37 protein-coding genes and 2 tRNA genes (1 of these 39 only partly in view) are annotated in these 49,223 nt (G+C 60.9%); 23 read left to right on the top strand and 16 right to left on the bottom strand.

What is annotated here, in order from left to right; genetic code table 11:
• Positions 1 to 242 precede the first annotated feature (242 nt).
• Positions 243 to 785: a hypothetical protein gene (locus EWM57_RS08975; protein WP_129920799.1), complete on the bottom strand. Its 543-nt coding sequence runs from the start codon at positions 783 to 785 to the stop codon at positions 243 to 245.
• A 322-nt stretch (positions 786 to 1,107) separates the two neighbouring features.
• A complete protein-coding gene (locus EWM57_RS08970) occupies positions 1,108 to 1,998 on the bottom strand; it encodes a YicC/YloC family endoribonuclease (RefSeq protein ID WP_129920798.1) in 891 nt (296 codons plus the stop codon).
• Between the two features lie 149 nt (positions 1,999 to 2,147).
• Between EWM57_RS08970 and EWM57_RS08965 the strand changes: the two genes are divergently transcribed.
• The 4 genes from EWM57_RS08965 to EWM57_RS08950 all read left to right on the top strand — a co-directional run bounded on the left by EWM57_RS08965 (position 2,148) and on the right by EWM57_RS08950 (position 9,597).
• Positions 2,148 to 4,970, top strand: coding sequence for a TonB-dependent receptor (locus EWM57_RS08965; protein WP_165370461.1), 2,823 nt, complete (start codon positions 2,148 to 2,150; stop codon positions 4,968 to 4,970).
• 186 nt (positions 4,971 to 5,156) lie between these two features.
• The gene (locus tag EWM57_RS08960) at positions 5,157 to 6,860 is read left to right on the top strand and encodes a T9SS type A sorting domain-containing protein (protein WP_129920796.1); all 1,704 of its coding nucleotides are present in this window, start codon (positions 5,157 to 5,159) and stop codon (positions 6,858 to 6,860) included.
• Between the two features lie 263 nt (positions 6,861 to 7,123).
• Positions 7,124 to 8,338 (top strand): glycosyltransferase, encoded by a 1,215-nt coding sequence (locus tag EWM57_RS08955; protein WP_129920795.1) that lies wholly within the window; start codon positions 7,124 to 7,126, stop codon positions 8,336 to 8,338.
• Positions 8,335 to 9,597 (top strand): lipopolysaccharide biosynthesis protein, encoded by a 1,263-nt coding sequence (locus EWM57_RS08950; RefSeq protein WP_129920794.1) that lies wholly within the window; start codon positions 8,335 to 8,337, stop codon positions 9,595 to 9,597. The genes EWM57_RS08955 and EWM57_RS08950 overlap by 4 nt, the downstream gene beginning before the upstream one ends.
• A gap of 3 nt (positions 9,598 to 9,600) precedes the next feature.
• Here EWM57_RS08950 and EWM57_RS08945 read toward each other — a convergent pair whose 3' ends face one another.
• Positions 9,601 to 10,416, bottom strand: a complete 816-nt coding sequence (locus EWM57_RS08945; protein WP_165370460.1) for a class I SAM-dependent methyltransferase — start codon at positions 10,414 to 10,416, stop codon at positions 9,601 to 9,603.
• A 115-nt stretch (positions 10,417 to 10,531) separates the two neighbouring features.
• Complete coding sequence (locus tag EWM57_RS08940) at positions 10,532 to 11,530, bottom strand: AAA family ATPase (protein WP_129920792.1); 999 nt, start codon at positions 11,528 to 11,530, stop codon at positions 10,532 to 10,534.
• A 165-nt stretch (positions 11,531 to 11,695) separates the two neighbouring features.
• On the opposite strand from EWM57_RS08940, the gene xrtX reads away from it, so the two are divergent.
• Both xrtX and EWM57_RS08930 read left to right on the top strand, forming a co-directional pair.
• Positions 11,696 to 12,253 carry an exosortase X gene (gene xrtX / locus EWM57_RS08935; protein WP_129920791.1) on the top strand — a complete coding sequence of 186 codons (558 nt, stop codon included), beginning with the start codon at positions 11,696 to 11,698 and terminating at the stop codon, positions 12,251 to 12,253.
• Positions 12,246 to 12,764 carry an XrtX-associated membrane protein gene (locus EWM57_RS08930; protein ID WP_129920790.1) on the top strand — a complete coding sequence of 173 codons (519 nt, stop codon included), beginning with the start codon at positions 12,246 to 12,248 and terminating at the stop codon, positions 12,762 to 12,764. Before xrtX ends, EWM57_RS08930 begins: the two co-directional genes overlap by 8 nt.
• Here the strand turns inward: EWM57_RS08930 and EWM57_RS08925 are convergent.
• From EWM57_RS08925 to EWM57_RS08915, 3 genes are all read right to left on the bottom strand, one after another.
• Positions 12,709 to 14,304, bottom strand: a complete 1,596-nt coding sequence (locus EWM57_RS08925; protein ID WP_207218288.1) for a hypothetical protein — start codon at positions 14,302 to 14,304, stop codon at positions 12,709 to 12,711. The genes EWM57_RS08930 and EWM57_RS08925 overlap by 56 nt on opposite strands.
• A gap of 123 nt (positions 14,305 to 14,427) precedes the next feature.
• Positions 14,428 to 14,513: transfer RNA gene (locus EWM57_RS08920), tRNA-Leu, on the bottom strand.
• A 110-nt stretch (positions 14,514 to 14,623) separates the two neighbouring features.
• Positions 14,624 to 16,162: a sensor histidine kinase gene (locus EWM57_RS08915; RefSeq protein WP_242510026.1), complete on the bottom strand. Its 1,539-nt coding sequence runs from the start codon at positions 16,160 to 16,162 to the stop codon at positions 14,624 to 14,626.
• 233 nt (positions 16,163 to 16,395) lie between these two features.
• On the opposite strand from EWM57_RS08915, the gene EWM57_RS08910 reads away from it, so the two are divergent.
• The gene (locus tag EWM57_RS08910) at positions 16,396 to 16,797 is read left to right on the top strand and encodes a response regulator (protein WP_129920806.1); all 402 of its coding nucleotides are present in this window, start codon (positions 16,396 to 16,398) and stop codon (positions 16,795 to 16,797) included.
• 58 nt (positions 16,798 to 16,855) lie between these two features.
• Here the strand turns inward: EWM57_RS08910 and EWM57_RS08905 are convergent.
• Together EWM57_RS08905 and mutS are read right to left on the bottom strand one after the other, a co-directional pair.
• Positions 16,856 to 16,931: transfer RNA gene (locus EWM57_RS08905), tRNA-Gly, on the bottom strand.
• A gap of 196 nt (positions 16,932 to 17,127) precedes the next feature.
• The gene (mutS, locus tag EWM57_RS08900; protein WP_207218287.1) at positions 17,128 to 19,836 is read right to left on the bottom strand and encodes a DNA mismatch repair protein MutS; all 2,709 of its coding nucleotides are present in this window, start codon (positions 19,834 to 19,836) and stop codon (positions 17,128 to 17,130) included.
• Between the two features lie 218 nt (positions 19,837 to 20,054).
• Between mutS and EWM57_RS08895 the strand changes: the two genes are divergently transcribed.
• The 4 genes from EWM57_RS08895 (at position 20,055) to EWM57_RS08880 (ending at position 26,873) form a co-directional block, all read left to right on the top strand.
• Positions 20,055 to 20,594 (top strand): RNA methyltransferase, encoded by a 540-nt coding sequence (locus tag EWM57_RS08895; RefSeq protein WP_129920789.1) that lies wholly within the window; start codon positions 20,055 to 20,057, stop codon positions 20,592 to 20,594.
• A 452-nt stretch (positions 20,595 to 21,046) separates the two neighbouring features.
• Positions 21,047 to 22,135, top strand: a complete 1,089-nt coding sequence (locus EWM57_RS08890) for an efflux RND transporter periplasmic adaptor subunit (RefSeq protein WP_129920788.1) — start codon at positions 21,047 to 21,049, stop codon at positions 22,133 to 22,135.
• A 111-nt stretch (positions 22,136 to 22,246) separates the two neighbouring features.
• Positions 22,247 to 25,438, top strand: coding sequence for an efflux RND transporter permease subunit (locus EWM57_RS08885; RefSeq protein WP_129920787.1), 3,192 nt, complete (start codon positions 22,247 to 22,249; stop codon positions 25,436 to 25,438).
• On the top strand, positions 25,431 to 26,873 hold the full coding sequence (locus tag EWM57_RS08880) for a TolC family protein (RefSeq protein WP_129920786.1): 1,443 nt from the start codon (positions 25,431 to 25,433) through the stop codon (positions 26,871 to 26,873). Before EWM57_RS08885 ends, EWM57_RS08880 begins: the two co-directional genes overlap by 8 nt.
• 91 nt (positions 26,874 to 26,964) lie before the next feature.
• On the opposite strand, the gene EWM57_RS08875 is transcribed toward EWM57_RS08880, so the two are convergent.
• Positions 26,965 to 29,424, bottom strand: a complete 2,460-nt coding sequence (locus EWM57_RS08875) for a T9SS type A sorting domain-containing protein (RefSeq protein WP_129920785.1) — start codon at positions 29,422 to 29,424, stop codon at positions 26,965 to 26,967.
• 300 nt (positions 29,425 to 29,724) lie between these two features.
• Here EWM57_RS08875 and EWM57_RS08870 point away from each other — a divergent pair, with 300 nt between their 5' ends.
• The 4 genes from EWM57_RS08870 (at position 29,725) to EWM57_RS08855 (ending at position 33,927) form a co-directional block, all read left to right on the top strand.
• Entirely contained in the window at positions 29,725 to 30,969 is a 1,245-nt protein-coding gene (locus tag EWM57_RS08870; RefSeq protein WP_129920784.1) for a hypothetical protein, read from the top strand.
• A 157-nt stretch (positions 30,970 to 31,126) separates the two neighbouring features.
• Positions 31,127 to 32,548: a trypsin-like serine protease gene (locus EWM57_RS08865; RefSeq protein ID WP_129920783.1), complete on the top strand. Its 1,422-nt coding sequence runs from the start codon at positions 31,127 to 31,129 to the stop codon at positions 32,546 to 32,548.
• A 108-nt stretch (positions 32,549 to 32,656) separates the two neighbouring features.
• Entirely contained in the window at positions 32,657 to 33,085 is a 429-nt protein-coding gene (locus EWM57_RS08860; RefSeq protein ID WP_129920782.1) for a hypothetical protein, read from the top strand.
• 8 nt (positions 33,086 to 33,093) lie between these two features.
• Entirely contained in the window at positions 33,094 to 33,927 is an 834-nt protein-coding gene (locus EWM57_RS08855; protein WP_129920781.1) for a J domain-containing protein, read from the top strand.
• 85 nt (positions 33,928 to 34,012) lie between these two features.
• Here EWM57_RS08855 and EWM57_RS08850 read toward each other — a convergent pair whose 3' ends face one another.
• Positions 34,013 to 34,777 (bottom strand): TerC family protein, encoded by a 765-nt coding sequence (locus EWM57_RS08850; protein ID WP_242510025.1) that lies wholly within the window; start codon positions 34,775 to 34,777, stop codon positions 34,013 to 34,015.
• Positions 34,778 to 34,883: 106 nt separating this feature from the next.
• Entirely contained in the window at positions 34,884 to 35,375 is a 492-nt protein-coding gene (locus EWM57_RS08845) for a YajQ family cyclic di-GMP-binding protein (RefSeq protein WP_129920780.1), read from the bottom strand.
• A 150-nt stretch (positions 35,376 to 35,525) separates the two neighbouring features.
• On the opposite strand from EWM57_RS08845, the gene EWM57_RS08840 reads away from it, so the two are divergent.
• Entirely contained in the window at positions 35,526 to 35,975 is a 450-nt protein-coding gene (locus EWM57_RS08840) for a GNAT family N-acetyltransferase (protein ID WP_129920779.1), read from the top strand.
• Here the strand turns inward: EWM57_RS08840 and EWM57_RS08835 are convergent.
• A complete protein-coding gene (locus tag EWM57_RS08835; protein ID WP_129920778.1) occupies positions 35,972 to 36,274 on the bottom strand; it encodes a DUF962 domain-containing protein in 303 nt (100 codons plus the stop codon). The genes EWM57_RS08840 and EWM57_RS08835 overlap by 4 nt on opposite strands.
• A gap of 66 nt (positions 36,275 to 36,340) precedes the next feature.
• Here EWM57_RS08835 and EWM57_RS08830 point away from each other — a divergent pair, with 66 nt between their 5' ends.
• The gene (locus EWM57_RS08830) at positions 36,341 to 36,817 is read left to right on the top strand and encodes a PaaI family thioesterase (protein ID WP_129920777.1); all 477 of its coding nucleotides are present in this window, start codon (positions 36,341 to 36,343) and stop codon (positions 36,815 to 36,817) included.
• Between the two features lie 110 nt (positions 36,818 to 36,927).
• Here EWM57_RS08830 and EWM57_RS08825 read toward each other — a convergent pair whose 3' ends face one another.
• From EWM57_RS08825 to EWM57_RS08815, 3 genes are all read right to left on the bottom strand, one after another.
• On the bottom strand, positions 36,928 to 37,932 hold the full coding sequence (locus EWM57_RS08825) for an NYN domain-containing protein (RefSeq protein ID WP_129920776.1): 1,005 nt from the start codon (positions 37,930 to 37,932) through the stop codon (positions 36,928 to 36,930).
• Between the two features lie 612 nt (positions 37,933 to 38,544).
• A complete protein-coding gene (locus EWM57_RS08820) occupies positions 38,545 to 39,285 on the bottom strand; it encodes a metal-dependent hydrolase (RefSeq protein ID WP_165370459.1) in 741 nt (246 codons plus the stop codon).
• Positions 39,286 to 39,412: 127 nt separating this feature from the next.
• Complete coding sequence (locus tag EWM57_RS08815) at positions 39,413 to 39,595, bottom strand: hypothetical protein (RefSeq protein ID WP_129920774.1); 183 nt, start codon at positions 39,593 to 39,595, stop codon at positions 39,413 to 39,415.
• A 217-nt stretch (positions 39,596 to 39,812) separates the two neighbouring features.
• Between EWM57_RS08815 and mfd the strand changes: the two genes are divergently transcribed.
• The 6 genes from mfd to EWM57_RS08785 all read left to right on the top strand — a co-directional run.
• Complete coding sequence (gene mfd / locus EWM57_RS08810) at positions 39,813 to 43,247, top strand: transcription-repair coupling factor (RefSeq protein WP_129920773.1); 3,435 nt, start codon at positions 39,813 to 39,815, stop codon at positions 43,245 to 43,247.
• A gap of 201 nt (positions 43,248 to 43,448) precedes the next feature.
• Positions 43,449 to 45,830 carry a hypothetical protein gene (locus tag EWM57_RS08805; protein WP_129920772.1) on the top strand — a complete coding sequence of 794 codons (2,382 nt, stop codon included), beginning with the start codon at positions 43,449 to 43,451 and terminating at the stop codon, positions 45,828 to 45,830.
• A 224-nt stretch (positions 45,831 to 46,054) separates the two neighbouring features.
• Positions 46,055 to 46,552 (top strand): hypothetical protein, encoded by a 498-nt coding sequence (locus EWM57_RS08800; RefSeq protein ID WP_129920771.1) that lies wholly within the window; start codon positions 46,055 to 46,057, stop codon positions 46,550 to 46,552.
• Positions 46,553 to 47,017: 465 nt separating this feature from the next.
• Complete coding sequence (locus EWM57_RS08795; RefSeq protein WP_129920770.1) at positions 47,018 to 47,689, top strand: porin family protein; 672 nt, start codon at positions 47,018 to 47,020, stop codon at positions 47,687 to 47,689.
• Between the two features lie 13 nt (positions 47,690 to 47,702).
• Positions 47,703 to 48,464 carry a DUF6624 domain-containing protein gene (locus EWM57_RS08790; RefSeq protein ID WP_129920769.1) on the top strand — a complete coding sequence of 254 codons (762 nt, stop codon included), beginning with the start codon at positions 47,703 to 47,705 and terminating at the stop codon, positions 48,462 to 48,464.
• 143 nt (positions 48,465 to 48,607) lie between these two features.
• A protein-coding gene (locus EWM57_RS08785; protein ID WP_129920768.1) for a porin family protein crosses the window boundary here: on the top strand, positions 48,608 to 49,223 show its 5' portion. Its footprint extends 47 nt past the window's final position; only the first 616 of its 663 coding nucleotides appear in the window; it begins with the start codon at positions 48,608 to 48,610; the stop codon falls past the right edge of the window.

Raw genomic sequence — 49,223 nt, 5'->3', positions numbered from 1 at the left:
TCCGGGGCGTGTTTCGGCTTACCACCCGGTTTCTGGATCAGCTGGCCACTCCCGCGGCAAAGCCCTAGCAGTGTCCTCATCATGCATTCCGGCACTACTGGTCCGACTTACCACACTCTACTATAAGGAGTGGGTAATTGGCACCATTCTGGGCTAAATGCAGCAAACCCAGAATCGTCGGCTCGGAAGCAGACAATTCTGGGTTTGTTATACGATTGGGAGAACTCCGAAGCGGATGGAGCTTAGCCGTTCGTCTTGAACGAGTTCATGATCTGCTTGGCAACCGTTTCCCACTCGGGCTTCTGACGGTCGGCGCAGGTGAAGTTGCACATCAGCAGCTTGCCTTCCACGTCGGTGAAGAACACCAGGTTGTAGACCTCGTGGCCGAGTTCGGGCTTCATCAGCTCCATGTAGCCAACCTTGCGGCCATTGACTTCCTTGACGCCTTTGTTGAACCACTTCGCCTCCTTGTACTGCTTCGAGTACATCTTGTAGAAGTTGTCGGCGTACATGTCAATCATGTCCTGGTCGGCCGTGTTGTCGGTGTAAGTGAAGGCGATGGTAGCCTCCTTGCTGTTGGTGTAGATAACGCTCGGGCGGCTCTGCGACTTCGCGTAGTTGAAGTCCATCTGCTGCTCGCTCATCACCTCGAAGCCCTTGGGAATCAGGATTTCGACACGCTCGCTCAACACGCGCTTCTTGATCATTTCGACCTCAGCGTAGGGGCGGAAGGCCATCAGCATCAGCGTCAGGCACAGAACAGGGGCGAGTAATGCTTTTTTCATAGTTGTAGGCTGAAAAAAGGTGGAATTCAAAGCTTGAAGAAGAAACCGAAAAGAAGAGGGCTTCTGTTCGGATAACACAATTTACGCACAAAAACTTAAACCGCAAGTATTTCCTAGAGAAATAATTCACGGGCAATATACTCTAAACCCAAAACCAGGCTTTAAGAGCATTCTAAGCCATTTACGCAGCTCAGCAGCGTTTGGATTGAGTTGAAAAAAAATCTTCCGACATCAATCCATTATTGGCATACTGCTATACCAAAATTTATATCAAAAGTTCAATTTTTCAGTTTTGGCGGGCTGATTTGCCGAACAGTTGGACTCAGAGAATATTGTTGATTTGCTCCTTAATCTTCTCCAACTCCTCCTTCATCCCGACCACCAGGTGCTGGACCGTGGAGTCGTTGGCTTTGGAACCTATCGTGTTGATTTCCCGACCAATTTCCTGCGAAATAAACGCTAATTTCTTTCCGCTGTACTCGGGCAAACCGACCGTTTCGTTGAAGTACTGTAAATGGCTGCCCAACCGGACTTTTTCCTCGGCGATATCCAGTTTTTCAATATAGTACAAAATCTCCTGCTCGAAGCGGATGGGGTTGAAGTGCTCGTTGGCGGAAATCTCCGCTAAGTGCATTTGCAGCCGCAGCCGCACCTGCTCGATGCGCATCGGGTCGTAGCGCTCCACCTCCGTGAGCTGGGCGCGAATCCGCTCCACGTAGCCCAGAATTTCGGCCGTCAGGGTTTGGCCTTCGTCGCGGCGGAACTGATTGACGCGCTCCAGGGCCTCGTGCACTAAGGGCAGCAGCTCGTCCCAGCTTACTTCCTCCTCTTCCTCCACGGCTTCGGCGGTGGGCGCCTGCAGCACCCCGGGCAGGTTTAGGGCCAGGGCAAACAGCTGGTCTTTGGGCGCGCCGACCAGCTCGGCAGCCTTTTCCAGCTCAGCGTAAGCAGCCAGCAGCGTTTCCTGGTTGAGGACCACGCCGAGCCGGGCGGCGCTACGCGGGCGCGTGAAGTCGAAGGTGAGGTTCACCTTACCCCGCACCAGCGTCTTGGTCACCAGGTTGCGGATTTCCAGCTCCCGGTCCTGCAGAAAACGGGGCAGCCGCAAACTCAGGTCCAGGGTCTTGGAGTTGAGGGATTTCACCTCGACGGTGGCGGCGTAATGGTCGGTTTCGCGGCGGGCAATGCCGTAGCCGGTCATGGATTGGAGCATAGTCGGAAGAAGACAAAAGGGCCGCAAAAGTAACGGTTTAGTTCAGAACATGAGCTACTTACCCAGTGGATAACATAAGCATAATGCTGCCGCAATATTCGGATAACAGGGTGCGGGTAGCTTTGCAAAACGTTTCAAACCACTGGTCTATGCGTCGCTCTGCTCTACTATTTTTCTTCCTAACCCTGAGTCACTTACTTCTGGCCCAGCAGGGCAGCATCGGCGGTAAGGTAACGGATAAAAAGACGGGCGAGGGCGTCATCGGCGCCACGGTGCTGGTGCCGGGCACGACCCAGGCCGCCCCGGTCGACGTGGACGGCAGCTACGAGCTGAAGCTGGCACCGGGCACCTACAACATCACGATGACCTACATCGGCTATAAGCCCCTGAACTTCTCGAGCATCGTGGTGACGGCCGACGCCAAAACCACCCTGAACGGGGTGATGGAGGAAAACGCCCAGAATCTGAAGGAAGTGGTGGTAACGGGCCAGAAGCAAACCGGCACCGAGGTAGCCATGATTCAGGACCTGAAAAAAAGCGAGGTCGTGGTCAGTGGCATGAGCAACGACCAGATTGTGAAAACCCTGGACCGCGACGCGGCCGAGGTCGTGAAGCGGATTCCCGGCGTCACGATTCAAAGCAACAACTTCATCGTGATTCGCGGGCTGGCTGAGCGCTACAACACGGTGCTGCTCAACGACGCGCTGACGCCCTCGGCGGAAGTCGACACCCGCTCCTTCTCCTTCGATATTCTGCCTTCCTCGGTTATCGACCGGGTGCTGATTTTTAAATCGGGGGCCCCGGAGCTGCCCGGCGAAATGGGCGGGGGCGTGGTGAAAGTCTATACCAAGAACAGCGTGCTGGACAAGTCGGGCACGCTGTCGGTATCAGGCTGGGCCCGCAGCAACACGACCATGCAGGGCGGCTTCCAGCAAACCGACCACAGCGGCACCGACTGGCTGGGCTTCGACAACGGGCAGCGGACCCTGCCGGGCAGCGCCCCCAAGTTTATCGACAAAAACCTCTCTGGGGAGCCGCTGCAGCAAGTAGGCCAGGGCCTGCGCAACGAGTGGACCCCGCGCCTGACCACGGCCCGGCCCGACCTGCGCCTGTCGCTGGGCCTGAACAACCGCTTTGAAATCGGGCAGGTGTATCTGAGCAACGTCACGTCGCTGTCGTACTCGAACACCCGGGAGCAGTACGACATTGAGCGCAACCGCTACCAGTACTTCGACCCCAACACCCGGATTGCCCTGCCCCAGCGCTTGTACAGCGACCTGAAGTCGGTGACCGGCACGCGCCTGGGCGTGATTCACAACTGGCAGGTACGCCTCAACGACCACCACCGGCTCGAATTCCGCAACTTCCTCAACCAGTACGGTACCGACGAAGTGGTGCGCCGCCGGGGCATCTCCTACGAGCAGGGCGGGCCCGGCGACGGGGTGGAAGTCGATAACTACGCGTTGCACTACCAGAGCCGCACCATTTACTCGGGCCAGCTCCAGGGTACCCACGAAGTAGGCCCCAAGCGCAACTCGACCCTGACCTGGTCGGGGGGCTACAACTACGTGTTCCGCGACGAGCCTGACTACCGCCGCTTCCGCTCGGTGCGCAGCGAGGGCGACACCGGCCCCTACAAGGTGGTGGTGACCAACAACGGCACCCAGTACGACGCCTCGCGCTACTATTCGGACCTGAAGGAAAACACCTACATGGCCAGCGGGCAGTGGGAGCAGCGCTTCACGGGCCGCGACACGACGATGCTCAATCAGTACAAGCTGCGGCTGGGCTTCTACGCCGAAAACAAGAAGCGCGACTTCAACAGCCGCTACTTCTCCTACATCCGCGGGGCCAACAACGTGTTTGACCGCACCCTGCTCAACCTGCCCATCGAGCAGATCTTCGACGCCAAGAACCTCGGCCCGAACGGCTTCCGCTTGCAGGAAGGCACCGCGCCCGAGGACAGCTACTCGGCCGAAAACAACCTGGTGGCCGCCTACCTGAGCGGCGTAGCCCCGATTTCAGACAAATTCAGCGTGTCGGGCGGGCTGCGGGTGGAATACAACCGCAAGGCCCTCAAGCCCGGCAACAACGCCGACTACGAGGAGAAGCGTACTATTCCGCTGCCCTCCTTTAATGCCACCTACAACTTCAACCAGCGCAGCCTGCTGCGCCTGGCCGGCAGCGTGACGGTAAACCGCCCCGAGTTCCGGGAAGTAGCCAACTACGTGTACTACGACTTCGCCAACGACTTCTACATCCGCGGCAACGACTCGCTCAAGACGGCCACCATCTACAACGCCGACCTGCGCTACGAGTTCTACCCCAGCCGCTCGGAGCTGATTTCGGTGGGCGTGTTCTACAAATCGTTCCGCGACGCCATTGAGCAAACCACCCAGACCACCGGCACCGACCTCTACCTGACCTACCAGAACGCCGACAAGGCCTACGACGTGGGCGTGGAACTCGAGGCCCGCAAGTCGTTCGTGGAGCTGTCGGAAAGCAAGTTTCTGCAGCGCATGTCGGTGGTGCTCAACGCCTCCTTTATCCGCAGCCGGGTACAGCTGGCCGACAACGCGGCCAACAACGGCTTTGCCCTCTCGAACCGGCCGCTGCAGGGCCAGTCGCCCTACGTGGTCAACACCGGCCTGTTTTACCAGGACGATGAGCACCGCCTGCAGGTCTCGGCCCAGTACAACATCATCGGCCCCCGCCTCACCTTCGTCGGCGACCTGGGCCTGAACTACTCGGTTATTGAGCTGCCCCGCAACGTGGTGGACTTAGCCGTAACCAAGGGCCTGGGCAAGCACTTCGACCTGCGCCTGGGTATTCAGGATTTGCTCAACCAGCGGGTGCGCCAGTACTACGACCTGGACCGCAACGGCAAGATCAACAAAGCCTACGAAACGGCCTCCTTTGCCAGCTTCCGCCGCGGCTCCTACTCCACGGCCGGACTCACCTACAAGTTCTAAGCTCCTCATCCAAAGCCCGGCCCAGCCGGGCTTTGGCTTTTTAGGGCCGGCCGCAGGCAATGATTTGGTAACGCGCCGGTAACCAATTCACAACCTGATTTGCCTGCATAAGCCCGTCCCGGCCCGGACCTTTGTCGCAGCAACTCACCCCGCACCTTTCCTTCGTCAACCTCTACCCTTGCCCTCATGAAAAAGCTCGTACTCTCCGCCTTTCTGGCAATGGCTACCGTCGCGGCGGCCACCTCGGGCGCCGTGGCCCAAACCCAGTGCCCCACTGCCCCGGCCGCCGTGGTAGTACCCGCCGGCAACATCTCGGCCAACACAACCTGGACCCGCAACAACATCTACCTGCTCAACGGCTTCGTGTACGTGCCCAGCGGCGTGACACTGACCATCGAGCCGGGCACCATCATTAAGGGGGATTTGGCCAACAAGGGCACCCTCATCATCCAGCGCGGGGGCAAGCTCATTGCCGACGGCACCGCGGCCCAGCCCATCGTCTTTACCTCCAACCAGCCCGCGGGCAGCCGCGCCGCCGGCGACTGGGGCGGGGTTATCGTCTGCGGCCGGGCTCCCCAGAACCAGCCCGGCGACCCCATCGTGGAAGGCGGCCCGGTGGCCAACTACGGCGGCACCGACCCGGCCGACAACTCCGGCATCATCCGCTACGTGCGCATTGAATACGCCGGCGTACCGTTGCAGCCCAACCAGGAAATCAACGGTCTGACCCTGGCCGCCGTCGGCAACGGCACCACCATCGACTACGTGCAGGTTTCCTACAGCGGCGACGACTCCTTCGAGTGGTTTGGCGGCACGGTGAATGCCAAGCACCTGATTGCCTTCCGCGGCACCGACGACGACTTCGACACCGACAACGGCTACTCGGGCCGCGTGCAGTTCGGCATCGGCCTGCGCGACCCGGCCGTAGCCGACGCCACCGCCACGGGCGCCTCCAACGCCTTCGAGAGTGACAACGACGCCAACGGCACCATCAACACGCCCCGCACTTCGGCCGTCTTCTCCAACATGAGCGTGCTGCTGCCCGGCCCGCTGAGCGCCGCCGCCGCCGAATACCGCCGCGGGGTGCACATCCGCCGCAACTCGGCCATCAGCCTGTTCAACAGCGTGGTGACCGGCTACCGCACCGGCGTGCTCGTGGACGGCACGCTCACCGAGGGCGCCCTGGCCGACGGTTCATCGGTATTCGCCAACAACGTGTTTGCCGATATTAACTCGGGCTCGACGTCGAGCTACTACAGCGTCAACTCGGGCAGCAGCTTCGACGTGAACGGCTACTTCAACGCCGCCAGCCGGGCCAACCAAACCTTTACCACGGTGGGCGCCCTGGGCCTGAACACCGATAACTTCGCCTTCAACGGCAACTGCGGCAACGCGGCCTGCGCCCCCACTTTCGCCCTGCCCGCCGCTTCGATTCTGAACAACGGCGGCGTGTTTACGGATGCCAAGCTCTCGGGCAGCGGCAGCGGCGTGAACGGCGCCTTCACGGCCGTGTCCTACCGCGGGGCCTTCGGTGCCACCAACTGGGCCGCCGGCTGGACCAACTTCGCGCCCCAGACCACCTGCTACAACCGCCCCAGCTTCACGCTGGCCACCAAACCCGCCGCTACCGGCCAGCTCCAGAGCCTGAGCGTATCGCCTAACCCCACCGCCGGCGCCGCCCTGCTTTCCTTCGAGCTCAAGCAGGCCGACGTAGCCACGGTGCGCGTGGTGGATGCCCTGGGCCGGAAGGTTGCCGTTATCGAAGCCGGTCGCCTCAGCGCCGGCCCCCAGCAGCTGAGTTTGCCCGCCGAGCTGCAAAACGGCGTGTACCTGGCCACCGTCACGACCAGCGAAACCAGCCAGACGGTGCGCTTCGTGGTAGCCAAATAGCGCAAGCATTACAGTTACCGGGTGAATCATTAGCGAATTAGCTGTGCGAATGAAGCCTGCCTCCACTCCGGGGGCAGGCTTTTTCGTGGGGCCCCGCCCACCTTTTTGTCACCAACCGCGGCTCCGAGGTGCGACGTTGCACCTTTCGAGCCGCGTCCCCGCACCTTTTCACCGAAACCTCGCGGCTCGCAGCCGCAATCTTGCCCGGGGCCCGTCCTTGGATGTTGCCGCCAGCCCCGCAAAACCCGTAGCTTGCGCCCGATATGAAGCTGCCCCGCGTGCTGATGCTGCCCAAGTGGTACCCCAACCGCTACGACGACCAGGACGGGGACTTCGTGGCCCGACACGTGGCCGCCATTGCTCCCCACGCCGAGGTGGCCGTGCTCTTCGCCGCCGTGGCCCGGGGGCCTATCAGCAGCTGGACTGACTGCGAAGCCGACCTCGACGGCCCCATCCCGACCCTGCGCTACTACTACCGCGCCCGGCCCACCGGCCTGACTCCGCTCGACAAGCTGCTCAAGCTGGGGCTGTACTTCTGGTGCCTCAGCCAGGGCTACCGCCGGCTGAAACGGCACTGGGGCGGCCCGCCCCAGCTCACCCACGTGCACGTGCTGCTGCGCACGGGCCTGTTTGCCGCCTGGCTGAAGCTCACCCGGGGTGTTTCCTACCTCGTCACCGAGCACTGGACCCTGTATCTACCCCCGAATGCGCCCCGCATCGGCGGGCTGCGGCGCCGGCTTAGCGCCTGGGTCGTGCGGGGCGCCGCGGCCTTGCACACCGTGTCGGTAAATCTGGCCGAGGCCATGCGGGCGCTGGGAATGCAGAACCCGCACTCGGTGGTGATTCCCAACGTGGTGGACACGGAGCTGTTTCAGCCCGCGGCCCGGCCGCCCGAGCCCCGCACCCTGCTGCACGTGGCGGCGTTCAACGAGGAAGCCAAAAACCTGAGCGGCATTCTGCGGGTGGTGGCCCGCCTGGCCCCCGAGTGGCCGGGGCTGAGCCTGCGCATTGCCGGCTATGGTCCCCGGGAAGCCGAGCTGCGCCAGCTGGCCACCGACCTGAACCTGCTCAACCGCCACGTGTTCTTTCTGGGTAAGCTTAGTCCGGCTCAGGTGGCGGCCGAAATGCGGCGGGCGGCGGCCTTTGTGCTGTTCAGCAATTACGAGAACCTGCCCTGCGTGCTCATCGAGGCCCAGGCCAGCGGCCTGCCCGCCGTGGCTACGGCCGTGGGCGGGGTGGCCGAGCTGCTGCCCGCCGACAACTCCCGGGGCTACCTGATTCCGGCCCGGGATGAGCACGCCCTGCACCAGGCCCTGGAACAGCTACTGCGCCACCCGGGCCAGTTCGACAAAAACCAGCTGCGCCACTATGCCGTGACTCACTTCAGCTACGCCCAGGTGGGCCGGCAGTTTGCCGACCTCTACGCCACGGTGCTGCCCGGTTCGGCGGTTAGCTCTTCTCCCCGACCGGCCCGATGATTCGCCGCATCCTGCACAACTTCGCCACCCGCCTGGTTACGGCCCTGCTCAGCTTCGGCATCGTGTGGCTGACGGCCCGCTACCTGGGCGCCGCCGGCCGCGGCGACGTGAGTTTGTTCGTGACGGACTGCGCAGCCCTGCTGCTGTTCATCGGCTTGCTGGGCGGCTCGTCCCTGATTTACCTGGCCCCCGGCCGCAGCCTGTGGCACCTGCTGGTGCCGGCCTACGCCTGGGCCACGCTGGTGTGCCTGGCGGGCACGGCGGCCGTGGGGCTGCTGCGCAACGTGCCCCCCGAATACCTCGGCCACCTGCTGGCGCTGTCGTTGCTGCAGGCCTACTTTTCCATCAACACCTCATTGCTGCTGGGGCGCAAGCGGGAAGCGGCCTACAACATCCTGACCGGGTTGCAGGTGGCGCTACTGGCCGGCGGACTGCTGCTGGCTTTCGTGGGGCTGCGCTGGTGGGTGGTGCCGGTGTATTACTACGCGGCTTACCTAGCCTACGGGCTGCCCACGTTGCTGAGCCTAGGTTTGCTGCTGCGCCTGCCCGACCAGTGGCACAGCGGCCGGGGCCTGGGCGCCACGGCCCGGGAGCTGGCCCGCCATAGCCGCGGGGCCCACTTTTCCAATATTCTGGCTTTTGCCAACTACCGGCTCAGCTACTATTTCGTGGCGCACTACGCCGATGCCCGGGCCGTGGGCGTGCTCAGCGTGGGCGTGGCCCTGGCCGAAGCCATCTGGCTGATTCCGCGCAGCACGGCCCTGATTCAGTACGTCGACCTGGTGCACGCCACCGACAAGCACGCCCAGATTGAGCCCACCCTGCGGGTAGCCCGCCTCACGCTGCTGACTACCGTGCTAGCCGTGCTGACCTTGTGCGCCCTGCCCCCGGCGGTGCTCACGGCCGTGTTCGGGCCGGAGTTCGGGGCCGCCCGACCCGTAATATTGCTGCTGGCCCCGGGCGTGGCCGCCATTGCCGTCAACGTTATCTGCAGCACCTACTTTGCCGGCGTGGGCCGCTACCGGGTCAACAACCTGGCAACGACCGTGGGCCTGCTCGTGACGATTCCGGCCTGCTGGCTGCTGATTCCGAGCTTCGGCATCCGGGGCGCGGCCGTAGCGACGACGCTTTCCTACGTGGTTTCAACGGGCTTTCTGCTGCGGCAATTCTGCCAGGCCACCGGGGCCCGCCTCCCCGCCTTTCTGCCCCGCAAAGCCGACCTCGGCTACGCCCGCAGCCTGCTCAAAAAAGCCGCGTAGTTTCTACGGTACCTGCCGCAGCGTCACCTCAAACCAGTGCGCCGGGTCGGCCAGCGGGTCGGAGGGCTGGGTGGGCAGGGGCCGGGGCGAGTACAGCGCGCAGAGCGTATTCTCGACCTGCACCAGCTGCCCCGGGGCCGCGGCGGGCAGCCCCTCCACGATACCGGCCAGCACTTCCCAGCGCGGCTGCCCCGGCTGCCGGCTGGCGTCGTGCCACACCACCACGGTTTCGGGGCCCACCAGGTGCTCAAATACCCGGCGCGTATCGGTGCGCACGGCCTCGTAACTATGGTCGCCGTCGATAAAAATCACGTCGAACTGCTGCCCCAGCCCGGCCAGATCAAACGTGGCGGAGTTACCGTGCAGGTGGGTCACGTTGGGCAGAGGCTGGGAAAAGAACCCGTGCAGGCCGATGTATCGCTCCGGAAGGCCCAGCGCGCGCATTTCTTCCACTGACAGGTTCAGCGTGTGCACTGAAGCCGCCACGGCCGCCACGTTGGCCGCGCTTTCCCCCCGCCAAGTCCCAATTTCGAAGTAGCGGGCCCGGGGCACGCGCCGGGCCAAGGCGCGGAGCAGTAGCAGGTCGGTGGGCAACGAGCCGCCCTCCCGGAAGGCAAACGGCCGCACGGTGGTGTCATCGGCGCTCAGAAACGTCTGCAGCGGCACCAGCGGCAGCCCCTGGGCCGTGAGCGGCCACTTAGACTGGGCCCGGGCCCGCTGCTGCCAGCCCGGCTCATCGGCGGCCAGCACCACGTTCAGCAGCCAGGGGTTGCGCACCAACGACGCCAGCCCGCGCAGCGTTTTAGAGATCTTAGACACGGAAGGTGAAATTGTGAAGTGGTGAAATGGGGAGTTGTCGTTCAATCCGCGCCGGGGCGCCGGGGGCGCAAGCAAAACGACAACTCACCATTTCACAAGTTCACCACCTCACCACTTAGCTAATCGGGACTTTGCGCAGGATGGCGTCGATGAGGTCCTGGGTGCGGATGCCGTCGGCTTCGGCTTCGTAGTTGAGCAGGATGCGGTGGTTGAGCACGTCGCCGGCCACGTCCTTGATGTCTTCGGGCAGCACGTAGTCGCGCTCATCGAGGAAAGCCACGGCCTTGGCGGCGCGGTGCAGGGCAATGCTGGCCCGCGGGCTCACCCCAAACTGCACGTACTGCTGAAACTCGGGCAGGTCGTAGTCGGCGGGGCGGCGGGTGGCGAAGACCAGCTCGATGATGTACTTCTCCAGCGTTTCCGATATCTGCACCTGGTTGATCAGGTTGCGGATAGCGAAAATGTCGTCCTTGGTCAGCACCGGGCTCACCTCGCCCACGTAGCTCATGTTGGCCATGCGGCGCATCACCTCCAGCTCGTCGGTTTTCTTGAGGTAGTCGACGTACACCTTCATCATGAACCGGTCGACCTGGGCCTCCGGCAGCGGGTAGGTGCCCTCCTGCTCCACGGGGTTTTGAGTGGCCAGCACCAGGAAGGGCAAATCGAGCGGGTAGGTGGTTTCGCCGATGGTCACCTGCTTTTCCTGCATGGCTTCGAGCAGGGCGCTCTGCACCTTGGCCGGGGAGCGGTTGATTTCGTCGGCCAGCACCAGGTTGGCGAAGATGGGACCCTTCTTGACCTCGAATACCGACTGCCCCTGGTTGTAAATCATGGTGCCCACCAGGTCGGAAGGCAGCAGGTCGGGGGTGAACTGCACACGCTGAAAGTGCAGGTGCAGCACTTTAGACAGCGTACTGATGGTGAGCGTCTTGGCCAGGCCCGGCACGCCTTCGAGCAGGATGTGGCCGCCGGTAAAGAGCCCGATCAGCAGGCGGCCCACCATGTACTGCTGGCCCACCACCACCTTGCCGACTTCGGCGAATACCTGCTTGATTTTCTGCTGATAGTCCGGGGCCGGGGCCGGAGTAAAGGCTGCTGAGGGAGAATCGGACATACCCACTGGAAAAACCGAAGTGATAAGTCCAAAGGTAGAAAAAGGCCCGTGATGCCCCACCATCGGCGCTTCTTTGCCGGGCGGGCCAGCCGGCGCGCGTTTTTTCTGGTTGGACTAGGCCCGCCCCTCTTGGCCGGGCCCACCCAAACGGGTATCTTTCGGCTTATGCAAGCTCCCGCTATATCTACCGCGCCACCGCCCCCACTCCGTCGTTTTCTGGTATTAGCCGCCGTATTCGCCGCCGTCTGGTTTTTTGGCTACGAGCAGTGGCTGGCCATCGACGGGCGCCTCGATGCGGCCCTGTGCGCCAACATCACCTCGGCCAGCGCCGCCACCCTGCGCCTGCTGGGCCTGGATGCCCGCGTCGAGGCGGCCAGCCCCTACCTGCTGCTGCTCAACGAGCAGCCGGTGGTACGGGTCGGCAACCCCTGCAACGGGCTGGTGCTCTACGCGCTGTTTGCGGGCTTCGTGCTGGCGTTTCCCGGGCCCTGGCGGCGCAAGCTGTGGTTTATTCCCCTAGGTATCGCGCTGATTTACGTGCTCAACATCGTGCGCGTCGGGGCCCTGGCCATCAACCACCTCTACTACCACGAGTCGGTTGACTTCAACCACCACTACACGTTCACGTTTATCGTGTACGCCTGCATTTTCCTGCTCTGGATGCTCTGGGCCCGCCGCCTAGCCACGCCCGCCACCCCGGCCGCTTCCGCCGCGTATGCCTGAGCCCTGCCCTCGCCCCACCTTTCTGCCCCAGCCCTGGCGCGCTGCCGACCTGACGCGCTGGACTTTGGCCGCGCTACTGCTTGGGGCCCTGTTTGGCCTGGGCATGTACTCCGACGCCGTTTTTGCCGCCATCGACGCGGGCTGGGGAAGCTTGCTTCGCCTGCTGGGCATGGCTGGCCACGCGGCCACCATTCAGCAGGGCGTCAGCGGGCTGGTCACCAAGCGCAGTCTGGTGTCGGTGGGCACCTACTCGCTGCTTTACACGGCCTTGTGCTTGCTGCTGCTGGCGGTGGTACTCAACAGCGTCCGGCGCCTGCGCCAAGTGTTGCTGATCTACGGGGGCGTGTTTGCGGCCTGCGCGGTGCTGGTGCTAGTGGGGCTGGTGGCCGACGCGGCCTGGGCCTACAAGCTGGCCCGCCGCCTGATCGACTTTATCGTTTCGCCCCTGCCCGTGATTATTCTGGTGCCCCTGCTGCGCTGGTACCAGCCCCAGCCCCCAGTGCAGAGCTAGCGGGCTCGTCCTTTTTGTCGGGCTCGGTCATGGTGATGAGCACTTCGTAGTAGGGCCGGCCGGCGATGCGCGCCCGCAGCCAGCCGAAGAAGCTCAGCAGCTGCATGTCCTCGCGGTCATCGGGCAGGGCATGGGGCATCTGGTCGACGCGGGCCACAAACTCCGGCGTCTTTACCACGTCCGGGTTGTCGATGATTTCGCGCACCAGCTTCAGGTAGGTCAGCACGTGCTGGTAGGCAGTGGTGCCCTCCGCCACCCGCTCCTTCACGCTGCGCTCAATGGCCCGCACCCGGTTCAGGGCCAGGTCGTGGTTGCCCATTTCGAGCTGCACCAGCATCTCGCCCATGTTTTTCATGAACACCCACTCCAGGCCCATCTGCTGCTCGCACCACCGGTCGGTGCGCCCGATGCTCATCAGCATGCGGTTGGTTTTCTGAAACTGACCCTCGGCAAAAAAGTGGAAGCCCAACCCGAAACGGGCCGTCAGCTCGTCGCGGGGGCTCAGGCTCACCTCCCGGCCCTTGAGCAGGTCTTCGAGCAGCCGGATGCTGTCTTTGTTGCGGCGCAGAAAGGCGTAGTTGGCCGCCAGCAAAAACGTGTAGCGGGGATAGAAATCAGCGAAGTAGCTGCGCGGCTCAGCATACAGGATATCCTTAAGCTGGGCCAGGTAGCGGATGGACTCGTCGAAATGGCGGCTGCGGTACAGGCCGTGGGCAATCATGTAGAGCAACCCGAGCTGATAGTAGCGGTGGGCCGGGGTGAAGCCGTGGCGGCGCTCCATGAGGTGGTAGCAGCGGATGGCGAAGGGCGTAAACGACATAAAGTCGCCGCGGGCCAGCATGGCGCTGCGCGTGATGGCCAGCAGCCGGTACAGCAGCGACGGGCGGCGGGCAAAGGCTTCCTGCAGGTCATACTCGCGCAGCACCTCCTGGATAATGGCGTTGAAAGCGTCGCCGGCCCGGCCCCGCAGGCGGGCTTCGCGCAGGCGCCGCCGGATCAGGCTGTGGGCAATGCCGGCGCGCTCTTCCTCGTCGGCGGCCTTTTTATTCAGATTGCGGCGGCGGATGATGTCTTCCAGGTCTTCGGCGTGCTCACTGTCGGCCTGGGCAATCTGCAGGTTATACACCGTGTTGAGTAGTTCGTACTGCTCGTGAGCCGCCGCCAGCTTCTCCGCCTTGCGCAGGGCGCTCCAGGCCAAGCGCCCCACGCCGGCCTCAAACAGGTACTCGGCCAGGGTCAGCTGCCCCCGCACCGAGGAAGCTGCCGTCGGGTCTTGGTGCCGCTGGCGCAGCAGCAGAAAATCGGTGATGTGGCTCAGCAGGCGCTTGCGCAGGGCGTAGTAGGCCACCGGGTTGGGCTCATCGGGATACAGGCGCGGCAGCAGCTCGTCGGTCGTGTACTCGCGCTGCTGGAGCAGTAAATCGAACAGCCGCACGTCGAGGCGCCCTTTCTGGGCCTTGCCCTGGCGCTGGATAAAGCGGCCCAGGTCTTTGCGGTCGTCCGCGGAAAAGGAAAGCAGCGTGGTGCGTAAATCGTCCATCGAAGAGTAGCCGGATAAGGATAGGTCTTTTCAAAAATAGGCAAAACAACCCGCGCCACGAAGCATTCCGCCCGGCCGAAGCAAACAAAAAAAGGCCCCTGCCGCATGACGCGGCAGGGGCCTTGGTACCAGAGACGGGACTCGAACCCGTACGTCCGTGAAGACAAGGGATTTTAAGTCCCTCGTGGCTACCATTACACCACTCTGGCAGCTTTTTCGGGGCTGGGCCCGGCCAAAAAGAGCGGCAATTTGGGCACAATAACTGTAAAATCTCAATCGGCAGGCCATTATTTCCGCTGACCGGCGGCGGGCCATTTGGTTAGGGGCCTTGCCTTCGGGCCCCGGTCGGGCTGCTGGCTGCGGGCACCTTATCCGGGGCGGGGCCGGCGGGCAGCCACACCGCAAACTCGCTGAACTCGCCCGGCTCGGAGCTGACCGTGAGCGTGCCGCCGTGGCCTTTGGTGATGATATCGTAGCTCAAGGACAAGCCCAAGCCGGTGCCTTCGCCCGGCGGCTTGGTGGTGAAAAACGGGTGCATGATCTTGTCCAGAATGTCGGGGGCAATGCCGGTGCCGTTGTCGCGGATGCGGAGTACTACTCCGTTTTGGGCCCGTTGGGTGCTCACGGCCACGGCCGGCTTGTAGGCCGCGTCGCCGGGGCGCAGCGCCGCCTTTTTGCGGACGGCGTAAAAGGCGTTGCTGAACAGGTTGAGCAGAACCCGGCCCAGTTCTTCGGGCACCACCAGCACGGGGTCCAGGTGCTGGTTGAAGTCAGTGGTGAGGGTGGCGTTGAAGTCCTTGTACTTGGCCCGCAGGCCGTGGTAGGCCAGGCGCAGGTACTCGTCGGCCAGGGCGTTGAGGTCGGTGGGCTTTTTCTGGCCGCTGCTGGCCCGGGAGTGCTGGAGCATGTCCTTCACAATACGGCTGGCCCGGCCGGCGTGCTCGGCCACTTTCTGCTGACTTTGCTCGAGTTCGTGCAGCAGCTGAGTCACGGCGTGCCGGCCCGGCTCGGTGAGCGGCTCCGGCCCCAGCGCCTCGCGCAGCTCCTGCACCATCTCCCCGCTCACTTCCGAGAAGTTGCCCACAAAGTTGAGCGGGTTCTGGATTTCGTGGGCAATACCGGCCGTGAGGGCCCCCAGCGAAGCCAACTTTTCCTGCTGCACGAGCTGGGACTGGGTTTGGCGCAGATTCTCCAACGACTCCATTAGGGACTCATTCTGCCGGGTGAGCAGCTCCTCCTGCCGGAAATTTTCGGTGCGGAAGTAGTGCATCACAAAAAACAGCGTCATCAGAAACAGGGTGAAGTTCACGTGGTAGAAGTAGGTGCTGTCGGGCACGTACAGAAAGGGCTCCACCACGGTCATGGCGTAGCGCACTCCGAAATAGGCGGCCACGTTCACCCCGAACAAAACGGCAATCTTCCAGAAGTTGCGAAAGAACAGCATTGGCACAATGCTGTTGGAAATCAGGAAGTACTCCACGCCATCGTACTTGCGGGCCACGGCAATAAACGAGCACAGCAGCGTCACACTCAGCACGCTGTAGTAGGCGGCCGCGTCGTAGCGGTGGTAGTAGTTGAAAATCAGCGGCGGCAGATTCAGCACCACCCCGCCCAGGCAAATGCGGAACGTGAGCCAGTCGGGGGAATTGAAGAACACCAGCACGTAGCCGGCATAGATGCCGATGGTCACGCAGCTGATGCCGTTGAGCAGGTGCACCCGCTTGCGCTGCCAGACCGTGAGCGAAGGCTGCACGCCGTTGTTGATCAGGCGCTGCCACAGCGCGGCCAGGGGCATTAACCGCCGCCGCAGAAGGCCGGGGGCAGTGTTTTCCTTGACCGAAACCGACGGAGGGAGCATGGCGAAGATAACTCTGACCAAGACGAGCGGCGCTCCAACGGCTACTCCCCCGGGGTAGCGACGAGCTTCCTTGCTGGTGGTTCTACAACGGGGACAGACCAAACCAAGTGAGTAAGTATACTCAATTATTTGTAATTAATTCATATATATTAATAGTATCTTTATAGAGATTCCAGCCTCCGGGATGGGTCCTGCTGTTCGTACCAAAACGCTAGGTTCTAGCTTTCTATATGATGAACATTCTGGTTGTCGACGACGAAGCCGATGTGCGCCTGCTCTTTGAGCAGCGCTTCCGGCGCGAAATCCGCGAGGAAACCCTTTCGTTTGCCTTCGCCTTCTCCGGGCAGGAAGCCCTGGCTTACCTGCAGCACCCCGCCACCGACGCGGAAGTGGGCCTAGTGCTCTCTGATATCAACATGCCCGGCATGAGCGGCCTGGAACTGCTGCGCCAAATCAAGCACGACCACCCCGAGCCGCCGCCCCTGGTGATGATGATAACGGCCTACGGCGACGCGGAAAGCTACACTACGGCCCTCAAGCTCGGCGCCGATGACTTCCTTTCTAAACCCCTGGACTTTGCCGCCCTCAAGCAGAAGCTGCTCCCGCTGAGTGCCTCCATGACGGCCCACGCCTAGCTGGCGCTACGAATCAAGGGAACAAAAAAAGACCCTGCCGGTGGGGCAGGGTCTTTTTTGGAGCGGGAGACGAGGTTCGAACTCGCGACCTCGACCTTGGCAAGGTCGCGCTCTACCAACTGAGCTACTCTCGCTTGAGGTAAGCCACCGTTGTTGCGATGGCTAATGGTGCGACAAAGGTAAGAACGATTTTGGTAGAGTCAAGGACTGGGGTAAAAAAAACGCGGTGAATTTTACCCCAAAACCGCTTCTCCCTCATTTTCAGGCAGATTATTTTTCGACCGCCGCAAGTTATTCCTCATTTAAGAGTCGTCACTTTTTTATACCCCCCTACCCTTTGCTGGCCAAGACGAGCTTGAGCTCGTTGAGCTTGAGCAAGGCCTCAATCGGGGTGAGCGTGTTCACGTCGAGCTGCTGGAGCAGGTCCCGGACGCGTTCCATGGTAGGGTCGGCGGGCTCGAACATGCTGAGCTGCAGGCTGGGGCGCGGGGCGGTGGCCACGGCCGCGGCGGGCTGGGCCTTGGGGGTGCGGCCGTTGCTTTTCGGCGCCTCATTTTCTAGGCCAGCCAGCACGTCGTCGAACTCGGTGGCGGCTTCCTCGGTGTTGGTGCGCTCCTGCTCGAGGTGGTGCATGATTTCGTTGGCCCGCAGCACTACCGAGGTGGGCATGCCGGCCATGCGGGCCACGTGGATGCCGAAGCTGTGCTCGGAACCGCCTTCCACCAGCTTGCGCATGAACAGGATGCGGCCGTCGGCCTCGCGCACGGCCACGTTGTAGTTGCGCACCCGCTCGCAGTCGTCGGCCAGCTGGTTGAGCTCGTGGTAGTGAGTGGCGAAAAGGGTCTTGGCCCGGGCCTTGGGGAAGTTGTGCAGGTGCTCGACGATGGCCCAGGCGATGCTGATGCCGTCGTAGGTGCTGGTGCCGCGCCCGATTTCGTCCATCAGCACCAGGCTCCTATCCGACAGGTTATTCAGGATGCTGGCCGTTTCGGTCATCTCCACCATGAAGGTGCTTTCGCCCTTGCTGAGGTTGTCCGAAGCGCCCACGCGAGTGAAGATCTTGTCGATGACGCCGATGGTGGCCGCGTCGGCGGGCACGAAGGAGCCGATCTGGGCCAGCAGCACGATGAGGGCCGTCTGGCGCAGCAGGGCCGATTTGCCGGCCATGTTGGGGCCGGTGATAATGACAATCTGCTGGTCGTCCTGGTCGAGGCGGATGTCGTTGGGAATGTAGGATTCGCCGGGCGGCAGCTGCCGCTCAATGACGGGGTGGCGGCCGGCGCGGATGTCGAGCAGGGTCGAGTCGTTCACCACGGGCTTCACGTAGCGGTGCTGGCGGGCGGTGGCGGCGAAGGAGGCCAAGCAGTCGAGCACGGCCACGGCGCGGGCATTCTGCTGGATGCGGGGCACAAACTCCAGGGCCGACAAGACCAGCTCATTGTAGAGGTTCTGCTCGATGACGAACAGGCGGTCCTCGGCGTGCAGAATTTTCTCCTCGTAGGTCTTGAGCTCCTCGGTGATGTAGCGCTCCGCATTCACCAGGGTCTGCTTCCGAATCCAGGTGGCGGGCACCTTGTCCTTGTGGGAGTTGGTGACTTCGAGGTAGTAGCCGAACACCTTATTGTAGGCCACCTTGAGCGAGGAAATGCCGGTGTTCTGGATTTCGCGCTGCTGGAGCTGAAACAGATAGTCCTTGCCTGAGAAGGCAATGCCGCGCAACTCGTCCAGCTCCGCGTCGATGCCGTCGTTGAGCACCCCGCCCTGATTGGTGAGCACGCCGGCATCGGGGCGGATTTTGACTTTGATTTCTTCGCGCAGGGCCTCGCAAGGGTTGAGCTGGTCGGCCAGCTTTTCCAGGGCTTTCATCCCCGAGGCGGCCAGCAGCTCCCGGATGGGCCCGATGGCGTCGAGGGCGCGGCTGAGCTGGAGCAGCTCCCGCGGATTGATGCGGCGCACGGCTACCTTGGAAATCAGGCGCTCCAAATCGTTGATCTGGCGCAGGTGCTGACTGATTTCACCGAGCAAATCGGGGTTGTCGAGCAAACCTTCCACCGTGTCGAGTCGGCGCTGAATCTGGATGGGCTCCTTGAGCGGCAGCACCACCCACTTGCGCAGCAGGCGGGCGCCCATGGGCGTCACGGTCTGATCCAGGATATCAATCAGGGGCACACCGCCCAGGTGCTGGGGCTGGACCAGCTCGAGGTTGCGGACGGTGAACCGGTCGAGCCAGACGTACTTGTCTTCCTCCAGGCGGGCAATGTTGGCAATGTGACCGACCTCATCGTGTTTGGTTTCGGCCAGGTAGTGCAGGATGCAGCCGGCGGCGGTAATGCCCTCGCGCAGGTTGTCGATGCCGTAGCCCTTGAGCGAGGTGGTCTTGAAGTGGCGGGTGAGCGTGTCGTGGGCGTAGTCGAAGCCGAAAACCCATTCATCCAGCGCATAGTGGCAGAAATCGGGGCCGAAATGTCCCTCGAACTGCTGGCGGCTCTGCTTGCAGAACAATACCTCGGCGGGGGCAAAATTCTGGAGCAGCTTGCCCAAGTACTCAATGTCGCCCTGGGCCACCAGAAACTCGCCGGTGCTGATGTCCAGAAAGCTGATGCCGGCCTCCGTCTTACCGAAGTGCACGGCGGCCAGGTAGTTGTTGCTCTTGCGCTCCAGCACGTTGTCGTGGAAGGACACGCCGGGCGTGACCAGCTCCGTGACCCCGCGCTTGACGAGGCCCTTGGCCTGCTTGGGGTCTTCGAGCTGGTCGCAGATGGCCACCCGCTGCCCGGCCCGCACCAGCTTGGGCAGGTAGGTATCGAGGGAGTGGTGGGGAAAGCCGGCCAGGGCCACTTCGGAGGAGGTACCCGCGCCGCGCTTGGTCAGCACGATATCCACGATGCGGGCCGTCGTCACGGCATCCTCGCCGAAGGTTTCGTAGAAGTCGCCCACCCGGAACAGCAGCAGCGCGCCGGGGTACTGCTGCTTGAGCTGGTAGTACTGCTTCATCAGCGGCGTGTCAATCACTGGGGCGGGACCGGCGGAGCCATGCATCGGAACAGCTTTTTTAGCAGGGGCAGCGGTACTGGATTTCACGGGGCGGCAATAGTAGCGCGAACTTTGTGGTTCGCGTGAATGGAGACGTAGGGAATAAAGTCGGTCAGCCGGAAGAGGGCGACGCGGGGACGCGAACTGCAAAGTTCGCGCTACTGGCTTTAACCCCCAATGTCGCCCGGCGCGTTCCTACCTTTGGGCAAAATAGCCCGAAAGCAATGCGCAAACGAACGATGGAAGAGCTGAACCGGCTCTCGGTGACGGACTTCAAAAGTACGGATAAATTCCCCTTGACCCTCGTGCTCGACAACGTGCGCAGCCTGCATAACGTGGGCGCCGCCTTCCGCACCGCCGACGCGTTTGCCATCGAGAAAATCTGGCTTTGCGGCATCACCGGGCGCCCACCCCAGCGCGAAATCACCAAAACGGCCCTGGGCAGCACCGAGTCGGTGCAGTGGGAATACGCGCCTACCACGGTGGAAGCCCTGCTCCAGCTCAAGGCGGCGGGCTACCGGCTGGTGGCCGTGGAGCTGACCGACGTGAGCCAGGATCTGACCACCTTCCAGCCCCTGCCAGGCCAGCCCTACGCCCTGATCATGGGCAACGAGGTGTTTGGCGTGGATGACGAGGTGCTGGCCCTCTGCGACGCGGCGGTGGAAATTCCGCAGTTTGGCACCAAGCATTCCCTGAACGTGAGCGTGGCGGCCGGCGTGGTGCTCTGGGACTTTATCAGCAAGCTCCTGGCCGTCCGGCCCTAGCCCTTTCCTGCCGCCCCGAAAAGGCCCGGCCCCGCAACGAATCTGTTGCGGGGCCGGGTCTTTTTGCGGGGTATGCCAACCGGCTTGAGGAGCCGGGAGCGGGCGGCGCAAATACTACTTTTCCGGGTTGATAGTCAGGCCCGAACGGCGGCCGAAAGCGGAGTTGGCGGGTAGTTTTTTTAGCAGGAATTCAAGCTTACTTCATTTTAGCTTCATGCCACCGGGGCTTGCTTTGTGCCGTCAACCCACGACACAAGCTGCTCAGCCTTTGCTCCTCCCACCCTCGATGCTGCCTTCCGGGCCTGTTTGGCCCCGGCTTCCCAAGCCGGCCACCCGGAGCTTGGTGCCCGCGGAGCCCTGCTTCCACCCCGCTGATTCGCCCCGGCAGCCCACTCCCCGAATTTAAATTCTCCAATACACCCCAATTGCCTGTCATGTTACCTAAGGCCCTGATGAAAAGAACGTTCCTGCTTCTGAGCTGCGGCGCGCTGTGCTACGCTGCCAGCAGCTGCAAGGAGGAGCAAAAGCCCGTCGAAGAACAGATCAAGCTCGTGGCCACCAGCCCGCTGCTCAAGGACACGACCATTACCAAGGAGTACGTGGCCCAGATTCACTCCTTCCAGCGCATCGAGCTGCGGGCCCTGGAGAAAGGCTACCTGGAAAAGATTTTCGTGGACGAGGGACAGCGCGTGCAGCAGGGCCAGACCATGTTTCAGATCAAGCCGACCGTGTACCAGGCCGAGCTGAAGAAAACCCAGGCCGAGGCGCACTACGTGGGGCTGGAGTACCAGAACACCAAGAAGCTGGCCGACAAAAACATCGTGTCGGGCAGTGAGCTGGCCCTGGCCCAGGCCAAGTACGACAAGGCCAACGCCGAAGTGTCCCTGGCCCAGACTCACCTGCAGTTCACGACCGTGAAAGCGCCCTTTAGCGGCATCATGGACCACTTCCAGGCCCGGCTGGGCTCCCTCGTCGACGAGGGCGACCTGCTGACCACGCTCTCGGACAACAGCAAGATGTGGGTGTACTACAACGTGCCGGAGGCGGAGTACCTCTCGTATAAGCAGCACGCCAAAACCAGTGACAGCGCCCAGAAAGTGAAGCTGCGCATGGCCAACAACGAGGTGTTTGACCAGCCCGGCGTGGTGCAGACCATTGAGGCCGACTTCAACAACGAAACCGGCAACATCGCCTTCCGGGCCACTTTCCCCAACCCCGACGGCCTGCTGCGCAACGGCGAAACCGGCTCGGTGCTGATGACCGTGCCGCTCAAAGGCGCCCTGATTATCCCGCAGAAAGCCACGTTTGAGGTGCTGGAGAAAAAGTACGTCTTCGTCGTCGACAAGAACAATGTGGTGCACCAGCAGGAAGTTGGCATTGCCTCCGAGATGCCTGACCTCTACGTCATCAAGTCCGGTATCAAGACCACCGACAAAATCCTGCTCGAGGGCCTGCGCAAAGTGAAGGACGGCGACAAGGTGGCCTACGACTTCCGGGCCCCGCAGACGGTCATTTCGCACCTGAAAGTCGACAGCGAGTAAGCAGTTGGTTGTCAGCAATGTGCTTGTTGCTAGTTGTCAGGCCAATCTGATAACGGCAGCAAGCACATTCCTGACAACTGACAACGAGCACCTGACAACGAACCCAAAGCTATGTTTAGTAAATTCATTCGCAGGCCAGTCTTTGCCATCGTCATTTCGATTGTCATCCTGCTCATGGGCGGGCTGGCCATCTTCCAGCTGCCCACCTCGCAGTTTCCCGAAATTTCGCCGCCCCTGGTCATGGTCAGCGCCTCCTACCCCGGCGCCAGTGCCAAGGTGCTCACCGAATCGGTGCTGATTCCGCTGGAGCAGGCCGTGAACGGCGTGCCGGGCATGAAATACATGACTTCCGACGCCGTGTCGGCCGGGGAGGCCAACATTCAGATTGTGTTCAACCTGGGCACCAACCCCGACCAGGCCGTAGTGAACGTGAACACCCGCATTGCGCAGGTCCTCAACCGTCTGCCGCTGATTGTGCAGCGCGAGGGCGTGATTGTAAACCGCGTGGTGCCCAACATGCTGATGTACGTGAACTTGTACTCGAAAGACAAGAACACGGACATGAAGTACCTGTTCAACTTCGCCGGCGTGAACATGATACCCGAGCTCCAGCGCCTGAGCGGCATCGGCCGGGCCAGCATCCTGGGCAGCCGGCAGTACGCCATGCGCGTGTGGCTGAAGCCCGACCGGATGCGCGCCTACAACATTTCCGTGGATGACGTAATGAAGGCCCTCGACGAGCAGAGCGTGATTGGCTCGCCGGGTCGTATCGGCCGCGCCGACGGTAAGAATGCCCAGTCCCTGGAGTACGTACTCAGCTACCAGGGCCGCTTCAACGACGTGGAGCAGTACAAAAACGTGATTCTGCGGGCCAACCCCAACGGGGAAAGCCTGCACCTGAAGGACGTGGCCAACGTGGAGCTGGGCTCGGAGTACTACGACATCTACTCCAACCTGAACCAGTACCCCTCGGCGGCCATCGTGCTCAAGCAGACCTACGGCTCGAATGCTTCGGACGTGATTAAAGAGGTGAAGGCCAAGCTGGAGGAGCTCAAGAAGACGAGCTTCCCCCCCGGCATGGACTACAAAATCACCTACGACGTGTCGAACTTCCTCGACGCCTCGATTGAAAACGTAATCCACACCCTGCGCGACGCCTTTATTCTGGTGGCGTTGGTCGTGTTCCTGTTTTTGGGCGACTGGCGCTCCACGCTGATTCCGGCCCTGGCCGTGCCCGTGTCCCTGGTGGGCTCGTTCGTGGCCATGCAGGCCTTCGGGCTCACCATCAACATGATTACCCTGTTTGCCCTGGTACTCTCCATCGGTATCGTGGTCGACAACGCCATTGTGGTGATTGAGGCCGTGCACGCCAAGATGGAGGAAAAGCACATGTCGCCCTACAACGCCGTGCGCGAAGTGGTGGGCGAAATCAGCGGGGCCATCATTGCCATTACCATCATGATGACGGCCGTATTTATTCCCGTGTCGTTCATGAGTGGCCCGGTGGGTATTTTCTACCGGCAGTTCTCGATTACCATGGCTACGGCCATCGTTATTTCGGGTCTGGTGGCGCTGACGCTGACGCCGGTGCTCTGCGCCATGATTCTGAAGAATCACCACGGCCAACCCAAGAAGCAAACGCCCATGCAGCGCTTCTTCGACTGGTTTAACCGCAGCTTCGACAAGCTCACCAACGCCTACGTGGGCTTGCTGCAGAAGATTGTCGCCAACCGCATCGTCACCTTCGTGATGCTGATTGCCTTCGGGCTGGGCATCTGGGCCATTACGGCCAAGCTGCCCGCCGGCTTTATCCCGAGTGAGGACCAGGGCCTGATCTACGCCATTGTGCAAACCCCGCCCGGCACCACGCTCGAACAGACCAACGCCGTGTCGAAGCGCCTGCGCGACTTGGCCAAGGACGTGCCCGGCGTCAACAACATCTCCACCCTGGCCGGCTACGAGGTACTCACCGAGGGCCGGGGCTCCAACGCCGGTACCTGTCTGATTGACCTCAAGCCGTGGTCGGAGCGTAAGGAGTCCATTGCCGACATCGTGGAGGAGCTCGAAAAACGGGCCAAGCAGATTCCCGGCGCGACCATCGAATTCTTCGAGCCGCCGGCAGTGCCGGGCTACGGCGCGGCGGGCGGCTTCCAGCTCCAGCTGCTCGACAAAACCAACTCCGGCGACTACAAGGCTCTGGAAAAGGTCAACAACGAGTTTATTGCCAAGCTCAAGAAGCGCAAGGAGCTGACTGGGGTTTTCACCTTCTTCTCGGCCAACTACCCCCAGTACGAGCTCAAGATTGACAACGAGCTGGCCATGCAGAAAGGGGTGAGCATCGGCAACGCCATGAACACGCTCAGCATCCTGGTGGGCTCGACTTACGAGCTGGGCTTTATCAAATACCAGCGCTTCTTCAAGGTGTTTGTGCAGGCTTCGCCCGAGTACCGCAAGCTGCCGGAAGATGTGCTGAACATGTGGGCCAAGAACGACAAGGGCGAGATGGTACCGTTTTCGGCCTTCATGAAAATCGTGAAGACCCAGGGGGCCAACGAAATTAACCGCTACAACATGTACACCACCGGCTCCATCCGGGGCGGGGCCGCACCGGGCTACAGCTCGGGCGAGGCCATCAAGGCAGTACAGGAAGTGGCCCAGGATCTGCCCCACGGCTACGGCATCGACTGGGGCGGCCTGTCGAAAGACGAAGTGAGCCGCGGCAACGAGTCGACCGTGATTTTCGCCATCGTGCTGCTGTTCGTGTACCTGGTGCTGGCGGCCCAGTACGAGAGCTTCCTGCTCCCGCTGGCCGTTATCTTCTCCCTGGTAGCGGGCGTGTTCGGGTCGTTCTTGTTCATCAAGATGTTTGGCCTGGCCAACGACATCTACGCCCAGGTAGGACTGGTTATGCTCGTGGGCCTGCTGGGTAAAAACGCGGTACTGATTGTCGAATTCGCGGCCCTCAAGCACGAAGAAGGCATGAGCGTGCGCGACGCGGCCATCGAAGGCGCCAAAGTACGTTTCCGCCCCATCCTGATGACGTCGTTCGCCTTTATTGCCGGCCTGATTCCGCTGGTGGTAGCCACCGGTGCCGGCGCCATCGGCAACCGCACCATCGGCTCCTCGGCCCTGGGCGGCATGCTGTTCGGTACCGTGTTCGGGGTCATCATCATCCCCGGCCTGTACTATTTCTTCGGCACCCTGGCCGGCAACAACAAGCTGATTCGGGACGAAAACGAGTCCCCCATTCTGGAAGGCGTAGAGCCCCGCGTATTAATTGAAGAGTCCGAGCCCTATGCGTAAGAAACGCCTGTATCAATGCCTGAGCGCCGCCAGCCTGGCCCTGGCCGTGGGCGCCTGCAAAACCCCGGAGCTGGTGGTCAAAAACGAGAGCCGCACCACCCCGGCCAGCTACCCTACCGCCACGGTCACCCCGGACAGCACCAACTCGGCGCGGGTGCAGTGGAAGCAGTTTTTCACCGACCCCGACCTCCAGGCCCTCGTCACGACGGCCCTGCAAAACAACCAGGAGCTGAACATCACCCTGCAGGAAATCGAAATTGCCCGCAACGAAGTCCGGGCCCGCGGGGGTGAGTACTTGCCCTTCGTGAGCCTGGGCGGCCGCGCCGACGTGGAAAAGGTGGGCCGCTACACCCTGCAGGGCGCCACCGAGGAGCAGGTCGACATCAAGGAAAACCGCCATACCCCCGACCCGCTCACCAACTTCCAGCTCGGCGCCTTTGCCACCTGGGAGGTCGACATCTGGCACAAGCTGCGCAACGCCAAAAAGGCCGCGGCCCTGCGCTACCTGGCCACGGTGGAAGGCAAAAACTTCATGGTGACCAACCTGGTGGCCGAAATTGCCAACTCCTACTACGAGCTGCTGGCCCTCGACAACCAGCTGGCCATTGTAAAGCAGAACATCGGCATCCAAACTAACGCCCTGGAGTTGGTGCGCCAGCAGAAGGAGGCCGCCCGCACCACCGAGCTGGCCGTGAAGCGCTTCGAGGCCCAGGTCCAGCACAGCCGCAGCCTGCAGTTCAAGCTCCAGCAGAGCATTGTGGAAACCGAGAACAAGCTCAACTTCCTGGCCGGCCGCTACCCCCAGCCGGTGGCCCGCAACGACGAGTCGTTCAATGAGCGGCTGCCCACAGCCATTGCGGCCGGCCTGCCCGCCCAGCTGCTGAGCAACCGCCCCGACATCCGGCAGGCCGAGCAGCAGCTAGCTGCCGCCAAGCTCGACGTGCAGGTGGCCCGCGCCAACTTCTACCCCTCCCTGCGCCTGACCGGCGGGGTGGGCCTGGCCGCCTTCAACCCGGCCCTGCTGGTGTCCTCGCCCGAGTCGATGCTCTACTCTTTGGGTGGCGACCTGGTGGCTCCGCTCTTCAACCGCAACGGCATCAAGGCCACGTACTACAGCGCCAACGCCGTGCAGACCCAGGCCGTGTACCGCTACCAGAAGACGGTGCTCAACGCCTACGTGGAAGTCACGAACCAGCTGGCCAGCATCAGCAACCTGGAGAAAAGCTACGACGCCAAAGCCAAGGAGGTCGCTGCCCTGAACCAGTCGGTGGACATTTCCAACAGCCTGTTCCGCTCGGCCCGGGCCGAGTACACCGAGGTTCTCTTCACCCAGCGCGAGGCCCTCGAGTCGAAGTTCGACCTGATTGAAACCCGAATGCAGCAGCTCAACGCCTCGGTGAACGTGTACCGGGCCCTGGGCGGGGGCGTGAACTAAACTGTTTCAGGCTTTTGCCTTAACCACTCAACGTAAAAAATGCGGCGCCTCCGTTCGGAAGCGCCGCTTTTTTGCGTGGGGTGGGCAGTGGTTACTTCTGCACCAGCACCTTGGTCGTTACCGCGTCGCCAGGCTGGCCCAGGCTCACCTGGTAGAGGCCGCCTGCGAGCTTGCTCAGATCCACGGGCAGGTCGAGCTGACCAGCGGCGGCCGTTACGGCCTGGCGGTGCACAATCTGGCCCAGGCTGTTGCGCACGAGCAGCTCTACGCCGGCCGTGGGCTTGCTGAACGAAGCCCGCACCCGGAACTGGCCGGCGCTGGGGTTCGGATACACGCTCAGGCCCCCGGCGGCTTTCAGCTCCGAGGCCGTGCCGGTTACCTGCAGCACGTTCAGGTTGTCGATGGCCCAGCCCCAGCCGTGGGCGCCGGGGTCGCCGAAGAGGCGGAAGCGCAGGCGCACCACGTCGCCGGAGGCAAACTTGCTGCCCAGGTTGAAGGTGTGCGCCGTAAACATGGCGGGCGTACCGACACCGGTCGAGTTCTGGCCACTGGTGCCGCTGTTCCAGGCCGCCAGCCAGCTCGTGCGCAGGCGGGCGTCGTAGCCGTCAGCCACCGGCGTCCAGGTGGCGCCGTTGTCCTTGCTGCCTTCCACCACCACGTAGTCGTAGAATGCTTCCGTGCCAAACACGCTACCCGTTTCGCCGGGCTCCACGATGGCAATTTCGTCAAACGACAGAATCTGGGGCTGGGCGGCAATGCGGATGGGCACCAGCATCTGGTACACCAGCGTGGAGTCGTCGTAGTACTGGTGGTCGGAGTGGATGGCGGCGTTGGTGAAGCCCGTGGGCTGGGCAATGCTGAAACCTTCGCCCACGAAGTCCACGGCCGAGGTCGTGTTGAAGTTGTTGGCGTACGTGTTCTGGGCCGCCTTGAAGTCCACGATGTTCACGGTGTAAGTCGGCGTCTGGGCCTGGTTTACCGTCGCGGCGCCGTCGCGGGCCACGATGCGGTAGGTCAGCACGTCGCCGGCCACGATAGGGCCGCCGCCGGTGCCGAGGGAGCCCACAAAGTTGTTGGTAGCGGCCTGGTAGCTCAGGGTCAGGGCCGGGCGGGCCACGCCGTTCACGGCGTATTCCACCGTCACGGTGTTCACGGCCACGTTATCGGTGGCCTGGGTCTGGAACTGGTAGGGCAGCTGTGAGGCAAACAGGTAGGTCAGCGGGCGGTGCTTTATCACCGGGGCCGTCACGTCGGGCCCGACGACGAAGGAGAAGCGGGGCGTCGTGTTCAGGATGGGCTGGGTGGCCGCCGGCGCCGTGTAGATGCGGGCCGTTTCGTTGTCGGAAGCCTGAATGGTGTAGCTCACCGTGTGGTTGAGGCCGGGGGCCGGAATCACGGCCTGGTAGGTGGCGCCGGCCGTGTTGGTCATCACCAGGGTGGTCAGCGGGCCGTTGTCGATGCTGTAGTTGAGCTTCACCGAGCCGGGCGTGATGGTGCCGTCGGAAACGAGCGTGGCGCTGACGGTGAAGTTCTGCGACGTTTCGGAGTCGGGCAGCTTGGTGTGGCGAATGGCGGTATTGAACCAGCCCATTTCGTTGAACATGGCCAGCATCAGCGGGCCGGGGTTGTGCATGGCTTCGGCCGCACCGATGTTGGGCGTCATCAACGAGTTGATGTTGCCTGCCGGGTACGTAGCCTCGTTCAGGTGGGAAATGCTCGAGCCGGCCGAGTAGGTAGCCGGGGCGTAGAGGCGGGGCCGCACGCCCCCGTTCACGGCCTTGGCCAGGTTGGAGTTGAAATACACGTTGCCGCTGCGGTACTCGGTGCCCAGAGCCGTGGAGCCGTTGGCAAACTGCGGGTTGTTGGTCAGCGCCTGCCCCGCCAGGTTTTCCATGTAGGTGGCGTAGATGGAAGCCGGGGTGCTGTAGCTGCCCTGGCCGCCGCTGTAGCCGGTGCTGGCAATGCAGCCCAGGCCGTGGCCCAGCTCGTGCAGTACCACCGACACGAGGTCGTACTTACCGGCCGGCACTGCGCCGTCGAGGCCGTAGTACCAGTTGAAGGTGCTGCTGAAGCTGGCGTCGATGTCCGACTGCGCCGGCGAATTCAGGTCGCGGCCGGCAATCTTCTCGGCCAGGGCAACGGGGTAGGACGAGCCGCTGCGGATGCCGCCGCTGGGGTCGGTGTAGTAGGCCGTGGCGCCGGCCGAGCCGAGCACGCCCGTGCCCAGGGGCCGCCAGGTGGCCTGCACGTGAATCGTGACCGGCGAAACGAGCAAAGACTCCCAGATGTCGACGGCGTGCTGAAACGCGGCCTGGGCCTGGGGCGTGAAGCCGGTGTAGGTCACTTCAATGTTGGCGGCCGTGCTGCGGCGCTGGCCGGTGCGCTGCTGCTGCAGATAAGCGGCGGGCAGCTCCAGGCGGGTGTGCTTGTCCTCGGTGTCGGCATAGCAGACGGTGGAAGGCACGGGGCCGGGCACTTTCACGAACGATTGCGCCATCCCAGGCCGCAGCGTAGCCAGCAGCAGGGCGGGCATCAAGAGTAATTTTTTCATCAAATGGCCAACGAGAGGGGAAAAGAATAACAAAAGCTTGAACGCTTAAAGCTACGGCTTTACCCGCAGTTGCCCAAGCGGCGGCGGCCTGGCCCAGCCCGGCCGTGGGCACCCCTTACCTGACTACCCTGGGAGCGGAAAGTGGGCAAAAAGGGGGCACTTGTCCCGCGAATAAGCCAGTTGGTGTAAAAAATTATCAGGGCCGTAACCGGCGCTCTAGCTTGCCGTCGGCTTCTGGAAATGGGCCCTGTCCCGGAGCCGCGTCTTCTTTATTTCCATCTAAATCATCCTTCTCGGAACATGTCACAAGCAGGAAACATCAAGTATCTGACCCGGTCGGCGCTGGCCCTGGGTTTGGCCTCGCTGAGTTTGAGCAGCTGCGAAAAGCTCGACCAGGACGTTGCCCCCCGCAACGCGGCCACCATCGGTGCCAATGCAGGTCAACTAGTGGCCGGCACCACCGACGCGGCCAACTCCTACTTCGCCTCCATGGCGGCTACCATTGCCCGCATCATCAACACCAACCCCAAGGCCAAGCAGGTACTCGAGCAGCTGGCCAGCCAGCAGTTCGACGGCGACTACGACGTGGCCTACCAGACCCTGCTGCGCGCCGACGTGGGCGGCCAATCGTTCGGCGACCTGCTGCACAACGAGGGCTTCCAGACCGATCCGCTGGCGGCCGGCCTCTCCCAGGAGCAGGCCAACCGCATCATCGTAGCCATTCCGGTGTTCATTGAGAACTGGAATTCGATGCCGGTGCTTCAGGCAACCTACATTCCCGTCGGCGTGCCGGACTCCGAGCTGAAGACAGTGCCCACCTACGACGGCCTGGGCCATACGGCGGAGTTCACGGCAGACCTCAAGCCGCTGCAGGAGTCGTTTGTCAACCAGGAAATGAGGCTGGAAGAGCAGCCTTCGACGCCTTTCGTCGTGGTTAGCCTGGGCGAGCGGCTGGACGAGTCGGGGGCCGTCCGGCAGGAGTTTACGCCTCTCTACAAACAGCGGCTCAAGCAGCAGCAAGAGGCGCTGATGCAAACCAGTGCCCGGGGCGGTGGACGCGAGGAGTACCTGCGCGGCATCAAGTGTGACCGTTTGGGTGAATACGAACCGGCCATCCGCGGCCAACCCGAGTTTCGCCTGTACGCGGCCAGCTCCTACAACAACAGCTTCTCGACCAGCTCCCCGGTAGTAGTGCCCTACAAGATCATGGACGGCATCCTCTTCACGGGGTCGCGGAGCACGTTCGACTACGGCTTCGACCCGAACATGCTGCTCTTCCGCTGGAACACCAATTTCTCGGACTTCTACACCATGCGGTGGATAGAGGAAGACGGCGGACCTACCATCAAGCTGACCCTGGATGCCAGCTACACGAAAGGCGGTATCAAGTTCGGGGGCTCCACGACCATCGACTTCTCGCATTGGGAAGACGATGACTACGTCGGGGAGCAGGCTATCAACATTCAGGATGCCAACTGGAGATACTACATCTACTCCTACTACGGCAGCAATCCGCTGTTCCTGACCACGATGGAGTCGCGGTAATAGCGGCAGACTTTGGACGGCCTCACCGAAGACAAACCGCTGCGGGCGGCTGGCTTTTCGGTGAGGCCCGAAGTCGGCCCTTGCCAACGGTCCGGTGGGCCAAAACCTACCCCGAACACCTGTTTTTGCGCATCATCCATCTTCTACCACCCTCCCCATGAAATTATTATCCTTACTCACGCTCTGCTGCCTCACCACTTTTCAGACCTTCGCCCAGAGTGTCATCGGGCCGGCGTCCGAAGGGGAAGCCAACAAGACCCTCATTATCGGCGGCCAGGCCATTCCCATCAGTCAGGCGCCCTGGCAGGTATCGGTGAAAACCAATCTGGCTACTAACTCGGGCTCCGACCACATCGGGGGCGGCTCCATCATCGAGCCCCGCTGGATCCTGACCTCGGCCACCGCCATTATTGGTCAATCGGCCTCTAACCTCTTCATCCGGGCCGGCGCCACCAACCAGGCCACCGGCGGGCAGCTGATTCAGGTCGCTCAGATTATCCGCCACCCCGGCTTCAACCCCGCGGCTGGCACCTACGAAAACGACCTGGCTTTGCTGCAATTAAGCACGCCGCTGGTTTTCAACAATGACGTGCAGGCCATCAAGTACGCCTCGCCGGCCACCCTGCCCGACAACCTGATGAACGCCGGCGTGGCGACGGTGCTCACGGGCTGGGGCGCCACCGTCGACGGCTCGTACGCGGTGACCACCCAGCTCAACAAAGTGAGCATCCCGGTTATCTCCAACGCCAACGCCAACCTGCTCAACCAGGGCAACGTGCCCGTGCCCGGCCCGACCGTGCCGCAGGTGTCGGCCAACATGATTGCCGTGTATGAGCCGGGCAAAGGCGCCGGCAACCTCGACGGCGGCGGTCCGATGGTTATCTACAACAACAACGTGCCCGTGCTGGCCGGCTGCTCGAGCTGGAGCCGGGACCCCCGCGACCAGTACCCGAGCATCGGCACCCGCATCAAGAACTACGCTTCCTGGATTCAGAGCCAGCTGCCCGCGCCCCTGGCGGCCAGCATCAGCATCAGCACCGTGCCCCAGCTCGACGACGTGGCCCGCATCGACTGCTGGGCCTCGGCGACGGGCGGCATCGGCCCCTACCAGTATTCCTGGGTTGTGGAATACCCTAACAACATGGCTTCCCTGACCAACACGGGCGCCAACTCCTATTTTTCCGTCAGTGGCGTACCTATTGACTGGGCCAATGCCGGCTCGGCCTGCGTGACGGTGCGCGTCACGGACAGCAGCAACCAGCTGGCGGAAGCCCGGGCCTGCGGCAACCAGAGTGAAATCATGCGGGCCGCCGTAACGGCCTTCCCCAACCCGGCCGACACTTACTTGCAGGTCAGCACGGGGGAAAAAGCCGACCCGCTCTCGACTGGCCTCGCCGATGCCAAAACTACCGGTGCCGCCGTACGACTCTACGATGCCCAGGGCACGCTCAAGCTTTCGAGCGTTACGACGCAGGGCCAGCTCAAGCTCAACACCAGCGCCCTGCCCGAGGGTATCTACCATCTGCAAACCACCCAGGGCCGCACCGTTTCGACCCGGCAGGTGGTTATCAAGCACTAGCCGCGGTTAGCGCCCGGTTGCCGGCCGGCAACAAAAAAACCCGTTTGGCCCCGCGCCGGACGGGCATTTTTTGTTTCTTCAGCTCACCTATACTTTCCCGCTCCCGGCATGCTTCCCCCCTTCTTTTCCGACTCCCACGATACGGCCCGGCTGGCCCTGCGCCCCGCGGTAGCCGCCGAGCTGCCCGCCGCCCCCGAGGCCACCGTCGGCGACTTTCTGCACCGCACCCTGCGCCCCGTGCTCAAGCTGCAAAACCCGCTGCTGCTGTTCACCGTGGCCGACTTTCTGCGCGAGCACCACGTTCCGTTTGCCCAGGCCAGCGCCACCGAGCAGCAGCGCCTGGCGGCCGAGCTGCTGACCCGCAACGTGAAACTGCGCTACACCATCATCGGGCTGATGACCGGATTGTTCACCGGCCCCGAAACCAGCTTCTACCGCCGGCACCGCGGGGAAGTCAACCGCCGCCTGCTGGAGCTGGCCACCCAGCGCGTGCAGGACCAGGTGGCGGCCGTGGCGGCCGCCACGGCCGAAGAATAGCCCGGGTCATGGCCACCCACTACCAAACCCTGGAGCTGCCCGAGCAGGCCACGCCCGACGATATTCGCCGGGCCTACCGGCGGCTGGTGCTGCTCACCCACCCCGACCGGACTCCCGACCCGGCGGCCCACGTGCGCTACCTGGCCGTGAACCAGGCCTACGAAGTGCTCAGCGACACCCGCCGCCGGGCCGGCTACGACGCGTTGCTGTGGGTGCAGCGTAACCCGCCCGCCTCGCGGCCTCCAACACCTGGGACTCCGGCGCCAACGTCAGAGGGAGCCACCCGCCATCCGGGGCGCACTGCCGCAGCCCGGCCGTTTGTGAGGACTACCACCCAGGAGCGCTACGCCGAGGAATACACCCGCTACAGCCCTTACGCTCGGCGGCTGTGCCAGTTCGTTGTGGTCTTTTGCGCCCTATTACTGCTGGATGTAAGTTTCACTACTTCCATTACAGACCATATTCGGCAGTTGGATGGGTACACGACCACCCAGCCTAGCAATAGCCGTGACTTTGCCTGGCACGACGTGGAAACGGAGCACACCACGTTTCGCTACTTAAACCAGTTTGGCGACTCGCTTTTCGTTGGCAAGGGCCTACTGCTGCGGCGCACTCCGTTTTTTGGCATTGTCCGCAGCGTGTCTAACCCTACCAATCTACTCGCGCCAAGCCTGTTTGAACCCGCTACCATCTATTCCTCATTTCTGTTCATACCCCTGCTGCTGGCCGGCCTTGCCTCAATAGGTGCGCTGACGAAAACTTCCGACCGTAACCGCGTGAGTGCGGCTATCTGCGTGGCATTTTTGTTTCCGATCTGCCTGTTTATGCTCCTCTTCCACTAGTGCTGCGTCACGGCCCAGCAAAAATAAAGGCCCCACCTGGCAAGCAGATGAGGCCTTGATTTGGCTGCGGCAAACTACCCGCGGCTTAGTCGTACTGCGACTCGCGCAGGTGCACGGGCGTGGATTTCTTGCGCAGGCGCATGTTGAGCGTTTCCACGGCCAGGGAGAAGAACATCGAGAAGTACACGTAGCCTTTCGGAATCTCCTGGTGCAGGGCCTCGGCCACCAGCAGCACCCCAATCATAATCAGGAAGGACAGGGCCAGCATCTTGATGGTCGGGTTGTTGTTGACGAAGTCAGCAATGTAGCCCGAGAAGGCCAGCATCACGCCCATGGCCAGCACCACGGCCACAATCATCACCAGCACATTGTCGACCAGGCCCACGGCCGTCAGAATCGAGTCGAAGGAGAAGACGATGTCGATGATGACAATCTGGATAATCACCCGCAGCATGCTGTCGTGCTTGCCCACGGTGGCTTCCTCTTCCTCGCCTTGGAGCTTGGTGTGAATCTCGGTCGTACTCTTGGCCAGCAGGAACAGGCCGCCCGCCAGCAGGATCAAATCCCGGCCCGACACGGCGAAGTGAGGCTCCAAAAACGGCAGATCCAGGGTAAAGAGCGGGGTTTTCAGGCCCACAATCCAGGTGATGCTCAGCAGCAGCCCGATGCGGCACACCAAGGCCAGCAGCAGCCCGATGGTGCGCCCGCGCTTTTGCAGGGCCGGCGGCAGGCGGTTGACGACGATGGAAATAAAGATGATGTTGTCGATGCCCAGCACGATTTCCATGAACGTCAGCGTAAGCAGACTGATCCACGTTTGGGGGCTGGAAAAAGCAGAAATGTCGAACACAGAGGGAGTGGTGAAATTGTGAAAGGTGAACTTGTAGCGGGAGGCATCAGGTGTGCAGGTGAACCGGGCGCAGGCGCGCCGCTGCACACTTCCACCCCTGCACCTGCTACGACTTCATGTTCACAAACTGCAGGGGCTGACCGATGTCGGTGCGGCGTAGCACGGCAATGGCGGCCTGCAGGTCGTCGATTTTCTTGGAGGTCACCCGCATCTGGTCGTCCTGCATCTGCACTTCCACCTTCACCTTGGCGTCCTTGATGGCCTTGCTGATTTTGCGGCCCGCTTCCTTGTCGACGCCGGCGCGCACTTTCACGGTTTTCTTGATGAGCTGCCCGCTGGCCTGCTCCTCGGCCGAGAAGTCGAGGGCCGTGCCGTCGATGCCCTGCTTGACGATGCGGCCGAGCAGAATGTCTTCCAGCGCCTTCACCCGCATCGAATTTTCCGACGAGAGCAGGATGGTATTTTCTTTCTTGTTCAACTCAATGCCCCCCTTGGTGTCGCGCAGGTCGTAGCGGGTCTGCAGTTCTTTGATGGCCGTATTCACCGCGTTTTCCAGGGTCTGCGGGTCTACTTTGCTCACGATGTCGAAGGATGCCATATTGCTGTGGGATGGGGTTGAAAAGGACTCATACGCCCGGCCGCGGCTGCGGTTGGGGCCGGACGGGCCAAAGGTAGGAGTTTACCTATTCTCCCAATCGGCCGGCCCGAAACTGGTCGTTTACCTTTGAGCTTTCCCCCGCCACCTGCCATGCCGCTTCTCCCGCTGACCACGCCCCGCACCCCCGCCGAGTTTGCCGCCTACTACCGCCTGCGCTACGAGGTGCTGCGCCAGCCCTGGGGCCAGCCCGAAGGCTCGGAGCGCGCCGACGACGACCCGGCCCCCACCACCCTGCACGCCATGCTCACGGCCCCCGACGGCAGCGCGGCCGGCGTGGCCCGCCTCAGCCCGACGCCCGAGTCGGGCCAGGCCCAGGTGCGCTACATGGCCGTGGCCCCGGCCTGGCAGGGCCACGGGGTAGGCCGCCAACTGCTCGAATACCTCGAAGCTCAGGCCCGACAGCATGGCTACACCGAGTGCGTGCTGCACGCCCGCCAGGCCGCCGTGCCGTTTTACGCGCGGCTTGGCTACGCCGTGGTGGCCCCGTCGCACACGCTGTTCGGCACCATCCCGCACTTTCTGATGCGCAAGGCGCTCTAAAACTTCTCCCGCCCCCGCAGCAACTCGAAGTAGAGCTTGAAGTCGCCGCGCAGCGAAAACCAGGGGTGCTGGAACGTGGCGGGCCGGTTGTGCTCCACGAAGAAGTGCCCAATCCAGGCAAACCCGTAGGCCGCCACAATGCCCGCCAGCAGCAAAGTCGGCCGCAACTGCACCACGGCCCCGGCGGCGGCCAGCAAAAACAGCGTAGTCCCGATGAAGTGCAGCACCCGGGTGCCGCGCCGCTGGTGGTCGCGCAGGTAGCTGGGGTAGAATTCGGCGAAGGTCAGGGGGCGGAGCATGGCGGGCAGCGGGCTTATTGGGTAAAGAAACCTAACTTTTCGGCCAATATCCAGTCCCGTCTTTTCATGGAGCAGCTTCCCGATGTTGCCACCCTCGTGGCCATCTACAACCAGATCAACCAATACGGCCAGACCAATGGCATGGCTCTGACCGTGACGGCCCCCGGCCAGGTCGAGTACACGATGACCGTGCGCAACGAGCACCTGTCTTCTCCCGGCACCTGTCACGGCGGCGTGCTGGCCGGCCTCATGGACTCGGCCCTGGGCGCGGCGGCGCTGTCGTTGGCTTTCACGGCCGGGGAGCTGGTTTCCACCGTCGAGTTCAAAATTAACTACCTGCACCCCGTGCGCCTGCACGATCAGCTCGTGGCCCGCGCCCACGTGGAGCACACCGGCAAAACTCTGGTGGTGGCCAGCGCCCACATCAGTTGCCCCGCCCGCGAGCTGGTCGTGGCCCGGGGCCTGGGCACGTTCAACCGCTACCCGGCCGACAAGCGCGACTTCCACCGCCTGCTGTTTCCCGACGCCGACGGCGGGGAGTAAGCGGCGAAAGTTACGCCCAGCAAAATGCCGCCGGACGCTTTCCCGTGGGGGTCAGCAGCCGGCGGCTTCTTATAGGGGCCTGGTATCCTAAACGTAGTTAAAAGAGCTGCTTACAGCCGCTCGGGAGAGCCCGCCGATTCGTGCTCCCGTTCCTCCGATTCTTCTTCGTAGTCGTCACTCTCAATGGGGGCTTGGGCCTTGCGCACGTTGCGGGCGCAGTCCTCGTCGCGGTGGTTGCGGCCCACCGTGAATTCCACCCAGTCGCCTTCGCGCAGGTCGTTGAAGTCGCCCTCGGCCATGTCGGCATAGCTGAAGAACAGGTTGTTGGGCGGCATGACCACGAAGCCGAAGCCGTTCTTCAGGTTCTTGATGGTGCTGATGCCAACGGTGCCAACCGGGCCGGCGGCCGTGGGGCCGGTGGGGCGCACGGGCTTCACGCTCGGGTACGAGGCGGGCTCGGGCGTATTCACGAACAGGCCCTCGATGAGCTCGTCGCCGCTGGCCAGGCCGTTGTCAATCACGTCGTGCATGGCCACGGGGTAGGTGGAGTGCTCGAGCAACTGCTGGGAAGCGCGGGTCACGCGGTTTTCGCCCTTGAAGTCCACGTACTTGAAGTCCCAGTTCAGCAGCATCACGCGGGTGCCGATGGTGTTGAGCTTCTTGATCAGGGGTACGTAGTCGGAGTCGCCGGCGATGAGCACAATCACGTCGAAGCTCTTGTGCAGGGCCAATTCGAGGGCTTCGAGCGCCAGCCACACGTCCACGCCCTTTTCCTGCAGGCGCCCGTCGCGGGTCTTCAGGGGCATGTAATGGGTGGTGATGCTCATGTTCATCAGAATATCGTCGAGGAGCCGGTCGTGAAACAGGCGGTCCTTGTCGCGGGCCTCCGTGGCCGAGAGGCGGCCGCGAAAGAAGTGCGCGTCGATGATCTGGCTCAGGCGCACGTCCACGTCCTCTTCCTCCGCCACCTGATGGCGGATGTACTCGTGCAGGCCTTCCATGCTGATACGGGCTTTCCGCTCGTGCTGGAAGTAGTAGTAATCACTGATTTTCAGGAAATAATTGCCGTCGTAGAAGACGCCGATCCTAATCAGGGGGCTATTCATCTGGTTCATACAAAAAACTGGTTCGTGAGCGCAAAAAAGGTGTGCAAGCGTAGCGGGAGCGGATTGCCCGGTAGCCACCGGGCTGGTCAAAGATACAAAGTGCCACTTTCTGAAAGCTTACGCGGGTTTGGCCCCGCCTACCACATATCTATGTGATAGAATATAAGACCACGAAAGAGGTGCAGGCTGACATTCAGGCCCCAAACAGGAACCTGACCATGAGTAACAAATGAATTAAAGCACCGGCAGCCGGTTAAACCGGCAATTTTCTTCCCTCCCCGAAGCTATGGCTTATCGTCACAATAGTAAATAAAATATATTCAAAATAATGGATAAATCAAACAGTACCGACCTGCTAATTATCCAGTAGGGCGCTAAGCTAACAGCTTAACAATGGCAGTGCAAGTTTTCGGATTTCGCGCTTTAATCCTATGTCCCGGTCAAATCAGGCCCCGGCGAACCCCTACGGCTGATTTTAAGCCGCTACTTCCGTCAAGGACAGTCTAATTTTTTTCTGGTTGCACTACGCCAGTACGGGGTTCGGGCGAGCCGGCCCTAGCTGAACATTAAAGCCGCATTAAATCCCCAGCGCCGGCCGTTGGCAAGGCTGGTGGAGTGCGGCTAGAACTGCATTCTGCCAATAACGAGCCCCAGCACCAGCAGGCCGTAGCCGAGGCAAATCCCGATTTCCAGCACGTTGCCCGCCGCCGACCCGGTGGAGATGAGCGGGAGCTTAAACGAGTACTCCGACAAAGGCAAAAACCAGCGCACCCCGGACTTGGTGAGCGAGTCGGCCACGAGGTGGCTGGCGTAACCCGCGCCGGCGTACTGGGCAATGCCGTGCCAGCCCAGGTTCTGGTTGGCCAGGTAGCCGATGTAGGTCCACAGGATGGTGGCCCAGATGGTGTGGGTCCAGGAGCGGTGGGTGGTGAAGGGCGCCACGCAGATAAAGATGCCCAGCAGACTCAGCCACAGAAATCCGAAGTACAGCCCGGCCAGCACAGACGCGGCCCCGGTAAAGACCAGGGCCAGCTTGCGGGTGGAGCCGCCCTGCATGGCCATACCCAGCAGTCCGAAAGCCAGGGCCGCCGTGAAGCCCATGCGCTGGTCGGGGCCGGGGGGCAGCATGGTGTGGGTGTAGCCGGCCAAGCCCAGGCCAGCCAGCACGAAGGCCCAGCGCACGTACTGCTGGGTGAAGCCCAGACGCTTGCTGAGCCGGGAGTTGGGATGGTCGAGGTCGGGGGCCAGGGCCGAAAAGCCCGCCAGGGCAATGCCGGCCGCCGAAAACGGAATGCCGGCCACCAGGCCGCCGACGGCCACGCCGGTAATCAGGCCAATGGCCAAGTGAGAGGAACCGCGCACTTTAGAAAGTAAGAAAGCTAAAGCACGAAGATACGCGGCCGCGCGGCCGCCCAGCTACCTCAAGCCCGCCGAATGGAGCAAGCACGCTCCGCCACCACGTTTTATAGTAGGCCGGCGGGCCGGCTGCCTAGTTGGGCACCGGCAGCAGATAGACGATTTCGGGCTCGGGCCGGGGCTCGGGAACTACCACCGGGCGCGGGGCGGGGCGGGCGGCAGTGGCGTGCTGCCAGGCTTGCTTCAGATTCTGCCAACGCACCCAGGCGTCGAAGTCAAAATCGGTATCGTCGGCGGGGTTACGGGTCGGATCCATGCGCAACGGGGGTATTGTGGGGATTGGGTCAGGCAGTATTCAGGGCAGCGACAAAAACGAAAGTAGCGAAACTCAACTATTCGGTCAACAGTTCCACCGCGGCGGAAACTTTCGGACCTTGCGGGCGGTATTATCTACCCAGCTTCAGCGCTTGCCCGACCGGAATTTCAGCCGGCCGGGCTGCTGTTTTTTGCCTCTCCCCTAGCCGATCCGCGTTTTGAAGGTCACCGACTTCCTCCAGCTCTACCGCCTCGACCCGACCATCCTCACCGTGGGCGCCCGCCTGAACCCGGCCACCCGCCACTCGCTGCGCCCCGCCGGCGAGGCCGCGCCCGCCGAGCCCTTGCCCCGCCTGCACCTGCGCGGCCTCGTGGGCAGCCAGGACGCGGTGGTGGCCGCGGCCCTGCACGGCTTGTTCCCCGAGCAGCACCACCTGTTCGTGCTCCACGACAAGGACGAGGCGGCCTACTTCCTGGCCGATTTGCAGCATTTGCTGCCCGAGCAGGACCCTTTGTTGTTTCCGAGCTCCTACAAGCGGCCCTACCACTTCGACGAGACGGAAAACGCCAACGTACTCATGCGGGCCGAGGTGCTCAACCGCCTGAACTCCAAGCCCAAAACCGGGGAGCTGATTGTGACCTACCCGGAGGCCCTGTTTGAGAAGGTCATCAACCGCAAGAGCCTGGTGGCAAATACGTTTCTGGTGAAGGTGGGCGAGAAGCTCGACGTGAACGTTATCAGCGAGATGCTGGCCGAGTACGACTTCGAGCGGACCGACTTCGTGTACGAGGCCGGGCAGTTTGCCGTGCGCGGGGGCATTGTCGACATCTTCTCCTACGCCAACGAGCTGCCCTACCGCATCGAATTGTTCGGCGACGAGGTGGAAACCATCCGCACGTTTAACCCCGAAAGCCAGCTCTCGGTGGAGCAGAAGCAGCAGGTCAGCATCATTCCCAACGTGCAGACCAAGCTCCTGCAGGAAACCCGGGAGGCGTTTCTCGACTTCATGCCCCGGCACACCGCCATCTGGGTCAAGGACGTGCGCCAGACTCTGGACATCGTCACCGAGTCGTTCGACAAGGCCGACCAGGGCTTCCAGGAATTGCTGGCGGGCGCGGCCGGGATGCAGATTGTGAGCAAGCCCGAGCAGCTGTTCGAAACCGGCAAGTCGTTTAAGAAGCTGCTCGACAACTTCCCGGTGGTGGAGTTCGGCAAGCGGTTTCACTTCAAGACCGGGGCCGAGGAGTTCAGCTTCGAGGCCAAGCCCCAGCCCTCGTTCAACAAGGACTTCAACCGCATGGTGAAGAACCTGCACGACAACGCCAGCAAAAACTACGTCTCCATCATTGCCGCCGACTCGGTCCGCCAGGCCGACCGCCTGCGCACCATCTTCGACGAGCTCGACAACAACGTGCCCTTCCAGCACCTGCTGCTGGCCTTGCGCGAGGGCTACGTGGACGACTTGATGAAGCTGGTCGTGTATACCGACCACCAGCTGTTCGAGCGGTTTTACCGGGCCCAGGAGGCGCGCAAGTTCTCCAAGAAAAAAGCCCTTACCCTCAAGGAGCTGCGCACGCTCAGCCCCGGCGACTACGTCACGCACCAGGACTACGGTATTGCCCGCTTCGCCGGTCTGACCCAGGTGGAAATCAACGGCCACCTGCAGGAAGCCATCCGGCTGGTGTACCGCGACGACGATATTCTCACCGTCAGCATCCACGCCCTGCACAAGATTGCCAAGTACTCCGGAGCCGAGGGCACGCCGCCGACCATGAGCAAGCTGGGCTCGCCGGAGTGGGAAAACAAGAAGAAGTCGGTTAAGAAAAAGGTCAAGGACATTGCCGCCGAGCTGATCCGGCTCTACGCCAAGCGCAAAACCGCCCCCGGCCACGCCTTTGCGCCCGACTCCTTTATGCAGGCCGAGCTGGAATCGAGCTTTATCTACGAGGACACCCCCGACCAGGCCAAGGCCACCGAGGACGTGAAGCGCGACATGGAGGTGCCCCACCCCATGGACCGCCTGATCTGCGGGGACGTGGGCTTCGGCAAAACCGAAATTGCCATCCGCGCCGCCTTCAAGGCCGTGGCCGACGGCAAGCAGGCCGCCATCCTGGTGCCCACCACCATCCTGGCCATGCAGCACTACAAAACCTTCCGGGAGCGGCTGAGCAATTTGCCCGTGACGGTGGAGTACGTGAACCGCTTCAAGACCACCAAGCAGATCAAGGAGACGCTCCAGCGGGTGGCCGACGGCAAGACCGACATTCTCATCGGCACCCACCGGCTTACCAACAAGGACATCAAGTTCAAGGACCTGGGGCTGCTCATCATCGACGAGGAGCAGAAGTTCGGGGTCAAGACCAAGGACAAGCTCAAGGAGCTCAAGGTGAACGTGGACACGCTGACCCTCTCGGCCACGCCGATTCCGCGCACCCTGCACTTCTCGCTCATGGGTGCCCGGGATTTGTCGGTTATTGCCACGCCCCCGCCGAACCGCCAGCCGGTGCAGACCGAGCTGCACGTATTCGACGAGCTGCTCATCCGCGACGCCGTGGCCCGGGAGCTCAAGCGCGGGGGGCAGGTGTTCTTCGTGCACAACCGCGTGAAGGACATCGAGGAAATGGCGGCCATGATCCTGCGCCTCGTGCCCGACGCCCGCATCACCACCATCCACGGGCAGATGGAGGGCGACATGCTCGAAAAGCGCATGATGAAGTTCGTTGACGGGGAGTACGACGTGCTGGTGAGCACCAACCTGATTGAGTCGGGCCTCGACATTCCCAACGCCAACACCATCATCATCAACCGCGCCCACATGCACGGCCTCTCGGACCTGCACCAGATGCGGGGCCGGGTGGGCCGCTCCAACAAAAAGGCCTACTGCTACCTGCTCACCCCGCCCGTGGCCGGCCTGCCCTCCGACGCCCGCAAGCGCCTGAGCACCCTGGAGGAGTTTTCGGACCTGGGCGCGGGCTTCAACGTGGCCATGCGCGACCTCGACATCCGCGGGGCCGGCAACCTGCTCGGCGGCGAGCAGTCGGGCTTTATCAACGACCTGGGCTACGAAACCTACCACCAGATTCTCGACGAGGCCGTCACCGAGCTCAAGGAAACCGAGTTCAAGGAGCTGTTCCTCGGCGACACGACCGGCCGCCTCCAGGATGCCGCCGGCACCAAGGGCCCCAAGGAGTGCAACATCGAAACCGACCTGCAAATCCTGATTCCCGACTCCTACGTGAGCAGCGTTTCGGAGCGTTTGCAATTATACAGCAAGCTGGACCGCGCCAAGGGCCCCGAGGAGCTGCGCAAGCTCATTGCCGGCATGGTGGACCGCTTCGGCCCCCTGCCCGCCGAGGTCGAGCAGCTCGCCGACATCGTGAAGCTGCGCTGGCAGGCCTGCCAGGCCGGCTTCGAGAAGCTCACGCTCAAGAAGAACCTGCTCAAAGGCTACATCCCCGCCCTCGACAATGCCGACTTCTTCCAGGGCGAGCAGTTCGGCAACATCCTCAACTACGTGCAAACCCACTCCCGCACCGCCTCCATGAAGGAGCGCAAGGAACAGCTCATCGTCAGCATCGACGAGGTGAAGAGCGTGCAGGCCGCCAAGCGGATTCTGGCGGAGTTGGGGAGTGAGGAGAAGGTGGGGGCTTAATTTTTCTATTGGAAAGACAGTATCGCACCACGGTTAATGCATGATTTTCTTAACAACTTATTGGACTCTTAAGACCCTAAGGCTTCTAATATCTCACATATAGCCTTTACTAGTTTATAAAATAACCTTTATATTGTATGCCCATTGCTATAAACCCAACGGAGGCAAGATCTAGCCTTCAGATCTAAAATTTCCAAGAGCATGACCACAAATACCGAGAGAATAATTCACATTCTACATCTTATCAACACCGATCAAAGATCAACAACAATACAGAACTACATAGAATATTTGCTATACATAAACGAACAAGGTAGCACCACAAGTGAGCTAATAGATTATACTGAAATTCAGTTTGGAATTTCTATCACTGAGGATGAACTATCTACTGAATTAAACAACCTAAAGCAAGACGGCAAAATAAAATCCTCCAAAGGCAAACATTCTCTCAACACCGTCAGCAGAGAAGACGTAGAAACTAGAATAAAGCAATCTTCGTCTGAAGAAGATTTTCTAAAAGATAATTTCATCAAGAACCTATCTTTATTTTCTGAAGACTATATTATTAACGAACAAGAAATTGCAATACTTTTTACTTCATATAAAAATTATATATTCGAATGCTTCTACAATTATGGCAAAAACGCAATTAGATTATTCAATTACGAAAATCCAGAAAGCGCAAATAGAAAAACAAAGGTCAATTCTTCTCAAATTTTATACAATATAAAGTCCAAACTACCTAGCAATAATAAAATTAAAGATATTTTTACATTATATATTCAAAATATTCCCAATATAAGCACTACTCGTGAACTTGATTATTATAGAACAATCGCAGAAAGAGCTGAGGCATTCTTTGCATTAGGCTTATCCAAGGAACTTGCCGAAGAACTTCACAGCATACAACCTATCAAATGGAAAATATTTGTTGATACAAATTTTTTATACTCAGCACTTAAAGTTCATTCAGATCCAGAGAACCCAGCCGTTGATAGCCTGCTCGAAATAATAGAAACGAACAAGGATTTATTCGATATAACCCTTACCTATCTACCAGACACCCATAAAGAATTTAGAAAAGTAAAAAACGACTTACTAAGAACCGTCAGGAGTCAAATACTGACGAACAATCAGATTCGTGCAGCTCTTAACAGTAACAGAATTGACGACTTTACAAGAGCATATTACGAGAACCAGCTCAAATATGGCAATGACACTCAACATCCATCAAATATCATAGAACAATCCATCAACATACTACGAAGCAAAAACATAGAATTATACAATTCAAAAATTCAGCAAATTGATAGAAATGCAAGTGATTATTTGGACAGCATTTCAGCATATCACACATATCAAAACATAAGAAACCAAGCCAAGAGAGACAAAGGACAGGAAGCGAAAGAAAAATTTATTGACAATATTGAACATGATGTTTATTTACGTGAAGTAATTCTATACTTTAGATACAAGGAATACGATGGGGTTTATACACATTTACAGGAATGCAATGTATTTGGCTTAACATTAGACAAATCATTGATAGGCTTTGACAATTTTCTCGCTTACAAAAACAAATCAAAAGAGTTATACATACCCACATTTTTCAATCCATCATACCTTCTAAATAAATTAATCAAACTTTTGCCAGTACAGAGTGATGATTATAAGAAATCATTTCTCTCAGCTGTTACTACCCCAAGCATTAGCACTGACAATACAGAAAAAAGCCTGTTAACACAGTCTGTAATATCTAAATTCATTGCACTAGGCATTAACGATCTTAAGTTCATGGCAAAGTGTTTAACTAGCGACATTTTTCTATCAAATATTAGAAAACTAGGAGATGATGATGAAAAGCTAACGACATTCATCGAGAGCGAGGCAAGCAGGCACCTCAGCGCTAGGGATAAATTAATCAATCAGAAAACAAAAGAACTCAAAATAGTCGTTCAAAATCTTGAAGAGAAAGAAGGGGACTTATCTATCACTAAACAAGAAAATGACAAGCTTGTTGAGAAATATGAAAATCTAACAACACACATAAAAGACCTAAAACATGGGAACACAGTATTTCAAAAGAAAATCAAAGAGATACAAGAAATAAAGGAAAGCCATAAAAATGAAGTAGATCAACAAATACCAATTGCATTCAGCAAACCAGAGGATATCATAGAAAAGGAAATTTTAAAGCAAAAAATTCTAGAATTAGAACAAAAAAACATAGAAGACAAGAAAATAGAAGCAAATGTTTACAAAAACAACAAAATTCATGAATGGCAAAAGAATGCAAAACAAAAGTATTATCTAGTCCTTTTAGCATTCGCCTTTACGACAACACTAGCCACAATAACAATATTCTGGAAATTCAATTGGTCATTTAATTTAATATCTTTGTGGTATACATCAAACAAGGATTCATTAACATGGCTATTAGTTGCAATATTCTCCGCAATTATATGGTCAATTGCAGCTGGCTACATTGTGATTTTATATAACAGATATTGTGACACTGAAGATCATGAAAAAATAAAGTCTTATAAAGATCATATAGAACTTCCAACTAGGCTAAGAAACTAAATACAAGTCAAAGGCTTTAACAGGTTTGCTGTTAAAGCCTTTGACACGTTCCTCTCTGCACCGCGTCTCTGCTGCGAATTGTGGGAGCCACCAACGGCCTATTAATTTTCTTTATATCTCCCTTGCATCTCCCACCCCAATTCCCCACCTTCATCCCACGCTCTATCTGCTAGTTACCTATTGCTACGCGTCCCATTCTTTTCCCACTTCTTATCCTCATTATCATGCCCAACGAATTCCAAACTGCTATTCCGGCGCCCGTCCTGGCGCAGGTGCAGGAGTCGCTCAACGCCATCAAGGCCGCGCTGGCGCCCTACCTGATTTCGCTCACCCCGGAGGAGCGCAAAGCCATGCTCCGCATGGGCGACAAGACCGTGGCCTTCGTGCAGAAAACCGCTGACTACGCCACCAACAGCCCGGCCCTGCTGCCGCCCTTCGTCGACTTCGAGGAGCTGAAGCAGGACCTCAAGGGCGTCACCCAGCTCACGCCCCTGGCCCAGCAGCTCGAGCAGCTCACCCTGGACGTGGACAGCACCCTGATGGTGGCCGGCAGCGAGGCCTACGGCAACGCCCTGACCATCTACAACAACGTCCGCTTCCTGGCCCAGAACCACCAGTCCGGGGCCCAGGCCGCCTACGAGGACCTGCGCCAGCGCTTCCCCGGCCGGCCCGCGCTGACCAGGGAAGCCAAGCAGGCCCGCGCCGCCGCCAAGCTGAATTAGCCCCCGCCGCCCCGGCTACTACCGGCGGCGCCCCGCTTAGTCCCTCCGACCCACCTTTTTCTGCCTCCGGGGCTCTAAAAGGTAGCTCGGAGGGACTTTTTTGTGGGCCAGGAGGAGAAAAAGGTACTGGTGGGGTACTTTACTGGTACTTCCAACCCACTAAAAAGTGGTTGGGAAGGACCTTTTAGTGGGTCAGGGGGAGAAAAAGGTGCTGGACTGGCAGTAAAAGGTGGGTCGGAGGTACCTTTTAGTGGGTCTGACCCACTTTATTAGCCCGGAAACGGCCTTTTTGCCCAAAGCAGGGTCCGGTTGGTAGTTGGAAGCCAGACCGTATCTTCGCTTCCGGCGGGGCCGCAGGTCAGGGTGTTTCGGGTATCTCAGCCGGCCCGGCCGAGCTGGTAGCCCATAGCACCTGCCGGCTCGTCGCGTTACGCTTCTATTCTTTCCTTAACTCCCGTTAGTCCTATGCCAAAATCCGCCGGCCTATTCGCCGCCCTGCTTATTGCGGGCACCCTGTTCTCAGCCACTGCCCAGGCCCAGGTGCGCCTCGGCGTCAAGGCGGGGGCCAACTACTCCGGCTTCTCGACTCCTAACACGGGCTATCCGGGCAGCGACCCGTTCAACCGAAAGCTCGGCTTCCACGCCGGGGTCATGGCCAACGTCGACGTGAGCGGCGACGGGATTTTCTCCGTCCAGCCCGAGCTGCTCTACTCCCAGAAAGGCTTCTCCGTCGACGACGAGACAACCCAGACCATCAAGGATAGCGGGCTCACGGAAACCGTCGTGTCTAAAAACAAGGGCAACGTCAACTACAACTACCTCGATTTGCCGGTGCTGCTCAAAATCAACGCCCGCGGGCTGATTTTTGAGGCCGGCCCCCAGGTGAGCTACCTGCTGGCCGTTCACGACCGGATCAAGTCGACGGTGAACGGCACGGTGGTAAAGTATGACCCCTGGGCCACGACCAAGAACAGCCAGCGCCTGGATCTGGGCTACGCCGCCGGCCTGGGCTACCAGCTGGCCGCCGGCCCGCTCGTGGGGCTGCGCTACAACGGCAGCTTCCGCGACCTGGACCGCAACGGCCACCGCAACCAGGTGTACCAGCTCTACGTGGGCTACCTGCTGGGCGCCAAGTAACCGACGCGGCCCCATGCCTTACCGCTACACCCTACTGCTGCCCCTGGCCGCGCTGCTGCTGGCCAGCTGCGACCCCACCCGCCCGGCAGTCCGCACCCGTCCTACTGCCACCGCGGCCCCCGCCCCGGTCAGCCTCAACCGCCGCCTGCGGCGGGAGCTGGACAGCATTGACCGGGAAGACCAGAAATACCGGCTGCTGCTGATGGACGCCATGCACGGACAGGCCGCGCCCCTCGACTCGCTCAGGCGCGCCGCCCACCTCGCCGAAGCCGAAGTCGGGCCCTACCTCTCGGCGCAGATGATCCGCATCGACTCGGCCAACATCCAGCGGGTAGTTCAGCTCATCCGCCAGTACGGCTACCCCGGCAAAACCCTGGTCGGGGAGCCCACCAACGAGGTGGCCCTGCTCGTGATTCAGCATTCGACCCGCATTCCGCAGCTGCTGCCCCTGATTGAGCAGGAAGCGGCCCGGGGCGAAATTCCCTACTACCTCTACGCCCGCATGCTGGACCGCAAGCTGATGCAGGAAGGCAAAGCCCAGCTTTACGGCACCCAGGGCCGCAGCTTCACGGTGCCCAACGCCCAGGGCCAGCCCGAAACCATCAGCTTTATCTGGCCCATCGAGGACGCTGCCCACGTGAATGCCCGCCGCAAAAAGGCCGGCTTCGACTCCACCGTGGAAGCCAACGCCGAGCGCCTGCGCATTCCCTACCGGGTGGTGCCCCTGGCCGAGGCGCTGCGCATCGAGCGGCAGGCCGCCGCCGGGCGCCCCTAGCGGGCCGCGGGGGCCGCCGGCCGGTTAGGCTATATTTATCCGTCTCTATATCAGTCGGCCCCGGCGCCAGCGTTGGTAGCCTGACGCGCCGGCCGGGCCCGTCTTCTAACTCACCTATTCTTTCAGCAATTGCTTTTAGCCCTATGAGAAAATCCGCCTGCTTATCCGCCGCCCTGCTGGCCGCGGGCACCCTGTTTTCGACTACTGCCCGGGCCCAGGTCCGCCTCGGCCTCAAGGCCGGGGTGAATAACACCCGCCTCGGGGGCCGCTTATACGATTCGTACGCCGCCAAATTCGGCTTCCACGCCGGGGTCATGGCCAACGTCGACGTGACGGGTGACGGGTTTTTCTCCATTCAGCCCGAGCTGCTCTACTCCCAGAAAGGCTTCGCCATGCACAGCGAGTACGTTGACGTTTTTCAGAACTCCTGCAAAGCCGAAGGCACCATCAACTACAGCTACCTCGACTTGCCGGTGCTGCTGAAAGTCAACGCCCGCGGGCTGATTTTTGAGGCCGGCCCCCAACTGAGCTATCTGCTCCGCGTGCACAACACGGTGAAGTCGACCGTGGACGGCACCGAGGTGAGCAGTGCTTACCTGGGCGGGAAGCTGGAGGATGCCCGCCGGCTGGAGTGGGGCTACGCCGCCGGCCTGGGCTACCAGTTCGCCGCCGGCCCCCTGGTCGGGCTGCGCTACCACGGCAACTTCCAGGAGTTTGGCAAAGACGGCGTCCGCGCCACCGACTTCAACAACGCCCGCA

Source organism: Hymenobacter persicinus (genome assembly GCF_004167665.1).
GTDB lineage: Bacteria > Bacteroidota > Bacteroidia > Cytophagales > Hymenobacteraceae > Hymenobacter > Hymenobacter persicinus.
This window is presented reverse-complemented; position numbering and strand designations above follow the sequence as displayed.

Bases quoted from the DNA above. Each gene is read 5' to 3' on its own strand.
- EWM57_RS08975 (WP_129920799.1), bottom strand. From the start codon at position 785: ATGAAAAAAGCATTACTCGCCCCTGTTCTGTGCCTGACGCTGATGCTG.
- EWM57_RS08970 (WP_129920798.1), bottom strand. From the start codon at position 1,998: ATGCTCCAATCCATGACCGGCTACGGCATTGCCCGCCGCGAAACCGAC.
- EWM57_RS08965 (WP_165370461.1), top strand. From the start codon at position 2,148: ATGCGTCGCTCTGCTCTACTATTTTTCTTCCTAACCCTGAGTCACTTA.
- EWM57_RS08960 (WP_129920796.1), top strand. From the start codon at position 5,157: ATGAAAAAGCTCGTACTCTCCGCCTTTCTGGCAATGGCTACCGTCGCG.
- EWM57_RS08955 (WP_129920795.1), top strand. From the start codon at position 7,124: ATGAAGCTGCCCCGCGTGCTGATGCTGCCCAAGTGGTACCCCAACCGC.
- EWM57_RS08950 (WP_129920794.1), top strand. From the start codon at position 8,335: ATGATTCGCCGCATCCTGCACAACTTCGCCACCCGCCTGGTTACGGCC.
- EWM57_RS08940 (WP_129920792.1), bottom strand. From the start codon at position 11,530: ATGTCCGATTCTCCCTCAGCAGCCTTTACTCCGGCCCCGGCCCCGGAC.
- xrtX (WP_129920791.1), top strand. From the start codon at position 11,696: ATGCAAGCTCCCGCTATATCTACCGCGCCACCGCCCCCACTCCGTCGT.
- EWM57_RS08930 (WP_129920790.1), top strand. From the start codon at position 12,246: ATGCCTGAGCCCTGCCCTCGCCCCACCTTTCTGCCCCAGCCCTGGCGC.
- EWM57_RS08925 (WP_207218288.1), bottom strand. From the start codon at position 14,304: ATGGACGATTTACGCACCACGCTGCTTTCCTTTTCCGCGGACGACCGC.
- EWM57_RS08915 (WP_242510026.1), bottom strand. From the start codon at position 16,162: ATGCTCCCTCCGTCGGTTTCGGTCAAGGAAAACACTGCCCCCGGCCTT.
- EWM57_RS08910 (WP_129920806.1), top strand. From the start codon at position 16,396: ATGAACATTCTGGTTGTCGACGACGAAGCCGATGTGCGCCTGCTCTTT.
- mutS (WP_207218287.1), bottom strand. From the start codon at position 19,836: ATGCATGGCTCCGCCGGTCCCGCCCCAGTGATTGACACGCCGCTGATG.
- EWM57_RS08895 (WP_129920789.1), top strand. From the start codon at position 20,055: ATGCGCAAACGAACGATGGAAGAGCTGAACCGGCTCTCGGTGACGGAC.
- EWM57_RS08890 (WP_129920788.1), top strand. From the start codon at position 21,047: ATGAAAAGAACGTTCCTGCTTCTGAGCTGCGGCGCGCTGTGCTACGCT.
- EWM57_RS08885 (WP_129920787.1), top strand. From the start codon at position 22,247: ATGTTTAGTAAATTCATTCGCAGGCCAGTCTTTGCCATCGTCATTTCG.
- EWM57_RS08880 (WP_129920786.1), top strand. From the start codon at position 25,431: ATGCGTAAGAAACGCCTGTATCAATGCCTGAGCGCCGCCAGCCTGGCC.
- EWM57_RS08875 (WP_129920785.1), bottom strand. From the start codon at position 29,424: ATGAAAAAATTACTCTTGATGCCCGCCCTGCTGCTGGCTACGCTGCGG.
- EWM57_RS08870 (WP_129920784.1), top strand. From the start codon at position 29,725: ATGTCACAAGCAGGAAACATCAAGTATCTGACCCGGTCGGCGCTGGCC.
- EWM57_RS08865 (WP_129920783.1), top strand. From the start codon at position 31,127: ATGAAATTATTATCCTTACTCACGCTCTGCTGCCTCACCACTTTTCAG.
- EWM57_RS08860 (WP_129920782.1), top strand. From the start codon at position 32,657: ATGCTTCCCCCCTTCTTTTCCGACTCCCACGATACGGCCCGGCTGGCC.
- EWM57_RS08855 (WP_129920781.1), top strand. From the start codon at position 33,094: ATGGCCACCCACTACCAAACCCTGGAGCTGCCCGAGCAGGCCACGCCC.
- EWM57_RS08845 (WP_129920780.1), bottom strand. From the start codon at position 35,375: ATGGCATCCTTCGACATCGTGAGCAAAGTAGACCCGCAGACCCTGGAA.
- EWM57_RS08840 (WP_129920779.1), top strand. From the start codon at position 35,526: ATGCCGCTTCTCCCGCTGACCACGCCCCGCACCCCCGCCGAGTTTGCC.
- EWM57_RS08835 (WP_129920778.1), bottom strand. From the start codon at position 36,274: ATGCTCCGCCCCCTGACCTTCGCCGAATTCTACCCCAGCTACCTGCGC.
- EWM57_RS08830 (WP_129920777.1), top strand. From the start codon at position 36,341: ATGGAGCAGCTTCCCGATGTTGCCACCCTCGTGGCCATCTACAACCAG.
- EWM57_RS08825 (WP_129920776.1), bottom strand. From the start codon at position 37,932: ATGAACCAGATGAATAGCCCCCTGATTAGGATCGGCGTCTTCTACGAC.
- EWM57_RS08815 (WP_129920774.1), bottom strand. From the start codon at position 39,595: ATGGATCCGACCCGTAACCCCGCCGACGATACCGATTTTGACTTCGAC.
- EWM57_RS08805 (WP_129920772.1), top strand. From the start codon at position 43,449: ATGACCACAAATACCGAGAGAATAATTCACATTCTACATCTTATCAAC.
- EWM57_RS08800 (WP_129920771.1), top strand. From the start codon at position 46,055: ATGCCCAACGAATTCCAAACTGCTATTCCGGCGCCCGTCCTGGCGCAG.
- EWM57_RS08795 (WP_129920770.1), top strand. From the start codon at position 47,018: ATGCCAAAATCCGCCGGCCTATTCGCCGCCCTGCTTATTGCGGGCACC.
- EWM57_RS08790 (WP_129920769.1), top strand. From the start codon at position 47,703: ATGCCTTACCGCTACACCCTACTGCTGCCCCTGGCCGCGCTGCTGCTG.